This window comes from Niabella sp. ZPM-14, assembly GCF_055693045.2.
Window position 1 is genome coordinate 1,667,248 of record NZ_CM181148.1, and the last position, 57,671, is coordinate 1,724,918.

A 57,671-nucleotide genomic window follows, 5' to 3' on the forward strand; every position below is an offset into this window, starting at 1 on the left:
GGCAGGCACGGTACCTTTCAGCACGCTGAAGTTATTTCCTTTCGATGGATAATACAGGCTGGATTGATCTCCCGACTCCCTGGCTGCCGCTTTGGCCTCTGAAACGATCGTGTAATCATATAGAAAGGGCCTGGTCTTTACAACAGTGACCGGATCGCCTATCCGCGGGCCGGACTTAACGATCAGATCGAACTGATTTTCGCGCCAGTTCAGGCCTTGCGATCCTGCGCCGTAATACTGCCCTAAATCTTCCCAGGTCCAGCGCGCCGGAAGCCCGTCATCCTCGCTCCAGCCCTTCGCGCTGATAATGATCGACTCCAATTCTTTAACGCCTTTAGCCTGGAGCGCCGATTGGATCGCCGCAAGCACCACCTCTTCTTTGGTATCCTCCCAACGCCAGCTGCCTAATGTCGGATCCCCGGAAGCCTGGATATACAGGCTTTTACCGCTCCCTGTGCTAACGATGCCAAACTTCGTCTGATAAGTAAAATCTTTTCCCAACACTTCCATCGCTGTAGCTGCCGTCACGACTTTTTCAGTAGAGGCAGGTGCCAGGCCGGTAAAGCCATTTTCTTCAAAGAGCTGTTCACCGGTTTGTGCATCGGCAACATACAAGCCTGCAGTCGCGAACCGGAGCTGCTCATCTTTATTAAACGATCTCATGGCATCCGCCAATTCCTGATTGACCTGGGCTTTAGAAACCAGCGACACGAAGGAAAACAGAACTGCCAACACTTTAACTTTCACCATCATGGAGCTTCAATATTTTTTGCTGGATAAAAATACAGGTAATACTACCTGAGACTGATTAATTGTTCCGCAATTTAATTGTTCTTACCGCTTATTTGAAATATTTCACTCATGATACTTGATCTATTCAATCCGGTCTTTAAGCCTGAAGCCAGCTTCGCCCTTCATAGGTATATCAGGTCTGCTTCTTTTTGTGTGTGTAGAATTAGCGGTAAAATCACAATCTTTGCTATCGCATGCCAAAGCATGAAGACGACTGATCAAGACCAGATCCATGTCGTATCGGAAACTATAAATCTATACGAATGCAAGCAATAAATGCTTCTATCATTACGATTGGCGATGAATTGCTGATTGGGCAAACCATCGATACCAACAGCGCCTTCATCGGCCAGGAATTGAACAAGGCGGGTATTTGGGTAAAGCGTCGTGTCGCCGTTGGCGATGTGTACGAAGATATACGGAAGGCGTTGGACGAGGAGAGAACTTATTCCCGGTTGATCCTTCTCACCGGCGGCCTGGGACCAACGGCGGATGATATCACCAAACCGCTACTTTGTGATTACTTCAACACGAGGCTGGTAAGAAATGAAGCCGTGCTCGCGCATATACACGATCTTTTCATCAATGTCTATAAAAGAAAGACCGTATTGTCGGAGCAAAACATCCGGCAAGCCGATTTGCCCGAGTCCTGTTCGATCCTGCACAATGCCCACGGATCTGCATCAGGTATGTGGTTTGAAACGGATAACAAGGCCGGCGAAAAAGTAATTGTCATCTCTCTGCCGGGCGTGCCCTACGAAATGAAGAAGATCTTTACTGAAGAAGCGCTTCCAAAGATCATAGCCTATTTCGGGGGCGATGCGGTGATCCATAAAGTATTGTCCACTTTCGGAATGGGCGAATCTACTGTAGCCGAGCACCTTTCTGATATCGAGAGCAGCCTGCCGCCTCATATTAAATTAGCCTACCTGCCGGGCTATGGTATGGTAAAGTTGCGGCTCACCGGAAGAGGCCCGGATCAAACCCTGCTGGAACAGGAATTGCAAAATTTCTATGGACAAATGAAGCAGCGGTTAAAAGCCATCACTATTGCCGAAAATGATGACACGTTGGAAATAATCATCGGCCAATTGTTGCAGCGACAGCAGAAAACGATGGCCACTGCGGAAAGCTGTACAGGCGGCTATATCGCCCACCTGATCACCAGCGTACCTAAATCTTCTTCTCACTTCAACGGGGCCGCTGTCACGTATAACAACAACGTAAAGGAACAGGTCCTGAATGTGCGGCATGAAACCCTGGAAACTGAAGGCGCAGTGAGCGAATCTACGGCCCGGCAAATGGTGGCCGGTGCGCTGCACACCTTTGGCGCTGATTATGCCGTTGCAACCACGGGCATCATGGGTCCGCCATCGGACAATGATGAAAAGCCGGTCGGAACAGTGTGGATCGCCGCAGGCAACACCAGGGAGGTGATCACTAAGTCGCTGCACCTGGGCTTTGACCGTCAACGGAATATCCAGACAACAGCACTGCAAGCGTTAAATTTGCTAAGGCAATTTATTATCGCAAATGACGTTAAATAAATGCTCACAGAGGACAAAGGGTGACGCAAAGGTTAGTTTAGGCGATAATCCGATTCATGAGAAATGCTTTGGTGTTGTTCTCGAAACAACGTTGAGCAGCGGCGGACAAACGTTAACTTCCATTTCCCTACTTTTGTGACGCACCTTGACTGGCCGTCCGCGGTCGGGCCGCTGGGGTGATCATCCAACAAAGATGAAGCGGGCATGCACGCTGAACGTCATCGGAATGTGTCAACCTTGCTCTGTCATTGTTAAAATAATTAAACGAATATCATTATGGCAACTGTTGATCTGGTAATGCCTAAGCTAGGCGAGAGCATCATGGAAGCAACCATCCTGAAATGGTTGAAAGGTGTGGGCGACGCTGTAAAAATGGATGAAACCGTGCTGGAAATTGCTACTGACAAAGTGGACAGCGAAGTGCCCAGCACAGCAGAAGGTACGATTACGGAAATCTTATATAAAGAGAATGACGTCGTGCCTATTGACGCCGTCATTGCCAGGATCCAGACCAGTGGCGACGCGGCAGAAACGGCAAGGCCGGAAGAAAAAGTTGAGACGCCACCTGCACCCCGCACTGAAAAAGAAATCGAAGCGGAAGTTGTGTCTACCACATTGAAGAAGGAACATAAATCCAGGAGCCAGTCGGCAAGATTTTATTCCCCATTGGTGCTGAACATAGCGGCGCGCGAAGGGATCCCGTTGAGTGAATTAGAGCAGTTGGAAGGAACGGGTAACGAAGGCCGTGTCACTAAAAATGACCTGCTTCGCTATATCGCCGAAAGAAAAGGCTCCGCAAATACGGTCGTGTCCAAAGAAGTATCCGCGCCTTCAGCCGTGCCCGCAGCATCACAAGGTACCAGCACCTATACCGGTGGCAATGTGGAAATCATCGAAATGGACCGGATGCGCAAGCTGATTGCAGAACACATGGTACGCAGCGTACATACCAGTCCGCACGTCACCAGCTTTAGTGAGGCCGATGTCACCAACCTGGTTCAGTGGCGCGAATCCGTAAAAAAAGATTTTGAAAAACGTGAAGGCACCAAGATTACTTTTATGCCTTTGTTCATGGAAGCCATTGTAAAATGTATAAAGAGGTTCCCCATGATCAACAGCTCCGTTGACGGAGACAAGATCATCATAAAGAAAGATATCAATATCGGGATGGCCACTGCATTACCCAATGGCAACCTGATTGTACCGGTTATCAAAAATGCCGATCAACTCAACCTGGTGGGCCTGGCCAAGCAGGTAAATCACCTGGCCAATGCTTCGCGTAACGGCAAGCTCAAAGCAGACGACACACAGGGAGGTACTTTCACCCTGACCAATGTGGGCACGTTTGGCAGCCTGATGGGCACGCCGATCATCAATCAGCCCCAGGCAGCGATCATGGCGGTAGGCGCTATCAAAAAGCGCCCGATGGTTATTGAAACGCCGCAGGGCGATTCCATCGCTATCCGTCACATGATGTACATCAGCATGAGCTACGACCACCGGATCATCGACGGCAGCCTGGGAGCTACTTTTGTAACAGCCGTTGCCAAAGAGCTGGAGAACTTCCAGGGAAAGGAATTTTAGCTTTTTATATATTACTTAGCTCGTCTAACCTCTTTAAAGGATAAAGCCGTCCGGCTGATGGTTTCGGGCAGACTCATCTGAGGAGGAATAACAGATGTATTCATCGAAGATGGGAAAGCTATTGCGATACTATTATCAGCTCATAGACGCAACCCTATATGGTCAATAGAAGTCCAAAATTGGCCAGGGCATTGAAATCATATTATCTGATCACGATCTCTTCTACACATACACTTTAATCGCCTTCCTATGATTCCGCTTCAGCACCATCATGTGCAATACCAACGTGGACATGATCACGGCAGTGCCCCAGTAAAAACCCTGGTTAAGTACCTGGTTTTCTTTAAACAGCACAAAGGCCATCAGGATACCATACACTGGCTCTACGCTATAAGACAGGTTCACTGTAAAAGCAGACAATTTTTTAAGGGCGTTCATGGCAAACTGGAAAGCGATCACAGAACACAACCAGGCCAGCATCAATAGCCAAAGAAAATCACTGAGCGAAGGCAATAAGCTTTCCACCGGAAAAGCGCTCAGGTAAAAAGGCATCACCAGCGAAAGCGTCACAAATCCGCCGGTCATCTGCCAGGTCAGTACGGTCTGACTGTTGATCCTGTTGAGCTTCAACTTCAATAATATTGGAAACAAGGCCCCAAAGAAAGCGGCGACCAGCCCCAGCGCAATTCCCAGCTTAAAAGTGGTGTCGAAATGAAAGATCAGCCAGATACCAAACACGTTCAGCAATCCAAATAACAGTTCCAGCCGGTTGATACGGACGCGGTTGATCAGGGGCTCTAAAAAGGAGGAGAAAAAGCTGATCACGGAAAAGCATACCAATGCGATCGAGACATTTCCATACTTGATGGAGGCATAAAAAAACACCCAATGCAGGGCGCTGATAAAGCCCACACCAGTAAGCTGCAGCATGTCCTTCCACCCTATTTTCTGAAGTTGCCGGGTAGACAGAAACAACACCCATAGGGTGACTGCTGTAATCAGCAAGCGATACCACACGATCAGTCCTTCATTCAGGGTGATAAGCCGGCCAAGCACACCGGTGAAGCCGGCAAGCAATACCGCAATATGTAATTGTAAAAACGATTTCCGCATCGGGCTGCAAGCTAAGTAAAATAGTCCATGATCAATGGACCATCGGCGATGGACTATTGCCTGTCTTTGCTTAATTTTGAGCGAGCTCAAAACGGCTCAGCTCCGCACTATTATGCATACAAAAGATATTAATGTAACTTCTGAAATAGGGCCGCTGAAACGACTGCTTGTGCATAGCCCGGACAGCGGCCTCGGAAAAGTCGTTCCTTCCAAAGCGCAGGACTGGCTTTTTGAGGACATCGTGCATCTTGAAACGATTCGCCGGAAAGAATACGATTATTACATCAAGCTGTTGCTTTATTTCCTGGATCCCGAAAAGATCAAAGGCAAACTGGCCCATATCGATGACAAGAAAAATGACTTCGATTTTTTCAAGCCGGCCAGCAAGGATTTTTATAAATCGACCAACGTCATTGAAATCGAATGGTTGCTGGCGGAGATCCTCGAACAAAAAGACATCCGGCTCAAACTGGTGGCTTCCGTTTGCGCCATCGAACACTGTTCTTATGAATTGCAGGACGAGCTGATGCAAACGGATTCGAAAGAATTGGCGCATGTTTTTATTACCGGCACTTACTACAACGAGAGCGATATGCTTTTTCCGCCAGTGCCTAATTTTATTTTCACCAGGGATATCGGCATTGTGATCAATGATCACATCCTGCTCAACAAACCGGCTAAACAGGCGCGCACGCGGGAGGCTTTGCTGATGAAGTATATTTTTTACAATCATCCGCTCTTTGCCGGTTACAGAGATAAGATCATCGAACTGCCCGAAAGCGTTCAGCAGTTCTTACTTCCTGCCGACTCTGAAGAAAAACCGGTAACCCTTGAAGGTGGCGACGTGATGGTAATGAGCTCTGATCATGTGTTGATCGGCGTAAGCGAACGCACATCGCTGGAAGCAGCACATATGGCAGTTAAAACGCTCTTCGAAAAAAATGTGGTGAAAAAAGTGACCGTGGTAAAAATTCCGAAGAAAAGGGACTACATGCATATCGACACTATTTTCACGCAAGTGAAAAGAAATATGTGGGTATTGCTGGGTAAGTTCTCAAAAAAACATGTGAAGAAAGAAGATGCGGATGATATTCAAAAAGCGCTGGATACCCGCAAAAAAGAAGAAGGCATCAGCGCCATTCAATTCAGAAAAAAAGATATCGCCAACCCGGTTCACTTCGACAACCTGGAAGATCTGTTGACGGATATCAGCAAAAACGACCTGGGTAGTACGGATAAGGTGAAGTTCATCTATTCCGGTAACAGCCAGTTTCCTTTCGATGTACGCGAGCAGTGGACAGACAGTTGTAATCTGCTGGCGCTGAAAGAAGGCGTAGTTGTAGGATATGACCGGAACAACAAAACGCTGCAGGCCTTTATCAAGGCAGGTTTTACCGCTGTTCATGTGAAGGATCTGTTGCAGCAGCTGGAAGAGGATCAGATCACGGTTGATGAGATCAAGAACACATTTATCATCATGCCCTCGGCTGAACTGTCGCGCGCGCGGGGTGGCTTTCACTGCATGAGTATGCCACTGCTTCGCAGTGAAATTAATTGACAAGTTGAAAGGTTAACAGGATAATACAGAATACCCTTTTCAATTTTTCTACATTAAACTTTTCAACTTCTCCCATGACCACCTCCACTTTATTAATGATCCGTCCGGCGGCGTTTGCTTTCAACCCGCAAACCGCCGTCAATAATGCCTTCCAGGAGAAATCGGAGGAGTCCGGTGTGCAGCGGAAGGCATTGCAGGAGTTTGATGAATTCGTGGCGTTGTTAAGGCTCAATGGAGTTCATGTTACCGTGATCCAGGATGAACCGGAACCGCACACACCCGATTCAATCTTTCCTAATAATTGGGTCTCTTTTCATGAAGACGGCACCATCGTGCTTTACCCGATGTTCGCTCCCAACCGGCAGCTGGAACGGAGCAAACGGGTGCTGCAAAAAATCGGCGAATCGTTTTTTGTGCGCACCAGCATTGACCTTACCGAATACGAGCAAAGGCATATTTTCCTGGAAGGAACCGGCAGCATGGTGCTCGACAGGGACAATGAACTGGCCTATGCCTGTCTGTCACCCAGAACCTCTCCCTCTGCTCTTTATGACTTTTGTGATGCGATGGGATATCAGCCGGTATTGTTCAATGCGGTGGATGCTAATGGCAATGATATTTATCATACCAACGTGATGATGTCTGTTGCAGACGAGTATGTGGTGATCTGTATGGATGCTGTAAAGGATAGCGTTCAGAAGGAAATGCTGCTTCATAAATTCGCGGAGACAGACAAAGAAGTGATTGATATTAGCCAGGAGCAGATGCACCAGTTTGCAGGAAACATGCTCCAGGTACAAAACATAGCAGGCGCGCCGCTCCTCGTCATGTCAACAGCAGCTTATCAAAGCCTGACCGAAAGCCAGATCACACAACTGGAATCTTTCAATCCTATTATCCATTCGCCGCTGGATACGATTGAAAAAAATGGCGGAGGGAGTGCCCGTTGCATGATGGCCGAGATCTTTCTTCCGATGAAAACAACATAGGTCTGACAAGGCTTTCCGTCGCAGCGCCGTTTGCCCGGAAGGCGCACGTTTTTAATCCAGCGTCTTTTTCAACCCTTCCTTGAAACTCATTGGTTGATATCCCAACTCCCTGTTTGCTTTGGTGATATCCAATCCACCTTTTAACGGACGCAACGCTACTTCCTTAAAGGTTTCGCGGGTGACGGGGGTAAGCTGGTGGTCGGTGACGCCCAGGTAATCCGCTGTTGCAAGCGCCATGTCATAAGGCGTGAGCAAATCGGGACCGGCAAGATTGAAAACACCTGTAGCCCGCCGTTCAATTATGGTAGCAATGCCCTTTGCCAGATCAGAGGCGTGTGTCGGCGTGCGCGATTGATCGCTTACGACCTTGAAAGGTTCATGCTGGCGGATCTTTTGGGCAATCAGGGTGATAAAGCTGTCCCGGCCATAAAATGGTTTGCCATACACAAATACGGTACGAACAATGGCCCACCCATGTTGGTATTCCATCACGGCTTCTTCTGCCTGCAACTTGGTTTTGCCATAATAGCTGATAGGATCCGGGCGATCTTCTTCGGTATGCATGCCCTTCTCTCCGTTAAAAATGAAATCACTGGAAAGATGCACAAAGAAGGATCGATAGGTTTCTGCATTGAGCAGTAACTGCACCGTACCAAATACATTGGCATCAAATGCATCTGCCTGCCTGAGCTCACATTCATCAGGTTTGCTCATGGCGCCGCAATGCACGACTACTTCAGGCTGCACAAACTCGAACGCATCATGTAGTGAAAACGGATCTGAAAAATCCACCTGGATAAACCTGTAATTCTTATGGGTAGTAAAAGAAGAATCGTCACCAGTGCGCGAAGAAGCAAACACCTCATGCCCTTCTTCTAATAGTTGATGTACAACATAACTTCCTACAAAACCGTTGGTGCCGGTGACCAATATTTTCATCCTTATATTTTTTGTTTTTATCCGACATAGCGGACGTTTAATCTCTTCAGATAAGCATCCACCCCGGTACAGATGGCGAGGGCATTCTGCGTGTAAAAGACGGACGTTTCACCTGGTAAATTGTTCGAGCCCAAATTAGTAAATATTAAACAATGTCCGTGCAACGTATTAAAAAAGCTCCCCGTCATTTTCAGCAACCAATTAAAAAAAATTATGAAAAAAACCACACTAACTGTGCTGCTCGCCGGCTTCAGCTTCCTTGCAGCTAACGCACAAATGGACAAAAACACCTGGATCTTCGGAGGCACCGCCTCATTTACCCAAGGCAAAAATGGAGAGAGTGATTTCCGCAATTATGTTGAAAAATCGAAGAACGGAGCATTTGACCTTTCCATTGGTAGAGCCATTAAGCAAAACAATTTCCTGGGAATTGATTTGTCGTACTCTTTTTACACATTAGCACCACAACCATCAGATGCAGGGGCAAGGGCCACCAGCAGAAGTAAAGGCGTCGGCATTTTTTACCGGGGCTATAAGCCGTTAGGTAATCATTTTTATTTCTTAGGCCATGCCAATGCCATGTACATCAATGGAAGATCAAGAAATTCTATGGATCCAACTTATAATCAGCGGCATAATTCAGGCCATCTTTCATTTTCGCCCGGTATTTCCTATCAGGTACTGAAGAATATCCATATGGAATTGGCTATATCCAATATTGCTTCGGTCGGTTACTTTAAAAATACATACGATGACAATACAAGAGGAAGCTCATCTTTTGCTTTTAATACAAGTCTGAGTAACTCTCTGCTCGAAAGCTTCAGTATTGGTTTTAAGATTTTTATTCCTTAAAGGTCACTAATCAAAATGGCCCGCGATGCATATCGCGGGCCATTCTTATTTATAATGAATAAGTGTTATCCCAGGTAAGATTTCAAAGCACTGCTGTATCTGGCTTTTTGCAGGCGCTTGATAGCACGCTCTTTAATCTGGCGGATGCGCTCCTTGGTCAGGTCGTATTTTTGTCCGATCTGTTCAATTGTTACGCCATTTTCGCCATCTAAACCAAAATAAGCATTTACAATCTCTGCTTCACGTGGAGACAAGGATTTCAATACACGGCGGATCTCGTTGCGTAAAGAATCTTTCATCACATCGTCGTCTGTGTCTGAGCCACCTTCCAGCAAATCGCCCATAGCCACGTCTTCCGCTTCGTGTACCGGAGCATCTAATGAGGTATGACGGGTATTGCTTTGGAAAATATTGTTGATCTCGGTTTCGCTCATTTCCAGCAACTCGGAAAGCTCTTCAGTAGACGGTTCTCTTTCGTGCTCTTGCTCAAAAGCCATATAGGCTTTGTTCGCCTTGTTGTAGGTACCGATTTTGTTTTGTGGTAAACGCACCAGACGTCCCTGCTCGGCCAAAGCCTGTAAGATGCTCTGACGGATCCACCATACAGCGTAGGAAATAAATTTAAAACCCTTGGTTTCGTCGAAACGCTGGGCGGCCTTGATCAGACCTAAATTTCCTTCGTTGATCAGATCACTTAAAGAAAGACCCTGGTGTTGGTATTGTTTAGCAACTGACACCACGAAGCGGAGGTTCGCCTGCACGAGCTTATCCAGCGCGCGCTGATCGCCCATCTTGATCTTCTGGGCGAGCGTGGTCTCCTCTTCAGGGGTGATCATTGAAATTTTAGAGATCTCCTGGAGGTATTTCTCGACCGCCTGGGAATCCCTGTTGGTAATTTGAGTAGCAATTTTAAGCTGACGCATATTCTATTGTGTATAAAACCTTTTTGGTGACTGGTTAGGCCTGTGCCTAAATATAAATAATAACTTGCAAAAGTACGCAGAAATCAGAAGAAAATCAATAGTTAACAGACAGATCCGCGAAAAAATCGTCCATATCTGCCCGCGATTTCCGGATACCTATACTTAATAACGTAATTAATGGCTTATTGGTTGCGTTCGTTTATAGTTTGTTTTGGCAAAAATGATCATGGCGACACCCGCGAGGATGATACCAAAGGAGATCAGCTGGGCTTGTGTCATCTCGATGCCCAGGAAATGCATTTTCACATTTACCCTGATCCGCTCGATCATAAAACGCTCCAGACCGTTAAATACCAGGTAAATCCCGAATAACAGTCCGGGCACCTTGATCCGCTTGCGCAGCATCCATAGTATGCCAAACAGGATCAGGCACATGATGATCTCATACAAGGATGTGGGAAACACAGGAATTGGTAAGTGATTGCAATACTGCAAATCGGTACAGTTGGCCAGCTTCACGCCGGTCTCGTTCACGTTGTGCGGAAAGTCATAAGCAAAAAACCAATCAGGCAAAAAACTCAGGAACCCTGGTTCAGGGAAGGAAGCCTGGTACAACTCATGCCTTGAAAAGAAATCGGAATTAGCTGCGACAGCTGCCTGGAAGTCAGCCTGTGTGGCCGGAAATACGCCACCGTTAGGTCCGGTTTTGAAAGCCGAATTGTAAATGCCCCAGTCGCCGTCACCTGACACCTGGCAACCGATCCTTCCCAGCGCGTAGGCCAGCATCATTACCGGCCCCATCACATCCACAAAATGAATAAAAGGAATCTTATTTTTCCTGGTGAACCACCATAGCGCAACGCCCGCGCAAATCAGGCCTCCGTAAAAGGTAAGGCCGGAAGCGGAGAAAATAGAAGACGGATCTCTCAGAAAAGAGTCCCAATTCTCGAAGGTGTCAAAAATCTTGGCGCCTACCAATCCGAATATCAGGGCGATCATTGTGATCTCCCCCACCCGGTCGTGAGGCCACACGCGGATGACCCGGGTTTCCGGTTTGGCTAGTTTCTGTTTGTTCTTTTCTTTCCACTTGAGCGCGGCGAATAACACACCGAGAGCGAGGCCCGCCAGCCAGTTTCCCTGCGCAGAAAAGATATACTCCTGCGGATTAACCGCCAGGGAGTTCTTCATAAACAGGAGTCCTAATATCTTATAACCCAGGATGAAACCCAGGATGAAATTGGTCAGCAGCTCTGCGATGGATGCCGGCTTGCCTACGGTAATCGTTTCCTCGACCGGCTGAAAAACGCCTTCTTTACTTTTTCTTCTAAGTTCCTTTGCCAGAACAACCGAGCAAATAATAAATGCGATGGCAACAAAAAAACCGAACGAATTTACAAAATGTAAGAACTTCCAATCGACCCCAAACCAATCTCTGAAAACATAGTATAAATTAGGATACATGCCGTAAGCGATTTATAATTAACGGCAATATTACGATATAATTAGTTCACATCTTAATATGTTGATATGTTAATACATCTCATTAAAAAAGGCGCGTGGCCGAAACCACGCACCTTTGAAGATCTTTGAAGTGAGAAGCTACTAATTGCAATACTCATCGAAAGCGGCCAGCAGATTCTGCGCGATCATTTGGGCAGAGCGGCCTTCAATCATATGCCTTTCAATGAAATGAACCAGTTTTCCGTCTTTGAACAGCGCGATAGCCGGAGAAGAAGGAGGATAAGGCATCAGGTGCTCCCTTACCTTTTTCACCGCATCGAGGTCAAATCCGGCAAAGCTGGTCGTCAGGTGATCAGGTTTTTTATCGGCGTTGGCAACAGCCATCAGTACGCCGGGTCTTGCCGTACCGGCAGAACAACCACATACTGAATTAATTACAAGAAGGTTTGTACCGCCTTTGCTCAGGCTGGCATCTACTTCTTCAGGAGTTTGCAATTCAACAAACCCGTTATCTGTCAATTCCTCTTTCATAGGAATTACTATTTCTGCAGGATACATACACTATATTTTTTCGTTATTGGAATACTTTACAACACAAAACTAATCAAAAAGTTGGTTGCCCATTACTAATTGTAATGACCACCCCTGCCGCTGCCAGAAAGCCACATTGATCAAGACAATAGCGCCATATTGTCATACAAACCCGCCAGAATATGAAATAATGTCAGGCAATTTACCGATGGACTGTGGTTTGATCAGTAGCTCATGAAATCATTCAAAAAATAAAATTCAATACAATGACAAACGTAAAATTTAACGGTGTTCCTTTTGAGAGAACTTTTACCAGCCTCGTAGATGACTTCTTCACAGAAATTCCTACGCTTCTGAAAACCGAGGTGAACAAGCCTAATATCAAAGGTCATGCACCTGTGAACATTACTGAAAACGAAAACGAGTACCAGATTGAAGTGGTGGCTCCCGGCTACGAAAAGTCGGATTTTAAGATCAACGTAGACGATAAGATCCTGACTATCTCGGCTGAGAAGAAGACCGAAGAACCAACCGAAGCAGGCAAAAGCATACGGAAAGAATTTCACCTGCGTTCTTTCAAAAGAACCTTTACTATTGATAATAAAATAGATAGCGAAAAGATCAGCGCCAAATATGTTAATGGAATCTTAATGGTGACATTACAGCGCAAGGCAGAAACAAAAGCAGCGTCAAAAGATATAGAAGTACAATAACAAGTTTTTCTCATAAGCAGTTAGTTTTGGTTTAAACCTCTCGTTTCCACGAGAGGTTTTTTTATATCCGTTCTGAAGAAGGAGTACGGCTTTGCCGGTTGATCAACTCAAAACGTCGCCTGCCCTTGATTGTAATCATCAAATAATAAAAATTTGCGTTCACCTGCAATAAAAAACCGGTTTTTACGTCTTAGAGAGTACAAACAGAATTTTAATTTTTCTCATAAGCAGTTAGTTTTGGTAAACCCTTCGTTTCTACGAGGGGTTTTTATTTTCCAATCTCCGGCCTCCATTTGCGCCATTTCGCCGTCTTATGCATAAATTTGCTGATACTTGAAAATTCTAAGCTCGAAAATGCGTTATCTACTCCTTCTCCTCTCCCTATCATTTGTTTCCGTTGCCGGCGCGCAGGTGAGGCCAGATAGCCTTGTGTTGCAGCCCATCCCTGAAGTTCGTATAGACGACACGTCCCTGCGGATCATCAACTTCAGCCCTTTCTTTTCGCTGCACGTGGATTCCAGCCTGAACTATCGTTTTATATTAAATAAAGACCCCAAAAAATACTACTGGTACCTGAAAAGCGCTCCTGTGGGTTTCAAAATAGACAAAGACAACGGCACGTTAAGTTTCAGAAGCAATAAGTCCTTGTTCCTGTCGGGTCGGTTGAAATATGACAAAGAGTACCCGGTTACCTTCGGCGTACAAAACCTGTCTGATCCATTTGATAAACTGGACACTACGCTCAATGTTATTTTTTATAGTACAGATGTGGTTTACCCGAGGATCAAACCTTCTGTAGTAAGCCCGGTAACGATCACTGAAGGCGACCGGCTGAGCTTTAACGTACTTTGCGAAAACGGCAATTTCCCGATCGATAAGATATTGATGTCGAGCGACATCTCGATCGGCAACTTTAAACTGCCCAAAAGCTGTGACGATAATTTTGAATGGACACCGGCTTATGACTTCGTTACCGAAAAAGACGCGAAAGGAGAAAGGATTGTAAATCTTGAATTTATAGGTACGACGAATTTCAATTTTGCAGATACCGCCCGCGTGAGGGTAGTAGTGAAGGACGGACTTAATTATGATATTGCCACGCAGGAGTACAATGACGCGTTGACGAATATTAATACCTGGGTCCTTCGATACAAGTACACATTCCTGCAGCTGGATAAAAAAATTAAGAATACCAAAGGATGGCGGTCAGGCTTTGATATCACGACCGCTTCTACTACCCTTACAGGTACGGTGCTGGCCACCACCGCTGGTGATGATAAAGGCAAACAGAATACGGGTAAGATACTTCCGAGTATTGGCGTAGTGGCGATGCCTGTGAAGGAAGCCGCCGCACCGGCGAAGAACGTGGAACAAAACCAGGCTACTTTATTGAGATCTAATATCAAGCGCCTGGAATATGTGGTGTTTGAAAACAAATTGTCCGGCGACCGGGATCCGCTGATCAACGCGAAAACCGAAAACCTGAAAAAGGAGCTGAGACAAAGCCAGACACAACTGTCTGAGGTACCTACGGACATGTCGATGAACATGACGGAGAAGCAGTTGAACGACTACTTTAATAGCCCGCGCGTTCAAAAGAAATATCGGCTGAGATAACCATCCGTTTCGCCGTCTCCGCTTACATTCCTCATTTATCCTGATAAACAAAGGCGTCAGTGTTGTATGCGCTTCGAAACGAGGCATCATTCCCCTGTATCACACTATCCTGTTACTTCGTGTTGAAAGCCAACGCAGCATCCGAAAGTAATACGGCTATAACCGTTGCCGTGCGCTTCCCGTTGCGTGCTTTACGTTTTGAATCTTTGTGTTTGATAAACTGTGGTAGACGCCGGTATGCTGAGCGCAGGCGGGGATCTGCCCGACATTCACGGAAATTGCTCTCGGCCTTCCTCATCGGGTTCATCGGATCCGAGGCCCATAGGATGAGGCCGCTTAAATGATTTGCGGTAAGAAGATATAAAAACAAAAAAGCTGCGGGCCAATGGATCCGCAGCTTTTTATTAATAGCATTGTAAGATTACAGGTCTGTAATCGGGGTATATTTTGGCACCAGGGATTTCATCACGATCCATCCGATCAGATAGGCCAGTGAGCAAACAATAAAGATGATGAAGTATCCTGCGGGTTTGCCTTCGAAACCCAGGAAGGTCATGTTGGTCTCTCCGGAATAGACAAAGAGTTCTCCGGCCGCTTTCTGCAGGATCATAGATCCTACACCGCCCGCCATACCACCAATACCGGTGATCGTGGCAATTGCTTTTTTAGGGAACATGTCGCCAATGGTAGAAAATATATTGGCCGACCAGGACTGGTGCGCTGCACCCCCCAGGCCGATCATGATGACGGGCAGCCAAGGGGAAATGGTTCCCAAAGGCTGCGCCAGCAGTACCAGCAGCGGAACGAACGCAAAGATCAGCATGGCTTTCATACGCGCAGTATAAGGATGCTGGCCGGTCTTCTTTACCATGATAGAAGGAAGCTTTCCTCCATAAATCGATAACATCGTAATCGCATAAAGGGTGAAGATCAATGCTACGCCGAGACCTTCGGACGTTTTAATGCCAAACTGCGTGCTTAAATAAGACGGCGTCCAGAAAAGGAAAAACCACCACACACCATCGGTCATGAATTTTCCAAATGCAAAGGACCAGGTCTGACGGTATTTGAAACATTGTATAAATGAGATCTTATCATCCTTCTCGCCGGTCAGCTCTTCTTTCGATGGTCGGTCTGTGTCCCTGTCTGACAGGATATACGTTAACTCTTCCTGGTTCACCTTGGGATGCTCTTCAGGTTTTTTATACATAAACACCCAGAAGCCCATCCAGAGAAAACCTAACGCACCGATTATAATAAAGGCCATCTCCCATCCCATGGCCTTGGCCAGAATGGGGATAGAAAGCGGAGCCAGCAAAGCACCCACTGAAGCTCCGGCGTTGAAGATACTGGTGGCGTAGGCCCTGTCTTTCTTCGGAAAATACTCGGCCGTCACCTTGATGGCTGCCGGGAAATTTCCTGCCTCACCTACCGCCAATACGATACGTGCGACGATGAAGCAATACATACTGATGGTAGAAATGATCACTGCAGTGTCACCAGTGGCCTGCATCAGTTCGGCAGCACTGTCCATTCCTACATATCGCTCGGTCACTACGCCACAAAGCGCGTGAATACAGGCGCCTACAGACCAAACACCGATGGCCCACAAAAATCCTTTCTTAGTGCCCATCCAGTCTACAAAGCGTCCTGCAAAGAGCATGGAGACCGCGTATACTATAGAGAACAGAGAAGTAATAGTTCCATAATGGTTTTCGTCCCAATGAAATTCTGGCTTGATAAACTCATCCCAGGTCAGCGATAACACCTGCCGGTCGAGGTAATTGATGGTGGTGGCCACAAATAATAAAATAACCATCGTCCACCTGTAATTAGTCATTTTTCCATTTCCATTGGCTTGCTGCATATCGTTTTATTTTTTGATTGATTGAATGGTGGCGGACACCTCGCGGGTGGCGCGCTCTATCGTCGCATAGTCTTTATCTGCCATTAATTGCTTGCTGATGAGTTTGCTGCCCATTCCTACCGCGCAAACACCGGCTTTGAACCAGCCTTCGATATTTTCGGGGGTGGTATCTACGCCGCCGGTGGGCATAAACAGTAATTTTGGAAAGATATCCCTGATAGTGGAAAGATACTTCGGACCCAGCATATCACCTGGGAATAACTTGATAAATTTCACACCAGCGTTTTCCGCAGCGATGATTTCAGTGGGCGTCATACATCCTGGTGCATATAAAATATCGTTCTCCACAGCATGAGCAGCGATTTCAGCAATAAAGCCAGGGCTCACCAGGAAGTCGGCGCCTGCAGCCAGGTACTCTTTTACCTGCGCGAGATTTTTTACCGTACCAATACCCAACAGAAGGCCGGGCATCTCCGCATTGCGCACTTCTACCAGTTTTTTAAAATTGACCAAAGCCGTTTCACCACGGCTGGTGTACTCGATTGCTTTTACGCCGGCGCGGTAAACCGCCCGCAATACTTCAACGCTCACTGTTTCGTCCGCATTGAAATACAACGGTAACATTCCCTGCGCGATGATGGCGTCTATTGACTGTTGTGTTGTAGCCATTTTTATTTCTGATTTGAAATTTTTGATTTATGATTTGCTTTACCTGATCGACGCTATTTACTTACAGGTTTACCATTCGGGCAGGCCCTGTTGATCGTCCGGTCAGACCGGGGGTAAACATTCACCTGCTGCTTCTTATTTTCTGCTTCCGTTACGTCCGGTCAGACCGAGACGGTCAGACCGGGGTTAAATGTCCACTTGCTGCTTCTTACTCTCTGCTTCCGTTATGTCCGGTCAGACCGGGGGTAAACGTTCACTTGCTACTTCCCATTTTTCGCTTTCCTGTTAACTTAGCAACCTGTCAACATCAACCGACCCTTACTTTAATGACCATCTTCTTAATAGCCCCTGAGCCAATCATCGGCGCATGCACATCCTGGGGAAACAGGATCACGAACTGGCCATTAGTCAACGTAAAATAGGTATCCGGCTGATCGCCGAAGAACTGCACATCTTTGGCTCCGTCATAACCGCCTTTATCTGTAACGCAGCGCTGAAGCGGCTTCCAGCCAATCTCTTCTTTAGCATTGATACAAACCTGTATATCGATATTGCTGCGATGACATTCAAATTTTTCGAGCGCCTCTTCGCGGGTTTTTCCTTCTTTGTCGGAGACAATCGCTTTTAATCCGTCTGCTATCTCGTAGGTTCCCGGCGCTATGCCTTCTAAGTCCACACCAGCAATGTATTCGAATGCTTTTGCAAATAACGGATGCACACTATGGTAGGTAGCAGCGTTTTGTAACGTATCGATGATCATAATTATATTTTTGATGAACGGTGTCAGATGTACGAAGAAAAAATTTGCATCGTACATCTAACATCGTACGTAAACTTTATCGTTGCACCCTGCCGCTGGCGTCGCCTTTCATCAGGCCTTTCACGTCGCTCAGCGTAGCATGGTTCAGATCGCCGGGAATTGTATGCTTCAGCGCAGAAGCGGCTACGCCGAACTCCGCTGCATCCGCCATGCTCATGCCGGTTACCAGTCCGTAGATCAGGCCGCTGGCGAAGCTGTCTCCGCTGCCCACACGGTCTACAATGCGAACATTGTATTTTTTGGTGTGGTAAAATTCGTTTCCGTCGCTCACTAATGCACTCCAGCCGTTATCGCTGGCGCTGTAGCTTTCGCGCAGGGAAGAAGCGATGTATTTAAACCCAAACTTTTCTTTCATCTGGCGAATCACATCTTTATAACCATCGAGGTTCAGTTCACCTTTGGTGATATCGCTGTGCGCGGCTTTGAAGCCGAGCGTGGTTTCAGCATCTTCTTCGTTTCCGATACATACATCTACATATTTGCACAGCTCTGTCATAACAGATTGTGCTTTTTCTTTACTCCATAATTTTTTCCGATAGTTCAGATCGATACTGGTAGTAACGCCTTTGGCTTTAGCGGCTTTTAAAGCCGCTTCGGTCAATGCAGCCGCTTTGTCGCTCAGCGCCGGTGTAATGCCCGTGGTATGAAACCAATCGGCACCGTCGAAGATTGCATCCCAGTCAAACTCGCTGGCATCCACTTCTGCAATGGCAGCGCCTGCGCGGTCATAGATCACCTGGGAAGCACGCATGGAAGCTCCTGTTTCCAGGAAATAAATACCCAGCCTGTCGCCGCCCCTGGCTACGAATTGTGTATCTACACCGTAGCGGCGGATATGATTAATAGCGGACTGCCCGATGGCATTGTCGGGAACCTTGGAAACAAAAACACCGTTGAGCCCATAGTTGGATAAGGCAACCGCAACATTGGCCTCGCCGCCGCCATAGGTCACATCTAATGATTCGGCCTGCACAAAACGCTGATAGCCGGGGGTTGACAACCGCAACATGATTTCGCCAAGCGTAACTACTTTTTTTGACATATAATCGATTTGAAAATTTCGGGTTTGAGATTTGAGATCTTTGACTCGCACGACGTAATTCTTACGCCGTACATTTATGATACTATATAGACCGCAGCTGAAGCGCGACGACCGTCCGAACGAATGATTTGTCCGGCCATCAAGATCGATGCTATCTGTTCTTCGGCCTGGTTCATCATTATTTTAACGTGTTAACCGGTGCCGGATCCATATCACTATACACCAGGTTTTCGCCGGCCATTCCCCAGATGAAACCGTAGTTGGCGGTGCCACATCCAAAGTGCGTGCTCCAGGGAGCCGAGATCACCGCTTCGTTGTTGGACATCACGAGGTGACGCGATTCGGCGGGGTTGCCCATAAAGTGAAACAAACGCTGGTCCTGCGGCAGATCAAAATAGAAATAAGCCTCCATGCGACGCGTGTGCGTATGTGGAGGAACGGAATTCCATACGCTGCCTTGCGCTAAAATCGTAAGGCCCATCACGAGCTGGCAGCTTCTGATGCCATCAAGGTGAATGTATTTATACACGGTTCTTTTGTTCGAAGTTTCGGCCGCACCGAGATCGACGGGCGATGCCTGCTCTTTGGTGAAAAGCGTATTGGGATATACCGCGTGCGCCGGAGCGGATAAGATATAGAATATTGCCGGTGCTTTTTTAGACGCCGAGGCGAAGCTTACTTTTTGGGTTCCTTTCCCTAAGTAAAGGCAGGAGAGCTTCTCCAGCTCGAACTTTTTTCCGTCTGCTGTTACTGTACCTTTTCCACCCACGTTGATGATGCCCATCTCTCTTCTTTCGAGGAAGTAATCGGCGCGCAACTCCGGATGGTTGCCCAGGGTAAGCGCCTTGGACGCAGGTACCGCCCCGCCGATGATCACGCGATCATAATGGCTGTATACCAGTTTGAGCTGGTCTGCTACCATCAGGTCTTTTACCAGGAAATTGTCGATCAGCTTCTGCGTGTCCATCAGTTGGGTTTCTTCCGGTCCCACAGCAAAGCGGATCTCCATATCGCCGTCTATAAACGTGTTGGATTTATAATCTTTAAGTGTTGGTGTTGTCGTTGTTTTTTTAGCCATCTGTTTGATTTTTTTGGCATCTCTCTATCCCTTTTGAAAGTGGAGAAAGTTGAGACCCGATTATGCTACATTTAAAATTTTGGTTTCCACATTCATTATTACCTGCCCATCCATCCGCCGTCTACTACTAATATTTCTCCGTTTACATAGTTGGAAGCGTCAGAAGCCAGGAATATCGCGGGGCCCGCGAAATCTTCGGGCGTTCCCCAACGTCCGGCAGGAATTCTACTTAAAATAGAAGCGCTCCTCTCAGCGTCTTCGCGCAGGGCCTGCGTGTTATCTGTTGCGATATAACCCGGTGCGATACCATTTACATTTACGCCTTTGGCAGCCCACTCGTTACTCATCGCTTTTATTACGCTGGCTAAAGCGCCTTTGCTGGCTGCATAGCCAGGAACCGTGATGCCTCCCTGGAAAGTCAGCAAGGAGCAGGTGAAAATGATCTTTCCCTTTCCGTGTTCGAGCATGTGTTTGCCCAACTCGCGCGCTAAAATGAAGGGGGTATCGAGATTGATGGATAATACATTGTCCCACCATTCGTCGGGATGCTCGGCCACGGGCTTGCGCATAATGGTTCCCGCATTGTTCACCAAAATATCGATCCTGGGATTTTCGCTTAATACCTGCTTTACGAAATCATACACACTGTTGCGGTCAGCCGCATCCATCTTATATGATTTGAAATTGCGGCCCAGCCGGGTCACTTCCTGCTCGATCTCAGAACCTGCTTCTACACTGCGCGAAGCGACGATAACATCTGCACCGGCCTGTGCCAGTCCCAGGGCCATACCTGCCCCGATCCCTTTGTTGCCGCCGGTGATCAAAGCTGTTTTGCCTGATAAGTCAAAATAATTTAAACTCATAATTAGCGTGAATTAAAATGGATTGGATGCGGATTGCGAATTGGATCAATCCAAGCAAAGAGTGCGTCACTTCCTTGTCTACTTGTTAACCTTTCAACTCGTTAACCTTCTTTACTTCAATCCAAATCCAAAATATTTATTAGCATTATTGAAACATATGTCTTGCACGATCTGGCCGATCCATTCTATATTGGCAGGCAATTCTCCATTTTCGACATCGCTGCCAAATAGGTTACAAAGTATCCTTCTGAAGTATTCATGCCGGGGAAAGGACAGGAAGCTCCGGGAATCTGTAAGCATGCCCACAAACTTACTTAATAATCCCATGTTGGACAGTGCATTCATTTGTCTGATCATCCCATCTTTCTGATCTAAGAACCACCAGCCTGATCCCCATTGGATCTTTCCGGGTGCAGAACCATCGTTGAAATTGCCGATCATAGTAGCCATGAGCTCATTGTCTGCGGGGTTCAGGTTGTACAAAATGGTCTTGGTTAATTTGTCGCGACCGATCAAACCTCCCAGGAATTTGGATAGCGCGCGCGCCTGCGGAAAATCGCCGATGGAATCCCAGCCGGTATCAGGTCCTAACACACGCATTGCTTTCAAATTATTATTCCTGATCGCACCGAGATGGTATTGCTGTACCCAGCCTTTTTCATGGTCCCATTCGGCGAAATAGACGAGCATGGCAGAGCGGAATTTGTCCTGGTCTTCGGCAGACACATCATGACCACCGTATACTTTATCGAAAATTTCGTGAATCTCGTGCTCTGTATAGTCCGCTGCATAGATCTGTTCCAGCCCGTGATCGGAAACCGTACATCCCATGGAGGCGAAAAAGTCATGGCGCTTTTTAAGTGCGTCAATAAAATCTTTGAAGAACACAATAGTAACGTCGGACGCGGCTTCCAGCTTCCTGACATAGGATACGAAGTTGGCTGCACTGGCAATATTCATTGCGTTGTCGGGCCTCCAGGCCGGAACGATCGGTATCTCAAATCCATCGTTCTTGATCCTTTGATGATGTTCGAGAGAATCTACCGGGTCGTCGGTGGTACAAACCGTTTTGACATTCATCTTCCGCAGCAGGTTCCTTACGCTGTATTCCGGGGTCTGCAGGCGGGCGGTACATTCATCGTATATCTTTTTTGCAGAACCGGCATCGAGAACGTCCTGTATATCGAAGTATCGCTGCAGTTCCATGTGGGTCCAGTGGTAAAGCGGATTGCGCATGGTGTAAGGGACGGTTTCTGCCCATTTCTGAAACTTCTCATAATCGCTTCTGGTGCCGGTGCAATAGCTTTCATCTACTCCGTTGGTCCGCATCGCGCGCCATTTGTAGTGATCGCCGTACAGCCAGATCTGTGTCAGGTTATCAAATCGTTTATCGTCCGCAATCTGATCCGGAGGCAAGTGGCAATGGTAATCGATGATCGGCATTGCCTTGGCATACTCATGGTAGAGCGTTTGCGCCGTACTGCTTTCTAACAAAAAGTTGTCGTCTAAAAATTTTTTAGCCATTTGTGATGATACATTAATCCCTTTGTTATGGAAAGAGAAAAATTTAAAAATTAAGTGATGCGCTTTGGCCTGCGGCAAGAGCAGATGCAAGCAATGCTTCAGGCAATGGGTGAAAAATAGTTAGAAAATCTCATAACCCATTCAAGCAGGACCACTTATCCCTATTCAAACGTTTGAAACGACCTTACACCCGGCCCGTCTCTAAAGAGAGGCGAGTGAATCCATCGTCTCTACGATAGCCTGTTGGGGGACACAGCTTTCCGGCCTGCGAATCTCCCAAAACCGCTCCAAAGAAGCGCCTTTAAGGACTACTACAAACTAACGCCGCGTTTCCATGGGATAAAATCATCCTGATTGAGCAATACTGCTTTTGGAATAACTTCCCCGCTTGCCGCTTTGATACAATATTCCAGAATATCTTCTCCCATTTGTTCGATGGTCTTTTCACCTTCGACTACCGGTCCGCAATTGATATCGATGATATCACTCATGCGTTTGGTCAATATATTATTGGTAGACACTTTAATGGTCGGACAAACAGGATTACCTGTTGGTGTGCCTAATCCGGTGGTGAACAGGATCAATGTTGCACCAGAAGCTGCTTTACCAGTTGTAGCTTCGACATCGTTGCCGGGCGTGCAAACCAGGTTCAGTCCGGGCTTCACAGCCGGTTCCGTATAATCGAGTACATCTACGACAGGCGAAGTACCGCCTTTTTTTGCTGCACCGGTGCTTTTGATGGCATCGGTGATTAGTCCGTCTTTAATATTTCCCGGAGAGGGGTTCATGTAAAAGCCGGATCCTACGGCCTCGGCCTGGCTGTTGTAGGTCGTCATCAGATGAATGAACTTCCTGGCTTTGTCTTCGTCAATCGTGCGATCGATCAGGTTTTGCTCGGCCCCGCACAGTTCCGGAAACTCAGCGAGCAATACTTTACCTCCTAAAGCAGCGAGCAGGTCGCTCGTGTAACCTACTGCAGGATTGGCGCTGATGCCGCTGAAACCATCACTGCCACCACATTTCACGCCCAGCACCAGCTCTGACAACGGAGCAGGCTGACGCTCGATCTTATTGGCTTCTACCAATCCTTCAAAAGTCTTTTTGATCGCATCGCTGATCAACTGCTCTTCGCTCTGCGATTGCTGCTGCTCGAAAACCAGCAAGGGCTTGTCAAAATCCGGGTTGCGCAATTTGATCTCTTCGAGCAATTGGTTTGTCTGCAGATTCTGGCAGCCCAGGCTTAAGATCGTGATACCCGCCACGTTGGGATGGTCTGCATAGGCCGCTAATAATTTACCTAACACACCGGCGTCCTGGCGGGTACCGCCGCAGCCACCCTGGTGGTTCAAAAACTTAATACCGTCAATATTTTTGAACAGCCTGTCGCCGGTTACGCTTTGTGCAGCAGGCGCCAGGTTAATGTTTTCAACGTCCTCGCCTTTTTTATAAGCTTCTACCAGGTGATGTGTATATTTTTTATACTTATCTGTTACCGCATAACCGAGCTCGTTGTGCAAGGCTTCGCGGATCACGTCAAGATTCCTGTTTTCACAGAAGACCGTGGGCATGAACAACCAGTAGTTGGCAGTGCCGACACGCCCGTCTTTGCGGTGATAGCCGTTGAAAGTGCGCCCCTGAAATCTGGACACATCAGGGGGTGTCCACTGGTAGTTGTAGGGACGATATTCAAAAGGATCTGCAGCGTGTTTGGTATTCTCTGTATTCATTACGCCACCCCTGGGAATAAAATGCTGGGCCTTTCCGACCAACACACCGTACATGATGATTTCGTCACCGGCCTGCATGTCGCTGGTGAAAAACTTATGCTTTGCATTTACATCGTCCTGTAATACAAACTCCTCGTCTTTATATTTTATAGTTTGCCCTTTCTTAAGGTCTTTTAATGCGACGATCACGTTGTCGTCGGGATGTACTTTTAATACTAACTCGGCCATTGTTGCAGATTTACGTCGCTTCCTCAAACATTCCGAAGGAAAGAAGGTGGAAGCATGATTTAATTTTTAGCTTTCGTACCCCTTACCACCCACAGTTATAGGAGGAAAGGGGAGTTTTTGAGATTGTTGTTATTTTAAGATTTCAGTGATTGCTTTTTTCATTCCGTTTGCTAATATACTCTTCACCTGCTGTGCCACTGCTTCTGCGAAACCCGGTACGCTGCTCAGCGGCACCGTCCAGATGCTGTCGTTGCTGACAATACCTTTCACCCAACCTTCTATGTCATCCGGGTTGAAGCCCGACCGGATCAATGTCACAAATTCCGGTGTATCATTGGGCGCAAAAGATACTTCAGATTTACCGCTGTACAAAACTAATAACGCGGCGAAAGAGAAAGTGGTCAGTTTGGCCTGCTTACCCAGCCTGTGATAATTGTCTGCCACGGTAGGAAAATCTCTTGTTTCCCATTTTGACAAAGAGTTGAGCGAAATATCCTTTAAATAATGTTTCAGATAGGGGTTATAGAAGCGCTCGAGGATCTTCGCGGCGAAGGCCTTTAATTCTTCCGGATCTTCTCCGATGCCCGGCAGGACTTCTTCAGCCACCATGCGATTGATGAACTGTTCTATTTCCGGTGTATTGAAAGCGTCCATTACTGTTTCGCATCCCATCTGGAGCGCAACAGGAACCATGGCGGTGTGCGCACCATTGAGTATGCGCACTTTCTTTGCACGGAACGGGCGGATATCATCCATAAACAAAACATTGAGGCCGGCTTTGTCCAAAGGAAGTTTTTCCCTGATAATGCTGTCGCCCCCTATCGCCCACACATGGAAGTATTCTCCTTTCACGACCAGATTGTCGTCGAACCCGATTTCTTCCCTGATCTCTCCAATGGTTTCTTTTGGAAATCCAGGTACAATGCGGTCTACCAGGGTGTCGTAGAAGCTGCAGGCAGACTGGATCCAGCTTTCAAAAGCTGCCCCGAGATGATTGGCCGCAGCGTGCTGCAGTACATACTCACGCAGCGTGGAGCCATTGTCTTCGATCAGCTCACAACAAACGATCTGCAAGCCCCTGGAAGGATCTCCATTGAATTTTTGAAAACGTTTGTGCAACAGCGCTGTCATTTTAGCCGGGAAGGATTTCGGTGGTTCCGCGTTCAGATCGTCTCCCTCTTCATAGCGGATGCCGGCTTCGGTCGTGTTGGATATAATAATCTCCAGCTCCTCGCTCAGGAACAGCGCTTCATATTTTTTATATTCTTTGTAAGGATTGATAATGTCGGCGACAGACTTTATGAGCGTCACTTCTTTGACCGGCTTTTTATCGCGGATCCCTTCGAGATATACATGATATAAGCAGTCTTGCTGTTCGAATATTTCTTTGATGCCTTCGCTGCCGCCAATTGGCTGCACCAGTGCGATGCCATGATTTAAAATACCGTCATTATTGGCTTTCTCTATCATCCAATCTACAAAAGCGCGGAGAAAATTGCCCTCTCCGAATTGCATGATCTTTACCGGGTATGCCGGCTTGTCTACTGTCGTCTTATTTAAAGGTTTCATATTGAGGAGAAAAAATTACTTGGTAGGTTGGGCCGTATCGAGCAACCATTTGACCCAATTTGCCGAAGCCTTGTCGTTCTCAAACTGCTCCGGCAGCCTTGCGTGCCCGATATACTCATTGTAAATCCAGGGATCGCCGAGCGCCAACACGGTGCCTTTACCATGCCTGGCGACAGCCATCACATCGAATTCGTCTGTCTTGAGAATGATTTCTGCCGGCGCAGTGGCGCTTACAGAGGTGATTCCCTTTATATAAATGTTTTTTGCCGTCTTGAATATGGGGTTGCCATCATTGATCTTTACTTCGCCCTGCTCGAAATGGGGATCCTGCACTACGAGACGATTGTCCTTATTGAAACGAATACCAAACTTTTCCGCCAGGATATTGAACCGGTCAAGCTCGCAGTTGCTGGAATCGTTGCCAAAGAGCACGAGCACGCCGCCCTTATTTACCCAGTCGGCAATAACGCCCGCATATGCCTCATTCATGAATTGAGGCGCAGCGGTTTCTTTTTCATTGTCCGGATCGGCGATGATATAGATCGCAGCCTTTTCGAGGTTTTCTGCTGTAGGCGCGTCCGTCAGCGTTTCTAACCTGGCTCCGTGGTTGGTGAACAAGGTGCCCAGCTGGGAAAACCCACCCATGCTGCTGTCGCTCCAGAGATAATGCCACTTTACCTGCTGGCCATTTTCCTGTTTTACCTCATTATTAAAAAAGTTGTCGAGCAAGACAGTCTTAGCAGAACTACCGCCTGAAGCAGTCTCTTTAGGGGACATGGAAGCGGTTTGTCCGCAAGAGGTGCCCATACCTATCAAAGCAATCGCAGCAAATGAAATCCACATTTTTTTCATATTAAAACTTTTGTTGCTAAGATAGAAATTTATAGTATCGCCTCTTTTTAAAATGACCAATTTTAATTACTTCACCACCGCATGGCGAAGCAGCCACTGTACCCAATCTGTTGCAGCTGCGAAATTTTCGTATACCGCCGGAAGCTTTCTTCCGTCTACATATTCATTATAGATCCAGGGATCACCCAGCACGAACACCATCCCTTTACCATAGCTGGCAGTAGCCATCACGTTAAAACCTTTTTCCAATACCGTCTTGGCGGGAGCTGACACCTGCAACGAGCTGATCTCCTTGATGTATATTTTTTTAGCTGTTTTGAAAATGGGGTTACCGGCCCCGATCGTTACGGCACCTTGTTCATAGTTACTTCCTTTTACCATTAACTGATCATCTCCGTTGAACCTGATACCAAACTTTTCGGCCAGTAAATTGATGTGCTTTTGTTCTGCATTGACAGAATTATTGCCCAACAATACCAACACGCCACCGGCTTTAACCCAACCAGCAATGTTGCTGGCATATGCGGCAGTCATATAATTTGGATTGGATGTTTCTTTTTCCGTGTCGGCATCTACAATTATATACACCGATGCTTTTGAAAGAGCAGCTTTTGCAGGCGCCGTCTTCAGTGTTTCTAATGTGGCTCCATGGCGCTCGAATATATTTCCTAAAAAATAAAAGCCATTGTTGCCCCGCTCTTCCCAAACATAATGAAAGGGCTGCTGCTGACCACCGGGCCCCTTCTGCCATTCATTATTAAAATAATTATCGAGCATGATGGTTTTGCCTTTTCCCGCCGCAAGTTGCGACATCATTTCCACCTCGTTGGCGGCTAAAATAAAAGCGCCCATGCCTTTAGGATCGTTTTGCTTTACTTTCTCGCTCATGTAATAATCAAAGCTGCCATCGCGATAAGGTTTTCCGCCTAATCCGGAGACCGTTACCGTTCCTTCGAGGTTGGTGAAGCCTTCGCTGTCTTGGGTGATCTGGTATTTTACCAAACCATCAAACGCTTTTTTGGCGCTGGCGGCATAGCTGGCAGCGAGATATCCCTTCCTGGCCCCTTTTGCCAAAGTGTAAGAGAGCATTGCTGTTGCGGATGATTCCAGGTAATTCGGTTTTCTATCCGGCAGATCAACGATATCGTACCACATGCCTGTTTTCCTGTCCTGTACTTTCACTACGGCGGTAGCAAAGCGCTTGAGGATATCGATGATCTGCTGCCGGCCGGGATGATCCTGGGGGAAATAATCCAGCGCATCCACCATGGCTACGCCATACCAACCCAAAGCGCGCGCCCAGAAGTGGGGCGACTTACCAGTCTTCTTATCGGCCCATTGTTGCTCACGCGCCTCGTCATAGCCATGGTATAATAAACCGGTTTTAGGATCCCGGCTGTTTTTTTCCATGAGCACAAATTGCCTGGCGACATCATTGAAGATGGTGTCTTCGCCAAAGACCTGCGCATATTCCGCATAAAAAGGTTGGCCCATGTAGAGCCCGTCGAGCCACATCTGCCAGGGATAGATCTGCTTATGCCAAAATCCGCCTTCCTTTGTTCTTGGATGTGTAAGCAGCTGCTTCCTTAACAGTTGCACGGCTTTTTTATATTTCTGTTTGCCGGTTACGCGGTAGATCGTCAACAGCGCCTTCCCATTGTTCAGATGATCAATGTTATAATGATCCGCATCATAATCCTTGATAGACCCATCTTCCCGCACATAATGGTCCATGCTGTGTTCGATGTATTTAAACCATCTGGCATCACCTGTTGCCTGCCAGATGCCTTCAATTCCTTTCAGGATGACGCCCTGGTCGTAGCTCCAGCGGGCACGGCTTCCAGGTCCGGCGCTGAAAGAGTCGGGCCACATGTGCATGGCTGTCAAAGCCAGTTGTTGGGAATAGGGCAATTGCTGGGCGTTCGCTTTGAGCGACGTGAGGGCGATGATAATGATCAACAGTTGCTTCATGCTAATTATTTTCTTGCAGTGTACAGCGCTTTCTTCGGGGAAGCGGCCTGTTCTTATTTCAATACGATTGTTTTTTCTGATGCACCTAATTCTGCCTGCAGCTTTTTACCGGCCTTGCCATAGTCGGTATCTTTCATAACAATGGCTTTTGTTCTTTCACCGGCAACACGCATCAACACTTCAGTATTGCTGCTGTAATCAAATCTTTTCACGACAATGCTATCGCTATTAATAATATCAATAACCGGTGCGGTATGCTTGCTGAATACTTTGACGTCGGACAACAGGATATTACTGGCTTCCTGAATATCCACGCCGTAATCTGACTGGAATACGGAGTTTTTGATCGCAATGTTTTTGACATGCATTTCAGGCAGACCGCGAATGAAGACCGCTTTTTTGGCGCTATTGCAGTATACATTACTGATATGGATATTTCGGAAAACAGGTGTGGTTTCATCCACCGGCAACACTTCTACTTTAGGTAGTTCGCGCTTTTCACCATGCTGCGGCACAGGATCTTTGCCCATGTAGTACATATCAAACAGGATAGCATCACCGGGGATGTCTTTCATGTAGATATCGCTGATAAAAATATTCTCTACCACCCCCCCGCGGCCGCGCGTAGTTTTGAACCGCAGACCGATGTCGCTTCCAATGAATGTGCAGTTGCTTACATACACATTATTGACACCACCACTCATCTCGCTGCCGACTACAAAACCGCCGTGGGACGCGTAGACGGTGCAGCCGCGGATGATCACATCTTTGGTAGGCATGCCACGTTCGCGGCCATCAGCGTCGCGTCCACTCTTCATACATAGTCCGTCATCGCCTACATCGAATACACTGTTTTCAATCAAAGTATTGCTGCAGCTTTCCAGATCGATCCCGTCTCCGTTTTGTGCATACCAGGGATTTTTTACAAAAATATTTCTGACAGTAATATTGCTGCTCATGAGGGGGTGTAAACACCAGGCCGGTGAATTCTGAAAAGTAACGCCTTCCAGCAAGACCCTGTCGCACCTGGTGAACACGACGAGGTTGGGTCTTAAAAAATCTTTCACTGACCGGAAGTAGGCGGCATCCCTGTCGGGCGATAACCGGCCGGCGTCTTTGATGGATTGCCCTTTGGCAAAACTTTCGGAAGGCATCCAGATATCTTTTTGTTCGTTAAGCACACCGCCGGAGGCCAGGAGCGCTTTCCATTGTCCGTCTGTTAACTTGGACTTTTTGACTGCCCGCCACACATCTCCGTTTCCATCGACAATCCCCTTGCCGGTGATGGCTATGTTGGTTGCTCCCTCGGCTGAAATGGGCGACTGGTTCCGCATTTGTTCAAAACCTTCCCAGTTGGCCTTTACCAACGGATACTGACTTTTATCTTTGGTAAACAGCAAAGTAGCGCCCAAAGCGATGTTGAGGTTGACATTACTTTTCAGCACGATGGGACCGGTAACCCAGAGCCCCGCAGGTACTTTTACGATGCCGCCGCCTTTTGCATGGCATTCATCTATCGCTGATTGAATGGCCTGGGTATTGAGCTGATGCCCGTTTCCAATTGCACCATACCGGGTAATATCAAAGGTTACATTTTTAAATTGGGTTTCAGCGATCTGAGGGAGGCGCTGCTGCTGTTGCCCATAAACGCCCGGTGTGCACAGGGCAAGCAACAGCAACAAACTAACAATTTTATTCATTGGCAATCGATTAGGCATACAAGGTATGCAGAATAGAAATTCAGGAAGGCAATTGCACACCACTTTATTTACGCAAACGTTATCGCTTGACCGCATTTAGTAAGAAAGGACAGGGAGGTTCTAAAATATTCCATCCTTAAAACAAAAAACCCGGCAAAGTCTTGCCGGGCTGCATATAAAAATGTTAGAAGATTACCAGTCTTGCTTAGCAACACCTGCTTTAATCGCAGCTAATGCTTTTTCTTCTCCTAAAAGGGCCGTAAGTTTATTACCCTTTCCATCATGACCTTTTGCGATATAGCCGCCTTTCGCCGTTCTTGATACCACTGCATCCTGAATAGGAACATTCTTTTCTTTTGTTTTTACGTTGTAAGCTGTAAGAGTTGCATCTGCCATAGCTATTATTTTTGGGTTAAGAAAAATTGAAATTAAGGGATTTCAGATAAAAAGCGCCAGATAAATATTTTAAATCCACATTTATAACTAACTTTTTAGTTATATTTATCATCTGTTTAAAACCTGTCAAATTACTACTATGCTTAAAATACTGACTTCCACGGCGCTGCTTCTGCTTATGATAACCGCGTTGGCACAACCCATGTCTATGATCGCACAAAAATAATATCCTATTTCCAGGAAATGGATTTTGAGAATGGCCTGAACTGGTTAAAAAGCCAACCCGTCAATGATTACAATAAAGCCTACCTGATGGATGTGGGCTACTGCTACTACATGATGGAAATGCCCAGAGAAGCCCGCAATGCTTACCGAAAGATCTATGAACGGGAGCCGACGGATTACCATGCTAACTTATTTCTGGCTACCATTTATGATAACCTGTTGTTGAAAACCGAGGATAGTGCTATTATTCATTACCGGCAATTACTGGCGCTTGAACCGGGAAAATATAAGTTGTGGCAACGGTGCGGACTGGCGTGGAACGTTCTGCGGGAATACGATTCGTCGTTCCTGTGTTTCGAAAAAGCATTCAGGCTACAACCAACAGTGGGCCGCAACGCGGTGTTATACGCCACAGCGCTGGAGCGAAATAAACAAGATACCTTAGCAGCAAAGATCATTGATGATTTCCTGGCGGCGGACACTTCGAACCTGGATGTGATCCAGAAGAAGATCGCCATGAGTCATCATAAAAAGGCGTACAAGGACGTGATCATCTGGGGAGAGCGCCTGTTGAGAGATTCCGCGATATCCTTCTATCCTTGCATGTACCTGGCTTATGCCTATCTCAACACCAAGAAGACCGACCAAAGCATCGCCCTTTGTAATTGGATGAATAAAAACAACCTGGCGGCCGAGCACATCACGTATTGCCTGGCTTTATGTTATAGCGAAAAAGGAGATTATGTCCGCAGTAACCAGCTGCTGGATGAATGCATCATGGTGAACCTGCAGGATCAGGCAATCACCTATTTTCGGGCGAAAGCAGATAATTACGCAGCTATGAAGCTTTATTCAAAAGCAGTTCGCGAAATAGATACTTCCTATTATATTTTCCATGACCCGGTGGATCTCTATCTTGCGGGGAAAGTGTATGACGATCAAAAGAATAAACCGAAGGCCTCTGTTTACTACAAAAAATTTCTTGCTGAAAACAAAAATCCAGCTTCACCATTGGAGATGAAGCTGGAGCAATATATCAGGGAATACCTGAAACGGGACTAATGCCGGATCAGATATCCAATTTAGCGTACTTGGCGTTGGTCTCGATAAAGTCGCGTCTGGGCGCCACTTCGTCGCCCATCAGCATGCTGAAGACGCGATCGGCTTCTGCTGCACTTTCGATGGTAACCTGTTTCAATGTGCGGCGATCCGGATCCATGGTCGTTTCCCAAAGCTGCTCGGCGTTCATCTCACCCAGACCTTTGTATCGTTGTATACCTACCGACTCTTCGCGGCCCGCGCCGAGCTTTTCGACCAGTGCCTTGCGTTGCTCTTCGTTATAGGCATAAGCAGATTCCTTACCTTTTTTAACGAGATACAAAGGCGGCTGTGCTATGTATACATAGCCCTGCTCTACCAATTCTTTCATGTAGCGGTACACGAAAGTCAGGATCAGTGTGGCGATGTGGCTTCCGTCCACATCGGCATCCGTCATGATGATCAGTTTATGATAACGGAGTTTCGTAAGATTGAGTGCTTTCGGATCTTCCGGAGTACCGACCGTCACACCCAATGCGGTGTAGATATTGCGTATCTCCTCGTTTTCGTAGATCTTGTGCTCCATGGCTTTCTCTACGTTGAGGATCTTACCTCTTAATGGCAGAATGGCCTGGAAAGAACGATCTCGGCCTTGTTTGGCCGTTCCACCTGCCGAGTCTCCCTCCACCAGGTACAACTCGCAACGCTCGGGATCTCTGTCTGAACAGTCTGCCAGCTTACCGGGTAAGCCGCCGCCGCTCAAAACGGATTTCCGCTGCACCAGGTCTCTCGCTTTACGGGCTGCGGCCCTCGCCTGGGCGGCCAGGATCACTTTGTTGATAATGTTCTTGGCATCTTTAGGGTTTTCTTCGAGGAATACCTCAAGCGCGCGCGCCAGCGTGGTCTGCACCACACCACTCACCTCGCTGTTACCCAGCTTGGTCTTGGTCTGCCCTTCAAACTGAGGTTCGGGCACTTTTACGGATATGATGGCACTAAGTCCTTCCCGGAAGTCATCCCCTTCTATCGAAACCTTTGCTTTTTCGAACAGGCCGTTTTTATCACCGTAGGTTTTGAACACGCGGGTCAGTGCCTGGCGGAAACCAGTTACGTGTGTACCGCCCTCAATGGTGTTGATGTTGTTTACGTAAGAGTAAATATGCTCGCTGTAAGAATCATTGTAGGTAAGTGCTACCTCTACTGCCACATTGGTATTTTCGTCGTGGCCTTCTACGCTCAACACGTTTGGAATCAAAGGCGTGCGACCGGCGCTCTTGTCAAGCATTTCCACGAATTCGGTAATACCTCCTTCGCTGAAAAAGATTTTGGAAAGGATCTCTCCATTCTCGTTTTTCTCACGCAGGTCGGTCAGGGATATACGAATGCCTTTGTTCAGATAAGACAATTCGCGCAAACGGCCTTCCAGTATGTCGAACTTGTATTCTGTTGCAGTGAATATAGAAGTATCCGGCCAGAAATGCTGATGGGTACCCGTTTTGTCGGATATCCCCACTTCCCTTACATCGTATTGCGGAACACCGATCCGGTACTCCTGCTCGAAGACCTTCCCTTCCCTTTGTACGGTTGTGATCATTTTGGTACTGAGCGCGTTTACGCAACTTACCCCTACCCCGTGCAGACCGCCTGACACTTTATAGCTGTCCTTGTCGAACTTACCACCGGCGTGTAACACGGTCATTACGATCTCGAGCGCCGACTTATTCTCTTTTTTGTTGATACCGGTTGGGATACCCCGTCCGTCATCCTGGACTGAAATAGAGTTGTCCTCATGAATGGTTACGTCAATGTTCTTACAGTGTCCGGCGAGGGCCTCATCGATCGAGTTGTCTACCACCTCGTATACCAGGTGGTGCAATCCTTTAACACCGATATCGCCGATGTACATGGCAGGACGTTTGCGCACAGCCTCCAACCCCTCCAACACCTGTATACTGTCTGCGCCATATGCGGGTTTTTCTACCGCTGCTACTTCCTTAATTTCTTCGCTCATAATGTTTAAAAAGTACACGCATGTCCTGGAATCATTTTACTCATTTACAATCAATCGGACATACGGTGTGGCTAAATTCAATAATAAATATTCACACGAAATGATGCCGTTTCGGCAATGGGCAAATTTACGGAAAAATGAGCACAGGTAGGGGTTCTTTAGGCCAAATGTTGATATCTCATCGAGGGTGTTGAAATCCTCGCCCTATGCCCTGAAAGCCGCATCACAACTACCAGGAAACCCGGTCTTTATACACTTCACGAAGGTACCCCGGCGCAAAGTAGGTGCTGTAGTCAGGCAAGGTGGTGTTCCGGTAAGCGTCCCGGTGGACGATTGCCCAATATGCCTCGCCAATAATGGCATCGAGCAGCTCCTTGTTGAGCTGTACCTTGAACAGGTGTTCATCCCATTGACTTTCCACAGCTCCGCGGTCGATCTTTAACGCACTGGCGACAAGATCCACACTTTCCTGCTTGTGTAGCCTCGCGAACAATTCTGCATCAATGTAAGCACGCAGGAGATTGTGTACTGACTCCTCATTTTTCTCAAGAAAAGAGGATCGGCCCACCAGATTGGTGTAGCCGGGGAAAATAGCCGGGTCTTCAAAGGCGACGATCTCGTCTCTCAGGATCGCTTTCATCTTTCGCACATAGGGCTCCCACAAAACGACGGCATCTACTTCTGTTCCATTGATCAATTCTGTTTGCAATTGAAGCAGGGACATGGTTTTGAGCTGGACATCTTTCTTACCCAAACCATATTTGTTTAGAAACTTTTCCATGAAAACCTGCGCGCTGGATCCCGGCACGAGCCCGATGCGCTTGCCTTTCAGATCCTCCGGCGTCAGGATGCCCTGGTCCGTTCTCGCCAGGATCGCCACGTTATAACTTTTCTCTAATGTGCACAGCACCTTGGCAGGAGACCGGCTCAGTCCGAGCAATGCCACATTCGGATCGGTGAGCGTAGCAAAATCGGCTTTACCATCTTTAAGATACTCTACTGCATCGTAGCCAGCGTCTACATAGTCGATCCTCAAATCGATATCATGCTGGCTGAAAAAGCCTTTTTCTGAAGCAACGATCGTCAACATGGAATACGCGCTTTTGGGAACCACCAAGACGAATTTTTCTTTTTTTACGAATTGAAGGTAGCTCTTGATTTCCCAGGCCACCCACAGCGATCCCAATAATACGATCAGGAAAATTAACTTTTTGGTATTCATTAGTCAGTTTTGAAGATATACAGCCCCATTATCAGAAAAGCCGTTCAGCATCTAATTTTTATGCTTGCAGCACCCCGCGGTCCGTTTCGTCCTACCAGCGGAAGCTACTACAAAAATATAAAAAGCAATTGTTTATAGGTGGATAAAAAAAATACTATAACTTTATTTTGAATCTGACAGGCCAAAACTTAGAATATATTGATACATCTGAACGAAACTCGGATCATGCTTCCTTTGAGGACCTTTGTTGTTTATCTCCTGTGCTTCGCTTGTACCGTCAACGCTTTGGCACAAACTCCGGCCTTGCCGAACGCAGTTTATCCGTTTGAGAATAATTACCTGCGAATACTCCTGGAGAAAGACTCAGTACTTCATACCAAGAAGATCATCGAGCAAAGCATTGAAGCGTCACTACAAAGAAAAGACTACGCCGCCGTAGCGATCGGCTGCAACGCGATCGGCTGCCTGTATGAACAACTCGGAAACTACGAGATCAGTAAAGACTATTATAAAAAGTCTCTGTCCTACGTGGGAGACAGCAACGAACTTAAGATCAATCTTTTACAGCACAAGCTATTGCGTGTATACCTGAAAGGGAAAAACTACCGCGCTTTTGACAGCCTGTATTCCGCTGCACAGGCGCTCTCAGCAAAATATAAAACGGAAACGATTTTTAAAAATTACCTGCTTAATGTCCTGAAGTATTTCGAGCTGCAGCGCTTTGACAGTATGTATCTTTTTACCGAAGCAGTTATTCCTTTGGTAAAAAATGTAGATATCGGTTCGCTCACCTATCAAAAAGAAGTTCCGGCTGACGATTTCAGGAAGATGCTGCTGTACCAGCTACGCCTTTACAACGGCTTGTCTAAAATCAAAAATCCTTCAGCAGAGATCAGGGAACAGGGTTATCGGACCTTCCTCGGCATGACGGTGGACTCGCTCAGGAAATCGTATGAAGTGACCGGCGAACCGATCTACAGCCTGCACCGGATCAATTCGTTTTTATTGAACTACCAGGCGAAGTATTATTTCCAGCAGGGCGTGTACGATTCTGCCGCCTTGCTATATGCAAAAGCTGATAATGAAAAATACCTGGCGCTGCGGGAATATGAAAAGCGCCTGGCGGTGGATGGCCACCTGTTGTATCAGGCAGCGAAAGACGAAGACAAGATCGCTTACAAAGCAGAAATGTCTAAGAAAGAAAGAACTTTATTGGGCGCTTACCGGCTGATGGCCGGCGGTACTTTTATCGTCTGTCTCATACTCTCTGCCTTCGTGATCTATTATTCCAAAAGCCAGAAAAGGATCAAATTTATCAACAACGAGCTGGTCAGGAAAAATGAGGAGCTGCTCAATTATGATGAAGAGCGGAGACAATTCTTTGAACTGGTAAGCCACGAGCTGCGCACCCCGGTCTACGGCATCAGCGGCCTGACAAAAATGATCGATGAGGAAACCAACCCTGAGAAGAAGAGGCAGTATTTTGACTCGCTAAGAATAACAGCACAGCACATATCGATGCTGATCGATAACGTGCTGCGGGTAAGCCGGTACAGCATGGACACCAGGAAGCTGAACGCGGTGGCTGTCAATATTGACACGCAAATGGAGCATATCTGCAATTCTGTTGGCGTATTTGCCCGCGAAAAATCGATCCATCTTCATTACGAGGACACGCTGCCACCCGGCGACCAGGTGTTTATGATCGACAAGGTAGTACTCAACCAGATCCTGATCAACCTGATCTATAACGCCATCAAGTTCTCCAATTACGGCTCTACCGTGGCAATAAGCATTACAGAAGTATCCCGGTCGATCAAGGGCTTTTTGTTACAATTCGACATTAAAGATGAAGGATTGGGCCTTAATTATACCGAAGACATTTCACACTTTGCTCCTTACGAAAAGGATAAAAACCTGAAACATCTTCAGTCAGGCAGCGGGTTGGGATTGACCATGGTGCAGCAGTTGCTGGGATATTACGACTCTGAACTTCTTGTGCGATCGCGCCCGGGCGAAGGCACTCATTTCCGTTTCCAACTGAACCTGCTTCCCGGAAGCACAGATCTGAGAAACGAAGAACGCGGCGACAATGTGGTTGGCATTGACACACGCCGGAAAGTGCTTATCGTGGACGACAACGCGCTCAATCTAACGATCACCCGAAAGGTCATTGAAGGCATTTCCCCTCATATAGAGGTGACCACCACCGACAGCGGCCGGAAAGCCATCGCGGCGTTTGAACGACAGGATTTTGACCTGGTCCTTATGGATTTGAACATGCCGGACATGGATGGCTTTGAAACCACCGCGGCGCTGAAGCAACGCAATCAACAAGTCTCAGTGATTGCCCTTACGGCGCTCAGCTACAATAATGTGATTGAGCGTGCCCAAAAAGCAGGCATGGCGGAGGTGATCACCAAGCCTTATATTATTGAAGAGTTTGAAAAGGTGGTGCAGCTTCATCTGATGAGGAAGGACAACCAGGAGCTTACCTCACTTTGAAAAAATCCAGGGGACTGCCATCCGGCAGATAAGGGTGAAACTTATTGATCGACATTTTCTTGTCAGAAATGCTGATCTTGTACGGAAGATCTTGACGGGTAGTGGAGCTGGCCGTCAACTCTGTCAGGATAATAGTATCCTGCGCATTATTGAATCTGAAAGAAAAAGGCACCGTCGCTTTTCCTTTAGACGTCAGGAACAGCATCGGTCCTGCTATGCCACTTGCCTCTCCTTCGGAGACCAGGATCGTATCGTTTTTCAGGCTGCTTTCTACCCATAGGCCGAAAAATTGCGTTCTTGGATTATTACCGGTCTTTTCCTTTTTACAGGCGACAAAAGAGCATAACATCAAAAAAATCAGCAGTTGGGTTTTGTGTTTCATGATCCTATATTTTTAGGTTACAAGCAGATTATTGACGGGGTTCCTGTACGCAGGACGCACTTGCAGGCACCACCCTTCAGGCTGGCATTACCGGTAGTGTTCCAAAGATACCGTCTATAACTGAGAAATTATCGCTTTACGATCTGCGCTACAAGGTCCGCTTCTGTCGCAACTTTATTGCCGACATAAACCGTTCCCCTCATTTCGCAGATACCCCGGCGGATCGGTGCAGCCAGTTCCATTTTCAGGATCATCGTGTCGCCGGGTTTCACCATTTGTTTGAACTTACAGTTATCGATCTTTAAGAAGTAAGTATCATATTGCCCTTCTCCCGCCAGGTTGATCGCTAATATGCCGCCGCATTGAGCAAGCGCTTCGATCTGCAACACGCCCGGCATAACCGGGTTACCGGGAAAATGCCCCTGGAAGAACCACTCATTGAAAGTCACATTTTTGATTCCCAGGATCTTTTCATCCGTAAGTTCGATGATCTTATCGACCAGCAGGAACGGGAAGCGGTGTGGTAAGGTTTTTTCAATATACTGAAGGTCGTAAACAGGCGGAACCGCAGGGTCATAGTTAGGTATGTCTTTGATATGCTTGTTCGCCTTGATGTGTTTCTTTATGATCTTCGCAAAAGCCACGTTGGTACTGTGTCCCGGACGGTTGGCCAGAACGCGGCCTTTTACGGGGTAACCGATCAGAGCCAGATCACCTACCACATCCAGCAGCTTGTGGCGCGCGGGTTCGTTAGGAAATCTCAGTTCCAGGTTATTCAGATAGCCTTCGCTTTTTACTTCGATATCTTCTTTTTTAAAGATCTTTTTCAGGCGGTCGAGCTCCGCTTCTCCCACCGGCTTATCAACTACCACGATCGCATTGTTGACGTCACCGCCCTTGATCAGGTTGTGATCGAGCAGCATTTCTAATTCGTGTAAAAAACAAAACGTGCGACAGGTGGAGATCTTCTCCTTGAAATTCCGCATCGTCTTCAGCTCCGCATGCTGGGTGCCCAGCACCGGCGAATTGAAATCGATCAGCGTCGTGATCTGGTATTCTCTTGCAGGCATGATCACCATTTCCACGCGCTTCTCTTCGTCAGTCAGGTACAGATTCTCGTCGATTGAATACCAAACCTTGGCAGCATCCTGCTCTTCCACGCCTGCTTCTTCAATAATCTCTATGAACGGCATCGAGCTACCATCCATGATGGGGACTTCGGGGCCATTGATCTCTATCAGGCAATTATCCACACCCATGCCTACCAGCGCCGCCAGCAAATGCTCAACGGTGCTCACTTTTGCGCCGTTGGCTTCTAAAGTGGTTCCGCGGCTCGTATCGGTCACTAAATCACAGTCTGCTTTGATCACAGGTCTGTTAGGCAGATCAACCCTTTGAAACTGGTATCCGAAGCCTGCGTTGGCGGGCTTCAGCGTCACATCAGCTAAAATACCGGTGTGAAGACCGGTGCCGCTAATATTGACGGCTCTTTTTAAGGTATGTTGCTTATCAGGGTTGAAGTTATTGCTCATAGTAATTTTTGAATTCGGCAAATATAATTTTTTTAGCCTAGCGAACTAGTAAGAATCCTAAAAATGTAAGGGTGCGGGAGATTCCGTTCAGGATCGGAGGTTTCTTCAGAAAAATGGTGACGGCGATGAACAAGATCATGAATAATGAAATGAACGTTATGCTTATTTACGTAGCCTGTATATGTGTCTTTTAAAAAATAAGTTTAAACCGCTTCAATATCTGCGCCTGAGTTTTGATTAAAATAAATCATTCTACGACATTTGTGTTTCTTATGAATACAATCGATCTGAAAAATATAAAAGCTCCCTTTTTTATCGGTGTTGCCGGGGCGGGCATGAGCGCTATTGCACAATACCTGCAGGGATCAGGCATGAACGTGAGCGGCAGCGATCGCTTCTTCAATGAAGGAAAGGCGGGCGACATTCGTGAAAAGCTGGAAGCAGAAGGCATACAATGTTATGTGCAGGACGGAAGCGGCATTACGCCTGATACCGACCTGGTGGTTGCCTCCACCGCTATCGAAGACACGGTGGTTGAGATCCAAAAAGCGAAAGCGCTGGGCATCCCTGTGATCCGGAGATCGGAGCTGTTGGCGCTGATTGCAGCGAGCAGGAAAACCATCGCTGTAGGCGGCACCAGCGGCAAGAGCACAACCACCGCGATGCTGTTTGACATCCTTAGCTATGCGGGCCTTTCCCCCTCGATCATCAGCGGAGCGGGCCTGGTCAGCCTCATTAAAAAAGGGAAGATCGGGAATGCATTTGTAGGAACCAGCGACTGGCTGGTGATCGAGGCGGATGAAAGCGACGGGTCGATCGTTCAGTATCATCCTGAAATAGGATTGCTGCTGAACATTGAAAAAGATCATAAAGAGCTGGACGAGCTGATGCAGATCTTTGAGACCTTTAAAAATAACAGCAAGATCTTTATCGTTAACCAGTCAAACGAACATTCCAGGAAATTGTCGTCGCGTCTGGTGGATGATTTTGAGATCGAAGGAGAGAACAGGGGCGCCGGATATTTTGCAACCGGATTCCTGCAGAATGGCTTCAGCATTTCCTTTGACCTTGAAAAACAACCCTTTGAGCTTCAGGTGGCTGGTAAGCATAACATGGAAAATGCGGTCGCGGCTGCTACCGTAGCGTCACAGGTAGGTGTTCCGCTGAAAACAGCCAGCGAAGCGCTGAAAACTTATGAGGGAATCTACCGGCGCTGCCAGGTGCTGGGCCAGAAAGAGGGCATCTGGGTGGTGGATGATTTTGCCCATAACCCGGTGAAGTGTGCTGCTGCGATCCGCAGTTGTCAGCCCGTTGCGGAGAAGGTCGTGGCCTGGTTTCAGCCGCATGGCTACACCCCTACCAAATTCCTGAGAGCAGATTTTGTGAAGGAGATTGCTGAGGCTCTTAGACCGGGGGATGAAATATGGATGAGTGAAATATTTTACGCGGGAGGCACTACCACAAAAGATATTTCGGCGAATGACCTGGTGGAAGATATCAGGAAAACCGGCAGGCACGCTTATTTCGTGGCGGATAGAAACGATTTTCCGAAAGCGGTGAAGTCTCACCTGGCATCAGGTGATGTATTGTTACTCATGGGCGCGAGAGACCCCTCTCTGGAGCAATTTTCCAAAACTGTTTTTGCAAATCTTTAAAGCGCGAGGACGGGCTGTTCCATTTTCTGTGGATGGCCCAGTAAATAATAGCAAAGCACCATCAGGAGGCCCTTTTGCGCTTGGGCAGTAGAATCGTCCACATCCAGTCGACATACAGTCAATGGAAGCTCGGCATCTTCTGCAATGATTTCTACTTCTTTTTTGTTGAGGATATTGATGAAATAACGTTTTTCGTCGATCAGGATGTATTCGCGGCCGCCTTCTTTTTTCAGTTTTCCAAGATTCGTCCCGTATTCATTCTCTAATACTACTTTGTTTTTGAGAAGGCCTTTGTTCCGGCATTTGAAGTGGCGTTTTTCACCGTCTTCCGATTCTATATAAACACTGTCTGACTGATTTTTAAAAGCAAGCGTTAATAATTTTCGCCCGTTGCTCCATAAGCTATAAGCGGTATTACCCAGGCTGCTTGTAATTGTCTTCCACTGCATAATTATCGAGTTTTGCTGAAGCAAAGGTGCTACATAATTCAGCAGTTACTGCCAGTTAACATTAAATTAATATTGGAAACGGGCTATTTCAGGCGGGAAGCAGGTTTGTTTTCACCAATTGTGCAGAACTCCCGATATTAATTGGAAACGACGGAATTTTTTCTTATTATTAAGAGTGGAGCTGCCGATGCAGGACAAGATAGATCAGCACTATGAGAATCAATAATATAAGAATGGAAAAATAAAGGGTCCACTGAGGCTTCAGCATTCTGCGTGTCCGGTCCTGTTTTTTCTTAGCGGTTCTCTTCCTGAGATCCCGGTTCAGGTCGTCCACAATCCATTTGATCTTTTCCTGGTTATTCATTTCTTCCAGGCCTTCCAGGGCATCGCTCTCAAAAGGGTCATCGATGGCATGTTGTTCCACCTCGTGCCGCTTGTCTGCCGACACCTCATCCTTCAGGTATTGCATCAACTGTTCCTGACTCAGCGAGTCACCGGCTTTGGATAATATGTCTTTTAAATTACCTGGCATGGCTTGGATCAGTTTCTTTGAGCTTTTTCCGGATGATGATCTTTAAATTTCTTTTTCCGTTCTGTATATGGCTCTTAACCTTTAATAGAGAATACCCCGTGATTTCACTGATCTGTTGGTAGGTATTTTTTTTGAGATAAAACAAAGTTACACATTTGAACTGCTCTTCATTCAACTCGCCAAGGGCCTGGCGCAACACCTCGTCTGTAACACCTTTGGAAGGATCAGACGTAATGTCTTCTTCCTGGGCCAGGTGACTGTTGGTTTCCGTCAGCTCCAGCGGTATCTTGCCTTTCTTATCTCTTAAAATGGTCAAACACTGGTTTTTGGCTACCATATAAAGCCAGCTTTTGAAATAATCGACCTTATATTTCGACAGCTCCTGGATTACTTTCAAAAAGATCTGCTGTACCGCATCCCGCGCGTCGGTCTCATCTTTGAGGTATTTCATGCATACACCGAATAGCAACAACGTGTACCGCTGCAACAAGACGCCCAGCCACTCATTGTCCTGAGTCTGCCAAAAACGCTGCAATAATTCCTTATCGCTGATATCCTGGTGTAGGTCTTTACTCACTCGCTTAAAGATATTACTCCTTAGATGCAAAAAAAGCACCGATTCCATAAAAATATAATCATAGCGGTCGTCTGGCTGCAACCCGCCCGAATCGTTAGCCCGGGCAGACCTGCGGCCTTTAAGTTTAGGAGGACCTATCCCGGCCGGCATATTATGCGTGTTCGTCAGCGCCATAACGAACAACGTATTATATTTACTGCATGAAGCAACCAATCTATGCCCTGATCATCGTACCAGCTGCACCGGTTAGAAAAAAGCCTGACCACCGGCAGGAAATGAGTAACCAGCTATTATTTGGTGAAGCGGTGAAGATCATTAAAGCAAAAGATGGGCTATGGCTCCATGTTGAAAGCCTATACGACGGTTATACCGGCTGGATCACCCGACACCACCTGGCCCCGGTTGACGAGGCCACTGCCCTGCAGGAGTGCACGACGCTGGCACCGGCGCCGCTCACCCTGATCGGATTCAAGGAAACGTCTATGCATATTCCTTTAGGCGCGTCTCTCAGAAACCTGAAGGGCCAACAAGGAACCGTAGCCGGTTTTCCTATTTTGTTTAAAGGGACACCAATCAACACGCACAAGGCCGCTAAAACGCCGGAAATGCTGATCGAACACGCACTCCTGTGGCTCAATGCACCCTACCTGTGGGGAGGAAAGACCCTACTGGGCGTGGATTGCAGTGGGTTTTGTCAAACTTTGTACAAGCTGATCGGTATGCCGATCCTGCGGGACGCATGGCAGCAGGCCACGCAGGGCAGTGCGGTGCGCTCATTAAAACAGGCACGCGCGGGAGATCTGGCATTCTTTGATGAGCAAGGGAAAGTTACCCACGTGGGGCTGTTGATGGGAAATGACACAATCATTCATGCGTCTGGAAAAGTGCGGATTGATACGATCGATCGCAAAGGGATCATACAGCGGGAAACCGGGGACCGAACCCACTCACTGCATTCGATCAGGAGACTGCTTCATTGACCGGCCTTAAACGGTTCAATTTATTTATGGGTAGCGGCCATATCATAAAACTCATCAACGACACGACCGGGATAATGGCCTAACGGATAGGCCCGGTCGTTAATAACGGCAAACCGTGCTGATATACCCACTTCAATTTCATTAGTGGAGGGCAACACCTCCCAGTAGACCCTGGAGGCGCTCTGGTCTTTGTACCCCTTGAACCAGAAAGTGTAGGTATCGTTTATTTCGCGCAGGTATTTGCGCTTGATCGGCTCGGTTTCATAGAAACCGGTCACATACAGCCATCTGAACCGGTTGACCAGCAGCCAGAAATCCTTCTTCAGTTTTCTTCTCGCGTGTGGAGTATCTTCAAAGCGGGCGGTGAGCTTGTACTCGAACATCGGTGTGGGGACACCGAAATAAATGGTCTCCGGCTGGGCCATCAACTCGACGGCTACTTCAGTAGCATTCACTTTATAAGGATTGAAGACTTTGTAAGTGCCGGATACCCGACTGATATGAGACGGTCGATCGAAATAAACTTTCCTGTTGAGCAACTGCTTGTCACTGGAAAGCACCTTGAGAAACGCCGAAAAGTTTCCTTCGAACGGATCGACGCGGTAATAATCTCCGACAAACTTTATAAAATCCTGCTGGGCAAATCCCTGGACGGACAGCAGAAGACCTACCGCTAAAAGCCATTTCTTACTCATATTATGTTACGATTAAAACCGAAATGTTCTGATTTCATTCGCACGATCCTAATAAAGTTCCAGCGGGCTGTCCAGCGCCACCGCGTAATTCCGCTGCTGCCTGAACCTGACGATAATAGTCATTGCCAATTGTGGCGTAGACTTCAGGGTCTGCCAGCTGATGACAGCGGGCTCCAACACAAAATCTGAGTTTTTAAAAGTCATTATTTCCCCGTCTGCAATACCATTGTATCCTTTCAAACTTTTGGTTTCCGTGCGATACAGGTCTTTCTTTAATAACCGCGAAAGTTTCCGGTAGTCCTTCAAAAGAACACGGCGGCTCAGATCGGTGTCCGGGAAATAAGCGGTGATCTGGTAGGTGTAAAAACTAAAAAGCGTTTTTTCCTTATAAACAAACGGACTTTCGTAGAAGATCATGTCCACCCGGTCAGCGTTCATGCCATAAGGATTGAACACTTCATACCGGCCTTTTACATAGTAGCCTGTAGAGTCTGTCTGTTTAAAGATCTGCTTATCGAGTAAGGCGGTGTCGCTGGTAAGCGCGTCTACAAACGCAGAAAAGGTACCCTGGTAAGGATCTACCCGGTAATACTGCTTTACAGTCCGGAGAAAGTCGGACTGCCCGGCCACGGTTAAGCCCAGCAATAAGGGTGAAATGAGTGCAAAAAAATACTTCAAAACGGCAATTTGGTTAGGAACGTTTTTGTAAGGAAGGGCTTATCCTTTAAAAAGTTGCACGCTTTTTAAAAAAGAAATGGTTGGTAACCGTCGGGGCATTCAAAAACAGACTACAAGCGGATCCTGGCCTTACTGCCTGTATTTCTCTTTGTAATATTCAATGGCTTCAGACACAATAGGCAACGCAGTTTCTTTATCCTGGAAAGTATCGATCACCACTTTTTTATCTTCCAGCACCTTGTACTGCTCAAAAAAATTGCGCATTTCTAACAAAAAATGCTGGGGAAGCTCATCAATATTATCATACTGCCTTACAGACGGATCGTTGAGCGCTACCGCGATAAGCTTATCATCCCGCTCGCCGCTGTCGATCATTTGCATATTGCCAATCACCTTGGCCTGCACCAGGCATAAAGAACGAATGGATTGAGAGCATAAAACCAGGATATCCAGCGGGTCATTATCCTGTCCCAGGGTCTGGGGAATGAAGCCATAATTCACCGGGTAGTGGAAGGAGGAGTAGATCACCCGGTCCAACTTCAGCAACCCTGTCTCTTTGTCGATTTCATATTTGGACCTTGATCCCTCGGGGATCTCGATGATCGCGTTCACGTATTCGGGAGCATTCGCACCGTAACTTACACCATGCCAGGGATGTTGGATTGTTGACATAAAGGCTGTATTGGTTTTTTTAGGATATCACTTTTAAGTCTGCAAAACTACGTTTTTAATGGTAGTTCTACTCATGGTCGAAAAGGTATTTAAAATCGACCAGCCATTTCCCCTCTTTCCTGACCACTTTCAGTGTGTCGTGGTTTTCTTTGTGAAAGGAATTGGAGTAAACAATGATACTGGTGGAGTCGTTGATCAGTTTGCGGCTGTGAATATTGATGCTGGCATCCCATAATCCCTGCTTCTCATCGGAAGAAAGTTCCATCCGCGACACAGCATCTAATCTTTCATCATTGAGCGAGTCGTGCAGCATGAAATCAGCGGCTCTGTCGTACTTGCCTTTGAGCGCCGCCTGGACAAATCCCGTAGCCGCTGCCAGATCGTTGTCGGCAGCTTCGGCATCTGCGCCGCTGTTACAGGAGCTCATTATTATTCCCATAGTAATGGCCAAACCTGATAGTATCTTCTTCATGATTGTTCTTTTTGAATGGTATCGAAATTGATCGTCGTTCGCAACACGTTATTTCAGCTGCTCGAGTTTATTCTGTATTTCTTCCAGCATCTTCGGGTCCATATTTTTCAGCATGCTGTCGGCCATCTCTACTCCTTGCTGCATCTCTTCCCTGCTCATTCCCAAAGTATCGCCCTGCTCTTTCATGCTTTTTTCTCCCATACGCATCAGCGTAGACATCGTGAAGTCGACCTTCCAGCCATCACTCTGTTTTAATAATTTAAACTCGGCATCCGGCCGCTTTTTCGTTTTGCTTTTTACAACGATGAAGGCCGAGTCGCCCATAATGCGGGCAGGCTCCATTTCCACATCTTCAAAGTCCTTCATGGGATCGCTTTCGGGAAGGGAATCTTTCATTTTCCCGGCCATGTCTAGCCCCTTCTTCATCATCTCCATCGTGGGCTTACTGTCTTTGGTAACATATTTGGAAGCGCCGTCAATGTCTTTCTGCGCCAGTTGCTCAAAGAATTCCCGGAGCACCACATTGGGATCATTACTGGTCACATTGCTACAGGAGGTGAGAACGGTGGCGATCAACACAGGAAGCACCCATTTGAAGATATATTTCATTTATTAACATTTATCGGGTAGAACGCTTTAGTCGGACATAGATTTATAACGGATCTGTTGTCCTTTTCACGTCAACAAATGTAAGGATGTGTTTTTATAGTAAAGTGTTATAAAATAAAGGGGGCAAAACATTTTTTAAATTCATCATGGATGTAACCGCAGCATACGCGAAGAACATCCAGAGAATACAAAGTGAAAGAAATGTCATGCACCCAATAAAAAAAGCCGGGTAGTTTATATCCCCGGCTTGCAGGCTGATAATAGATCAGGCAGAGTTTCTGCCGGCGTTGATGATACCGAAAGAGCAGCGCATCACGAGCTTGCCGTAGGTATCTTTCAGGTCATCGCTATCTTCGCTCGCTGACTCAATCTCACGGATCTTGCTCAAAGCATATTGCTGAATCGTTAACAGAGGCAGCACGATCCTTTCGCGCATGGAAATGGAGAGTTTATCTACGGGATAACCGCCCATGAGCTCGGTATTGCCCGACAACTTTAATACATATTGGAGCGTGAGCTGAAACTCTTCATAGATCATCTTCCACAGTTCACCGTATGTTTCATCTTCTGCCAGGAACGCCGTCAGCGGGAAGTAAGATTTTGACATCGCCATTTCGCAGTTGTCGATCAATGTTTTGAAGAACAGGGAGTTTTCATATAATTTCTTCACTTCCTCAAAACGACCGATATATTCCATCTTCTTGAGCGCAGCACCCACGCCGAAAAAGCCCGGCACGTTTTGCTTCAACTGGCTCCATGCCCCTGCGAACGGAATGGCACGCAGATCTTTCAGCGAAATATCGCCCTGCGATTTTCCGCGCTTGGCGGGGCGACTGCCGATATTGGTTTCGCTGTAAAACCGCAGCGGACTTACCTCATAAAGATAACTGGCGAGCAAAGGATGCTCTTTCAATTTCTTGTACTCGTCGAACCCGTAGGAAGAAAGTTCCTGCAACAGCTCTTCCTGTTTACCCGTCAGCGGCGCATGCCTGTCGGCATACAGATTGTTGGTGATGCCCGCATTAAGCAATTGTTCGAGGTTGTATTGTGCAGAGTCGATAATACCGAAGTTGGAGCTGATGGTTTGCCCCTGGATCGTCAGCTGGATCTCGCGGTTGGAGATATTGCTGCCCATGGATGCGTAAAATTTATGCGTTTTACCACCGCCGCGCGAGGGAGGTCCGCCCCGGCCATCAAAGAACACCACTTCAAAGCCGTAATACTTGGTAATGCGTGTCAGCTCTTCTTTGGCGCGATAAATACTCCAGTTGGCCATCAGGTAACCGCCATCCTTCGTTCCGTCACTAAAGCCCAGCATAATCGTTTGGGTGTTACCGCGCCTTTTCAGATGTTCTTTATATTGAGGAATGCCGTACAAGCTTTTCATGATGTCTGCTGCGTTGCTCAGATCATCGATGGTCTCGAACAACGGAACGATGTCTACATTGATGGCATCATCTGCAAATCCCTGCATTTTAAACAAGGCAAACACTTCAATAATATTCAGGGTACTTTCGCAATGACTGATCACATAGCGGTTGCAACCGGCTTCCCCGTTGGCACGCTGAATCTCGGCGATAACGGTCGGGATCTGAGCCGTGTCGCGCGCTACTTCATCTTCGAAGATCTCGTTGTTGACCGTTTTGTTGATCCGGAGCAATGCTTTTATTTTTTCGGCCTCGCTCATTTCGTTGTAGTTCGATGGAACGACACCATCCCCATGCGCAGCCACCGTTTCCAGTAATTTCTGGTGAATGCCGCTGTCCTGGCGGATATCGAGCGATGCAAAGTACAGTCCAAACAGGTCGATCTTGTTGATCAGGCTTTGCACCTGGGCTGTAAACAGGGCGTTATGTTTTTCTTCGAGTGTTTTTTTGATACCGACCAGCGTGTCTTTGATTTCCCGGGTGGTAATGTTTATTTCAAATCCCGGAACGAACACATTGTCGTAAAGTTTGGTTTCTAAAGCAGCAATGGGCTCTTCCACACCATGGAACGTTAGCCTGCGTTTTAAACGCCTTACATCAGAGTAATAACATTTCAGGATCGCGCCACGCAAGGCGTCCGCGACTTTCAATGTCGTATCACATTTTACAAAAGGATTACCATCGCGGTCGCCCCCTGGCCAGAAACCCATCTGCAACACGGCATTCTGATCTGAAACCGCTTCGGGAAACTGGTTTTTCAGTTCATTGACGATACGGCCCGCCGCGGTATAAAATACATTCTCGAGAAACCAAACGAGGCTGATGGCTTCGTCATAGGGTGTCGGCTTTTTCTTTTTAAGAAAAGGCGTTTTACCTAATTGCTGCAGGTACGTATTGATCTCAACCGAGTCATTCTTTATTAAAGCGCGACTGAGATCATGTATAATACCCAGCACAGACCCGGGATAGAACTGGGTAGGGTGCGCTGTCAGCACCAATCTTACGCAGAAGGTCTTTAATACTTCGGCCAGCGCGTCAGCATTGTTATTTTGCGCTACGTCGCCCATGATTTGTTTTAAGGTTCCGGCGCCACTCAGGTCATGCGTGCTTTTATAGGCCGCATCTTCCAAAGCGTCAAATAATACGACCTGCCTTTCTACATATTGATTGAATTTGAACAAGAGGTCGAGCCGTTCCTTTTCGCTGCTAAGCGTCGTGTGCTTATTGAAAAACTCGTTGATGATGTCTACCGGACTCTGCGACCGTGCATACCCTTCTTCACAATTGCTCGAAAAAAGCGACAGCAGGATGCCTGTTTTTTCCATTTTGTGAAATGGAAGCGATGTAAAAAGACTATTATAGAGTTGAAATCTCGTGCCGACTTCCGTCCTGAAATGATGTAAACTTTTGCTGACTGCAATATCCATTATTTTGTAAATTATATGTTCTATCTATTGAGTTTATCTGTGATATAAAACAGGCCGTTAAGATAATATTTTTTAAATAGATGAGGGGATTTTTGTACGTTATATAAAGATGAACGCTCGTTTTTGAAAAATTATGAACCGTTTAAACGATTGATGCTGCTCCGTCTTTTCGATTCCTAAATATCTCCTTCATTATTTTTTTTGAACGAAACCGAACGCCTTTCTGGAGATAAACGACCTGATCCTGAACAAAGCCTGTTTATCGATCTCTAAACCTTTTTTCAGGACACATTCTTTCGCCTTCTCAAAAAGATTCCGGAAAATTTCCGCCTGTAGGCCAGATATTTTCTAGTGCGGTTTCGCCTTTGGACGTCATTCAATTCATAAATACAAGACTTTATAAATCAATTAATTATACTTCTTTTTTAAAATTTTAGCTTCCTGAAAACTGCTTCAGAATGGTTTGCAACAGGCTCCGGGGTGTTCTATCTTTGTGTCATAAATACATAATCAATACAAAATACCGGTATGATTAAGTAAGCGCTAAAAACCAACTTTCGCTTGTCTCGTTTTGTTTGCCGCCTGGCGATTAGGTCCATATAGTGACGAGAAATTATTTGAAGAATTTAAAAAAGGAGACAATTATGAAAACAGTTCTTTTACAAGCAAAAAAAGTAGCCTACGAATTAGGGTTATTATTTGCCAACACTTTGACAACCACCGGACCGGTTTCGAAGTAAAATCACAGCCTGGTGAGCAGGCTCATTTTTAAACAAATTTTTTAAAATATAAACTTTATACAATGAAAACATATTTATCTAAAACAAAAACTTTCGCTTTAGCTTTAGTAACTCTTTTTACAACTTCTATCGCAGCTCCTGCATTTGCAGTGAACGATGAAGACAAAAAAGCAGAGATCAGCTACGTGGGTAACGTAAACGACCTGCCTGTGTACAGACTGTCTTTGGACAACAAAGCTAACGAAGTGTTCTTCGTATCCGTTACTGACAATGACGGTAACGTACTGTACAACGAGAAAGTAAGCGGCAAAAAAATCGTTCGCAACTACCAATTCGATAACGACGTGTACAGCGAATATGACCTGACTTTCACTATTTCTAATGTGAAAGGAAAAACCATCAGCGTGTACAACGTAAGCAACAGCAAAAAAATCGTAAACGAAGTAGCTGTAAATCGCGTGAAATAAGTAATACCTTACTTACTATATTGAAAAGCCCCTGCAATGCAGGGGCTTTTCTTTTATGCTTTCATCTTATTTTTCAATTTGGACAGATGCCTGCCCGAATGCACCGGCATTCCTGTGTACAAAAAAAACGGAGCACGCTCCGTTTTTCATCAACCGGTGGCTGATGTTTGTTATTTCTTTTCAGCCATATCAGGGATCGCGTTGGTCTTGTAGGCGCCCGCATCCAGCTTTTCTTTCACAGCGGTAAATGCCTCCAGGGTTAACTGGATATCTTCATCTGTATGGGCCGCAGTGGGGATCAGGCGGTAGATAATGTGCCCGCGCGGAATAACAGGATATACAACGATAGAGCAGAAGATCTTATAATTTTCTCTCAGATCCATTACCATGGCGGTAGCTTCTTCCACACCTCCTTTCATATATATAGGAGTCACTACTGAATCCGTATTACCAATATCGAATCCTCTATCCTTCAGACCCTGCTGCAGTTTCAACGCATTTTCCCAAAGCTTTTCTTTCAGCTCGGGGCGCGTTTTTAACAGCTCCAGCCTTTTCAGGTTACCTACTACCAAAGGCATCGGCAGACTTTTAGCAAAGATCTGGCTGCGGATATTGTAGCGTATATAATCGATGATCTTGCGGTCGCCTGTAACGAAGGCTCCGATAGAGGCCATTGATTTCGCAAAGGTGGAAAAATAAAGATCGATCTGATCCTGAACACCTTGTGCTTCACCAGCGCCGGCACCGGTTGCGCCCAACGTTCCAAAACCATGAGCATCATCTACCAGCAACCGGAAGTTGTATTTATTTTTCAGCTCGGCGATTTCCTTCAATTTACCCTGATCACCCGCCATACCAAATACACCTTCGGTAATCACGAGGATACCTCCCCCTTTATTTTGTTTTTCAATATAAGAAGTAGCGCGCTGCATCTGTTTTTCAAAGTCTTCAATATTGTTGTGCTTAAAAACAAAACGATGTCCCGGATGTAATCTCAGACCATCTATAATGCAGGCGTGGCTTTCCGCGTCGTACACGATCACATCGTGACGGCTGCAAAGCACATCTATGATACTTACCATTCCCTGGTAACCAAAATTCAGTAATACGGCATCTTCCTTTCCCTCAAAAGCGGCCAGCTCGGCTTCCAGTTGCTCGTGCAGGTTACTGTTGCCACTCATCATTCTCGCACCCATCGGCAATGCCAATCCGAATTCCGAAGCCCCGTCAGCATCTGCCTTCCTGATCTCGGGATGATTCGCCAGTCCGAGGTAATTGTTTAAACTCCAAACAATTACGTCGTTGCCTCTAAACTTCATGCGACTGCCGATCTCTCCTTCCAGTTTGGGAAATGCGAAATAACCATGTGCTCTTTCGCGGTGCTGGCCAATGGGTCCGTAATTCTTCAATAACCTTTCAAAAATATCTGCCATATACTACTATGTAATTTATATGAGTAAAAAATTCGTGCAAATATAACACGCAATGACCAAAGAAGGGCGGGGAGCGGCAAACCCGGCGAAATTTATGCGGCGCAAGATGGACGGACCTTCCTTTAAAAGTTCAAAAATTTTGCCTATATTGAATATTTCACATATTTTACCTTCTATCTAAGATGCTTCTCTGCATACAGCTTCGCTAAGTAAAAATGAAGCCTGAAGAAAACCTCAAACAGATATGTAAGACCGATCATTTCATTCCCTCTACGCGAAGAAAAAAGATCTTTCATAGTTGACTTCTTAAAACCACCATCATGACACAATCACCATTTCAAAACCTATGACACTTTTTAAAAATAGCAGGCAGATCCGTAACACAAAATTCTTAATTAACAGTGGGCGAGGTTCTTACCGGAAAGGTGATTAGCATTCGCCAGATATACACTCCCATTGAGCCTTTGAGTATTTATTCTGCTTACCAATGTTCATTTTAAAACCTAAACACCATGACACGCGTTTCCCCTTTACCACATTATTTTATTGCATTATTACTGATAATCTCAAACGGGCTTGCAGCCGCTCCCTACCCCGGCAACCACATCGATGATGACGAGCCGGAGATGGCAACTGCTTTCAGCCAACTTTCGGCGTGGATTGGCTACGACCTGCTTTCTGCTAATCCAACAATATCTGAAACAAACACCCGCTGTTTTCCACCAGGGGCGTTGGTGAGAGCTGAAGTATTTTACCGGATGACAGGCGAAGCATCAACAAACAGTAATGCGGCTGTAAACAGCCAGCAGAATCCGCCTTCCAACAGGCCGGTGTTGATGGGACTTGAAGGACTTGCAGCCGCCTTAGTGTTCTTTGTCCTGGGCGCCATCACCCGGAAGAATAAATGGCTGGCCAGGGCCTTGTTTTTGATCGGGTTTGCAGCAGCGATGTACGGCTGCACCATCAAAGAAAATCAATAGATGGAATCGGGCGAATAACGCCGCCCTGAAGCTGTTTACTGATCAAAGCTTTAGCGGTAGGCTTATCACTTTAAGATAGAAAGAGGGATAAGGCTTATCAGTCTTATCCCTCTTTATGATCAATATTCTAATTATAAACGTCCGGCGACTCGTCTTCGGCGAAACGATTACTCCTCTTTCTTGCCAAATATTTTCCGGAACAGTCCCTTTTTCTTTTTAGGCTCTTCGGGAGTGCCAATAGGTTTTTCTTTCACAGCCTTCTTACGGGTGGTATCTTTTACAGGCTTCTTGGGCTTGTTAGGATCTTCCGGTAATGGTGCCGACTCAGGACCAATATATTCACCGCTGTTTTGCAGGTAGTCCTGCTCCGTACCCACGCCCAAATCTTCTCCGGCCGCGGTTGGCTCTATACTATCGTCAAATATGAGGGAAGAAGGATCTGCGCTTACCGCTTCATTGCTCAAGGTCGGTGGTTCTATAAAGCGATCTTCTTTATTAATACCCAGATCTTTATTGCCATACACTTTTTTGAAGAAGTGCTCCCAGATGGGTCTTGCAGCCGCGCCACCAAAACCGCCGGATCCTTCATTCCTTATAAAGCGGTCATCACTTCCTACCCAAACGCCGGCCATTAATTGAGGGACAAAGCCCATGAACCAGGCATCACTGTTATCGTTGGTAGTACCTGTTTTACCGGCCATCTCGGCAGCGCCTAACCGGGCACGAAGTCCCGCTGCTGTGCCTTTATCAACCGGCCCCTGCATCATTCTGGACATGATATATGCTGTTGCCTCACTGATGGCCTCCCTGCGGTTGGCGCTGTAGTCAAAACGCTTGATCACATTACCATTGCGGTCTTCAATCCTGCTAATGAAATACGGTTTGGTAGAAAATCCGCGGCCACCGAAAATGGAATACGCCCACATCATTTCGAACAAGGACAGCTCACAGGAACCCAAGGCGATCGAAGGATAAGGCTTTACTTTGGTTGGCACACCTATCCTTTGCAGAAAATCAACAAACTTACCGGGACCTACCTGTTTCATGATATAGGCCGTAGCGCAGTTTCGGGACCATGCCAGCGCATTGGCCATCGGCATTGTACGCCCCGTGCAGCTTCCGCCGGTGGCTGGTACCAGCTGGCCCGGGCCAAAGCTTTGCTGAACATCCTGAACCGGTGTCTCCGGTGTGAAGTTCAGCTCTTCTACCGCCTCGCCGTATAACAAAGGTTTGATCGTAGAGCCGACCTGCCTTTTGGTATTTAAATTGACGTGGTCATACTTAAAAGTATTAAAACCGATACCGCCCACCCAGGCTTTCACTTCACCCGTTAAAGGATCCATCGCCATGAAGCCTGCCTGCGTAAACAACCGGTGATACTTGATGGAATCATACGGTGTCATTACAGTGTCTTTCTCGCGCGCAGCATTCCAGGCAAATACTTTCATGGGTGTCTTTTCGAAGAAAGTGGCTTTTATCTCTTTATCGGTCAATCCATCGTCGGCAAGATTGCGCCAGCGCTCACTATTTTTCATAGCAGCTTCCAGCACGTTTTCATGCTTTTTCCAGACGCTTCCATTCCTGACAAAACTCTGCCGGATCACATTTTTATACAGCTGGGGAGCTTGCTTTGCCACCGCCTCCTCAGCATATAACTGCATTACCGGGTTGATGGTCGTATATATTTTTAATCCATCATTATAAATGTTATAGGAGGAGCCGTCCGGTTTGCTTATATCTTTTAAAAGATTTTTTATCTCATCCCTCAGTACCTCTCTGAAATAAGGCGCGTATCCCAGATCCTCACTCGGTTTTTTATAATTGAGCCCGATAGGTTTAGCCTGAAGATTGGCAGCTTCTGCCGCAGAAATATTACCGTTTTCAGCCATCCTGCTCAACACAAGATTTCGCCGGTCCATTGAGGCTTTCGGATTGCGGCGGGGATTAAAGATACCCGGCCCGTTGATACTGCCTACTAATAAAGCAGCTTCATCCACACTCAGTTGCGCCGGCTCTTTTTGAAAAAACCGTTTAGCAGCATTTCTGATACCGTAAACATTATCAGGATAAGCAACGGCATTAAGGTACAGCGCCAGTATTTCCTCTTTAGTAAAATTGCGTTCGAGCTTTACGGCAATGATCCATTCTTTCAGTTTCTGGACAACCCTTTTCACCGGGTTCCTGGCGCGTTCGTTGAAAAGCGCCAGCGCCAGCTGCTGCGTGATGGTACTACCACCCCCTTTCGTTCCACCGGAAGACACCGCCCGCAAAGTGCCGATAATATCGATGCCCGAATGCTCATAAAACCGTTTATCTTCGGTAGCCACGAGCGCATTGATCACGTTAGGCGAAATCTCTTTGTACTTTACAATGCTCCTGTTACCGGAGGGCAGATAGTATTTTCCCATCAGGGTTCCATCGCTGGCATATACTTCGGAGGCTTGCGCTATCGTTGGATTTTCAAGCTCTTCGATCGAAGGCATTTTGCCAAAGACGCCAAAATTCGCCATCAGCAGAATGGCCACAAAGCAGCCCAGTCCTATAAAAAACAATCGCCAAAAAATTCTAACGGATTTCTTCATTCAATATTCTGTTTAAGATTCATCAGCTCTTCATTGCCAATGGAGCAAAATTGCGGTAAATCTACATTTTAATGTAAATATTATTTCTTAAAATTCGAAAACTTGCATTGGCTGACCTACAAGATAATTATTTGTAGTTTTATAATAAAATACACTTGGACTCCAAAAATTATTCATCATGGCTCCGCTACCTGGGGATCGGCGCGCAGCTCATCGCCCTGATTGCCCTGAGTGTGTACGCAGGCATCAAGCTGGATCAGAAATTTGATATAGCACCGTTATTGACAGTAGCCTTACCTTTGCTGGTATTGGCAGCCACATTTTATAAACTAATTAAAGAAACCGGGAAAAAGGACAAGCATCATGGACGCGACTAAAAATGGATTCAATCCTCTGAAACTGATGATATTAGTATTTGTGTTGCTGAGCGCGTTCTTCCTGGTATTTAAAAAAACACTCACGCAGGCCGGCGCTGATACGGGTGTATTGCTGATCGCCAACATCATCTTATTCCTGATCGGCATCTTTACCGTTCGTAACGGTTTAAAAGCCATCCGCAACCCCAACCCGCATGTGTTCGTTCGTGTGTTTTACGCCGGGTTTATCATTCGCCTGTTTGTATGTGCGATCGCTGCTTTTGTTTATATCTACCTGAATGGCGGCAATGTGAACAAGCCGTCTCTTTTCGGCAGTCTGGGTATTTATATGCTGTACACGATCATCGAAGTTTCATCTTTACAAAAAGCTTTAAGGAATAACAAGAATGCCTAAGAAGGAAGTGCCCCTATTAGAACTGGCGCAATACTTACCTGAACATACTTATGAACCTGTGATCGCTTACCTCAACTTTTATAAGGTTCACCTGACCATCGCTAAAAGCAGGAATTCGGTACTGGGCGACTATCGCCACAGTGTCGACACTAAAAACCACCGGATCAGCGTCAACGGCAACCTGAACCGGTATGCTTTCCTCATTACCTTGCTGCACGAGTTGGCCCACCTGATCACTTTTGAAAAATACGGTAACCGGGTGCAGGCGCACGGACGGGAATGGAAAACCGTCTACGGACAGGTATTGGCACAATTCATCGAAAAAAAGATTTTTCCCGGAGATATAGAAGCAGAGCTATTACGGACGCTGCACAATCCCGGCGCCTCAACCTGCTCTGAAGAAAGCCTGCAGCGCGTGCTGTACCGCTACGACCCGCGGAAAGAAGGACACCACCTGGTGGAAGATATCCCCGAAGGCGCATTGTTCCGGCTGAAAGATGGTCGCGTGTTTCAAAAAGGGAAACGCCGCACCAAAAGGTACACCTGCCTGGAGATTGCGACCAATAAAACTTATCTGTTCAGCCCTGTTTATGAAGTGATGCTGGTGCCTGACAAGCCCCGCTAAATACCATCTAAAAAGTGATCGCTGACATACCGGGCCACCTGGGCCAGGTCTTTGGTTTCT

General features: G+C 46.8%; 51 protein-coding genes (2 of these 51 only partly in view). 16 read left to right on the forward strand and 35 right to left on the reverse strand.

Annotation, left to right across the window (positions count from 1 at the left end; genetic code table 11):
* On the reverse strand, positions 1–753 hold the 5' portion of the coding sequence (gene dacB, locus ACU37H_RS07050; RefSeq protein WP_472702238.1) for a D-alanyl-D-alanine carboxypeptidase/D-alanyl-D-alanine endopeptidase. Its footprint begins 636 nt before the window's first position; only the first 753 of its 1,389 coding nucleotides appear in the window; the start codon lies at positions 751–753; the stop codon falls past the left edge of the window.
* A gap of 302 nt (positions 754–1,055) precedes the next feature.
* On the opposite strand from dacB, the gene ACU37H_RS07055 reads away from it, so the two are divergent.
* A complete protein-coding gene (locus tag ACU37H_RS07055; RefSeq protein ID WP_472702237.1) occupies positions 1,056–2,339 on the forward strand; it encodes a CinA family nicotinamide mononucleotide deamidase-related protein in 1,284 nt (427 codons plus the stop codon).
* Between the two features lie 276 nt (positions 2,340–2,615).
* Positions 2,616–3,923: a dihydrolipoamide acetyltransferase family protein gene (locus tag ACU37H_RS07060; protein WP_472702236.1), complete on the forward strand. Its 1,308-nt coding sequence runs from the start codon at positions 2,616–2,618 to the stop codon at positions 3,921–3,923.
* 222 nt (positions 3,924–4,145) lie between these two features.
* Here ACU37H_RS07060 and ACU37H_RS07065 read toward each other — a convergent pair whose 3' ends face one another.
* Complete coding sequence (locus tag ACU37H_RS07065) at positions 4,146–5,036, reverse strand: DMT family transporter (protein WP_472702235.1); 891 nt, start codon at positions 5,034–5,036, stop codon at positions 4,146–4,148.
* 34 nt (positions 5,037–5,070) lie between these two features.
* Between ACU37H_RS07065 and ACU37H_RS07070 the strand changes: the two genes are divergently transcribed.
* Entirely contained in the window at positions 5,071–6,594 is a 1,524-nt protein-coding gene (locus ACU37H_RS07070) for an arginine deiminase family protein (RefSeq protein ID WP_472702234.1), read from the forward strand.
* A gap of 74 nt (positions 6,595–6,668) precedes the next feature.
* Complete coding sequence (ctlX, locus tag ACU37H_RS07075; protein WP_472702233.1) at positions 6,669–7,583, forward strand: citrulline utilization hydrolase CtlX; 915 nt, start codon at positions 6,669–6,671, stop codon at positions 7,581–7,583.
* Between the two features lie 51 nt (positions 7,584–7,634).
* On the opposite strand, the gene ACU37H_RS07080 is transcribed toward ctlX, so the two are convergent.
* Positions 7,635–8,522, reverse strand: a complete 888-nt coding sequence (locus ACU37H_RS07080; protein WP_472702232.1) for an SDR family oxidoreductase — start codon at positions 8,520–8,522, stop codon at positions 7,635–7,637.
* Between the two features lie 213 nt (positions 8,523–8,735).
* On the opposite strand from ACU37H_RS07080, the gene ACU37H_RS07085 reads away from it, so the two are divergent.
* Positions 8,736–9,374 (forward strand): hypothetical protein, encoded by a 639-nt coding sequence (locus ACU37H_RS07085; RefSeq protein WP_472702231.1) that lies wholly within the window; start codon positions 8,736–8,738, stop codon positions 9,372–9,374.
* A 65-nt stretch (positions 9,375–9,439) separates the two neighbouring features.
* Here ACU37H_RS07085 and ACU37H_RS07090 read toward each other — a convergent pair whose 3' ends face one another.
* From ACU37H_RS07090 to ACU37H_RS07100, 3 genes are all read right to left on the reverse strand, one after another.
* Positions 9,440–10,297: a sigma-70 family RNA polymerase sigma factor gene (locus ACU37H_RS07090; RefSeq protein ID WP_008585204.1), complete on the reverse strand. Its 858-nt coding sequence runs from the start codon at positions 10,295–10,297 to the stop codon at positions 9,440–9,442.
* Positions 10,298–10,471: 174 nt separating this feature from the next.
* Entirely contained in the window at positions 10,472–11,758 is a 1,287-nt protein-coding gene (locus tag ACU37H_RS07095) for a prolipoprotein diacylglyceryl transferase (RefSeq protein ID WP_472702230.1), read from the reverse strand.
* Between the two features lie 141 nt (positions 11,759–11,899).
* Positions 11,900–12,316: a BrxA/BrxB family bacilliredoxin gene (locus tag ACU37H_RS07100; RefSeq protein WP_472702229.1), complete on the reverse strand. Its 417-nt coding sequence runs from the start codon at positions 12,314–12,316 to the stop codon at positions 11,900–11,902.
* Between the two features lie 239 nt (positions 12,317–12,555).
* On the opposite strand from ACU37H_RS07100, the gene ACU37H_RS07105 reads away from it, so the two are divergent.
* Positions 12,556–13,002, forward strand: coding sequence for an Hsp20/alpha crystallin family protein (locus ACU37H_RS07105; protein WP_472702228.1), 447 nt, complete (start codon positions 12,556–12,558; stop codon positions 13,000–13,002).
* Between the two features lie 354 nt (positions 13,003–13,356).
* Positions 13,357–14,619: a hypothetical protein gene (locus ACU37H_RS07110; RefSeq protein WP_472702227.1), complete on the forward strand. Its 1,263-nt coding sequence runs from the start codon at positions 13,357–13,359 to the stop codon at positions 14,617–14,619.
* A 421-nt stretch (positions 14,620–15,040) separates the two neighbouring features.
* Here the strand turns inward: ACU37H_RS07110 and ACU37H_RS07115 are convergent, their stop codons facing one another.
* The 13 genes from ACU37H_RS07115 to ACU37H_RS07175 all read right to left on the reverse strand — a co-directional run bounded on the left by ACU37H_RS07115 (position 15,041) and on the right by ACU37H_RS07175 (position 30,925).
* Positions 15,041–16,486, reverse strand: a complete 1,446-nt coding sequence (locus tag ACU37H_RS07115) for an MFS transporter (protein WP_472702226.1) — start codon at positions 16,484–16,486, stop codon at positions 15,041–15,043.
* A 6-nt stretch (positions 16,487–16,492) separates the two neighbouring features.
* The gene (locus tag ACU37H_RS07120; protein ID WP_472702225.1) at positions 16,493–17,155 is read right to left on the reverse strand and encodes a bifunctional 4-hydroxy-2-oxoglutarate aldolase/2-dehydro-3-deoxy-phosphogluconate aldolase; all 663 of its coding nucleotides are present in this window, start codon (positions 17,153–17,155) and stop codon (positions 16,493–16,495) included.
* 307 nt (positions 17,156–17,462) lie between these two features.
* Positions 17,463–17,915, reverse strand: a complete 453-nt coding sequence (locus ACU37H_RS07125) for a NanQ anomerase/TabA/YiaL family protein (protein ID WP_472702224.1) — start codon at positions 17,913–17,915, stop codon at positions 17,463–17,465.
* A 76-nt stretch (positions 17,916–17,991) separates the two neighbouring features.
* The gene (locus tag ACU37H_RS07130; RefSeq protein WP_472702223.1) at positions 17,992–19,017 is read right to left on the reverse strand and encodes a PfkB family carbohydrate kinase; all 1,026 of its coding nucleotides are present in this window, start codon (positions 19,015–19,017) and stop codon (positions 17,992–17,994) included.
* A gap of 178 nt (positions 19,018–19,195) precedes the next feature.
* Positions 19,196–20,095, reverse strand: coding sequence for a 5-dehydro-4-deoxy-D-glucuronate isomerase (gene kduI / locus ACU37H_RS07135; protein WP_472702222.1), 900 nt, complete (start codon positions 20,093–20,095; stop codon positions 19,196–19,198).
* Between the two features lie 98 nt (positions 20,096–20,193).
* The gene (locus ACU37H_RS07140; protein WP_472702221.1) at positions 20,194–20,958 is read right to left on the reverse strand and encodes an SDR family oxidoreductase; all 765 of its coding nucleotides are present in this window, start codon (positions 20,956–20,958) and stop codon (positions 20,194–20,196) included.
* Between the two features lie 111 nt (positions 20,959–21,069).
* Positions 21,070–22,482: a glucuronate isomerase gene (uxaC, locus tag ACU37H_RS07145; protein WP_472702220.1), complete on the reverse strand. Its 1,413-nt coding sequence runs from the start codon at positions 22,480–22,482 to the stop codon at positions 21,070–21,072.
* 311 nt (positions 22,483–22,793) lie between these two features.
* The gene (locus ACU37H_RS07150) at positions 22,794–24,437 is read right to left on the reverse strand and encodes a UxaA family hydrolase (protein WP_472702219.1); all 1,644 of its coding nucleotides are present in this window, start codon (positions 24,435–24,437) and stop codon (positions 22,794–22,796) included.
* A 129-nt stretch (positions 24,438–24,566) separates the two neighbouring features.
* Positions 24,567–26,006 (reverse strand): tagaturonate reductase, encoded by a 1,440-nt coding sequence (locus ACU37H_RS07155; RefSeq protein WP_472702218.1) that lies wholly within the window; start codon positions 26,004–26,006, stop codon positions 24,567–24,569.
* 15 nt (positions 26,007–26,021) lie between these two features.
* Positions 26,022–26,858 (reverse strand): DUF4350 domain-containing protein, encoded by an 837-nt coding sequence (locus ACU37H_RS07160; protein WP_472702217.1) that lies wholly within the window; start codon positions 26,856–26,858, stop codon positions 26,022–26,024.
* Positions 26,859–26,924: 66 nt separating this feature from the next.
* Positions 26,925–28,829, reverse strand: a complete 1,905-nt coding sequence (locus ACU37H_RS07165; RefSeq protein ID WP_472702216.1) for a glycoside hydrolase family 88 protein — start codon at positions 28,827–28,829, stop codon at positions 26,925–26,927.
* Positions 28,830–28,882: 53 nt separating this feature from the next.
* A complete protein-coding gene (locus tag ACU37H_RS07170; RefSeq protein ID WP_472702215.1) occupies positions 28,883–30,529 on the reverse strand; it encodes a glycoside hydrolase family 28 protein in 1,647 nt (548 codons plus the stop codon).
* Between the two features lie 192 nt (positions 30,530–30,721).
* Positions 30,722–30,925 (reverse strand): hypothetical protein, encoded by a 204-nt coding sequence (locus ACU37H_RS07175; RefSeq protein ID WP_472702214.1) that lies wholly within the window; start codon positions 30,923–30,925, stop codon positions 30,722–30,724.
* A gap of 243 nt (positions 30,926–31,168) precedes the next feature.
* Here ACU37H_RS07175 and ACU37H_RS07180 point away from each other — a divergent pair, with 243 nt between their 5' ends.
* Positions 31,169–32,212, forward strand: a complete 1,044-nt coding sequence (locus ACU37H_RS07180) for a tetratricopeptide repeat protein (RefSeq protein ID WP_472702213.1) — start codon at positions 31,169–31,171, stop codon at positions 32,210–32,212.
* 7 nt (positions 32,213–32,219) lie between these two features.
* On the opposite strand, the gene gyrB is transcribed toward ACU37H_RS07180, so the two are convergent.
* Both gyrB and ACU37H_RS07190 read right to left on the reverse strand, forming a co-directional pair.
* Positions 32,220–34,199 (reverse strand): DNA topoisomerase (ATP-hydrolyzing) subunit B, encoded by a 1,980-nt coding sequence (gene gyrB, locus ACU37H_RS07185; protein ID WP_472702212.1) that lies wholly within the window; start codon positions 34,197–34,199, stop codon positions 32,220–32,222.
* Positions 34,200–34,428: 229 nt separating this feature from the next.
* Positions 34,429–35,421 carry an ABC transporter substrate-binding protein gene (locus tag ACU37H_RS07190; RefSeq protein ID WP_472702211.1) on the reverse strand — a complete coding sequence of 331 codons (993 nt, stop codon included), beginning with the start codon at positions 35,419–35,421 and terminating at the stop codon, positions 34,429–34,431.
* A 225-nt stretch (positions 35,422–35,646) separates the two neighbouring features.
* On the opposite strand from ACU37H_RS07190, the gene ACU37H_RS07195 reads away from it, so the two are divergent.
* A complete protein-coding gene (locus ACU37H_RS07195; RefSeq protein ID WP_472702209.1) occupies positions 35,647–37,926 on the forward strand; it encodes a hybrid sensor histidine kinase/response regulator in 2,280 nt (759 codons plus the stop codon).
* Here the strand turns inward: ACU37H_RS07195 and ACU37H_RS07200 are convergent.
* A complete protein-coding gene (locus tag ACU37H_RS07200) occupies positions 37,913–38,308 on the reverse strand; it encodes a hypothetical protein (RefSeq protein WP_472702208.1) in 396 nt (131 codons plus the stop codon). The genes ACU37H_RS07195 and ACU37H_RS07200 overlap by 14 nt on opposite strands.
* Positions 38,309–38,436: 128 nt before the next feature.
* Positions 38,437–39,861, reverse strand: coding sequence for a bifunctional UDP-3-O-[3-hydroxymyristoyl] N-acetylglucosamine deacetylase/3-hydroxyacyl-ACP dehydratase (locus tag ACU37H_RS07205; protein WP_472702207.1), 1,425 nt, complete (start codon positions 39,859–39,861; stop codon positions 38,437–38,439).
* Between the two features lie 251 nt (positions 39,862–40,112).
* Here ACU37H_RS07205 and ACU37H_RS07210 point away from each other — a divergent pair, with 251 nt between their 5' ends.
* Complete coding sequence (locus ACU37H_RS07210; protein ID WP_472702206.1) at positions 40,113–41,495, forward strand: UDP-N-acetylmuramate--L-alanine ligase; 1,383 nt, start codon at positions 40,113–40,115, stop codon at positions 41,493–41,495.
* On the opposite strand, the gene ACU37H_RS07215 is transcribed toward ACU37H_RS07210, so the two are convergent.
* The 3 genes from ACU37H_RS07215 to ACU37H_RS07225 all read right to left on the reverse strand — a co-directional run bounded on the left by ACU37H_RS07215 (position 41,492) and on the right by ACU37H_RS07225 (position 43,053).
* Positions 41,492–41,944: a hypothetical protein gene (locus tag ACU37H_RS07215; RefSeq protein ID WP_472702205.1), complete on the reverse strand. Its 453-nt coding sequence runs from the start codon at positions 41,942–41,944 to the stop codon at positions 41,492–41,494. The two genes, ACU37H_RS07210 and ACU37H_RS07215, sit on opposite strands and share 4 nt — an antisense overlap.
* Positions 41,945–42,113: 169 nt before the next feature.
* A complete protein-coding gene (locus ACU37H_RS07220; protein WP_472702204.1) occupies positions 42,114–42,476 on the reverse strand; it encodes a hypothetical protein in 363 nt (120 codons plus the stop codon).
* The gene (locus ACU37H_RS07225; RefSeq protein ID WP_472702203.1) at positions 42,466–43,053 is read right to left on the reverse strand and encodes an RNA polymerase sigma factor; all 588 of its coding nucleotides are present in this window, start codon (positions 43,051–43,053) and stop codon (positions 42,466–42,468) included. The genes ACU37H_RS07220 and ACU37H_RS07225 overlap by 11 nt, the downstream gene beginning before the upstream one ends.
* A gap of 200 nt (positions 43,054–43,253) precedes the next feature.
* Here ACU37H_RS07225 and ACU37H_RS07230 point away from each other — a divergent pair, with 200 nt between their 5' ends.
* A complete protein-coding gene (locus ACU37H_RS07230; RefSeq protein ID WP_472702202.1) occupies positions 43,254–44,033 on the forward strand; it encodes a C40 family peptidase in 780 nt (259 codons plus the stop codon).
* 20 nt (positions 44,034–44,053) lie between these two features.
* On the opposite strand, the gene ACU37H_RS07235 is transcribed toward ACU37H_RS07230, so the two are convergent.
* From ACU37H_RS07235 to ACU37H_RS07260, 6 genes are all read right to left on the reverse strand, one after another.
* Entirely contained in the window at positions 44,054–44,728 is a 675-nt protein-coding gene (locus ACU37H_RS07235) for a hypothetical protein (RefSeq protein ID WP_472702201.1), read from the reverse strand.
* 48 nt (positions 44,729–44,776) lie between these two features.
* Positions 44,777–45,406 (reverse strand): hypothetical protein, encoded by a 630-nt coding sequence (locus ACU37H_RS07240; RefSeq protein ID WP_472702200.1) that lies wholly within the window; start codon positions 45,404–45,406, stop codon positions 44,777–44,779.
* Between the two features lie 129 nt (positions 45,407–45,535).
* On the reverse strand, positions 45,536–46,078 hold the full coding sequence (locus ACU37H_RS07245) for an inorganic diphosphatase (protein ID WP_472702199.1): 543 nt from the start codon (positions 46,076–46,078) through the stop codon (positions 45,536–45,538).
* Between the two features lie 67 nt (positions 46,079–46,145).
* Positions 46,146–46,550, reverse strand: a complete 405-nt coding sequence (locus tag ACU37H_RS07250) for a hypothetical protein (protein ID WP_472702198.1) — start codon at positions 46,548–46,550, stop codon at positions 46,146–46,148.
* Positions 46,551–46,598: 48 nt separating this feature from the next.
* Positions 46,599–47,159 (reverse strand): DUF4878 domain-containing protein, encoded by a 561-nt coding sequence (locus ACU37H_RS07255; RefSeq protein WP_472702197.1) that lies wholly within the window; start codon positions 47,157–47,159, stop codon positions 46,599–46,601.
* Positions 47,160–47,424: 265 nt separating this feature from the next.
* Positions 47,425–50,013, reverse strand: coding sequence for a phosphoenolpyruvate carboxylase (locus ACU37H_RS07260; RefSeq protein WP_472702196.1), 2,589 nt, complete (start codon positions 50,011–50,013; stop codon positions 47,425–47,427).
* A gap of 802 nt (positions 50,014–50,815) precedes the next feature.
* Here ACU37H_RS07260 and ACU37H_RS07265 point away from each other — a divergent pair.
* Positions 50,816–51,220, forward strand: coding sequence for a hypothetical protein (locus ACU37H_RS07265; RefSeq protein WP_472702195.1), 405 nt, complete (start codon positions 50,816–50,818; stop codon positions 51,218–51,220).
* Positions 51,221–51,390: 170 nt separating this feature from the next.
* Here the strand turns inward: ACU37H_RS07265 and ACU37H_RS07270 are convergent, their stop codons facing one another.
* Positions 51,391–52,653: an aminotransferase class I/II-fold pyridoxal phosphate-dependent enzyme gene (locus ACU37H_RS07270; protein WP_472702194.1), complete on the reverse strand. Its 1,263-nt coding sequence runs from the start codon at positions 52,651–52,653 to the stop codon at positions 51,391–51,393.
* 512 nt (positions 52,654–53,165) lie between these two features.
* Here ACU37H_RS07270 and ACU37H_RS07275 point away from each other — a divergent pair.
* The gene (locus ACU37H_RS07275) at positions 53,166–53,633 is read left to right on the forward strand and encodes a hypothetical protein (RefSeq protein WP_472702193.1); all 468 of its coding nucleotides are present in this window, start codon (positions 53,166–53,168) and stop codon (positions 53,631–53,633) included.
* 167 nt (positions 53,634–53,800) lie between these two features.
* On the opposite strand, the gene ACU37H_RS07280 is transcribed toward ACU37H_RS07275, so the two are convergent.
* Positions 53,801–56,215: a transglycosylase domain-containing protein gene (locus ACU37H_RS07280; protein WP_472702192.1), complete on the reverse strand. Its 2,415-nt coding sequence runs from the start codon at positions 56,213–56,215 to the stop codon at positions 53,801–53,803.
* Positions 56,216–56,370: 155 nt separating this feature from the next.
* Here ACU37H_RS07280 and ACU37H_RS07285 point away from each other — a divergent pair, with 155 nt between their 5' ends.
* The 3 genes from ACU37H_RS07285 to ACU37H_RS07295 are packed head-to-tail and all read left to right on the forward strand — an operon-like array spanning position 56,371 to position 57,611.
* Positions 56,371–56,592: an AtpZ/AtpI family protein gene (locus ACU37H_RS07285; RefSeq protein WP_472702191.1), complete on the forward strand. Its 222-nt coding sequence runs from the start codon at positions 56,371–56,373 to the stop codon at positions 56,590–56,592.
* On the forward strand, positions 56,579–56,986 hold the full coding sequence (locus ACU37H_RS07290) for a hypothetical protein (RefSeq protein ID WP_472702190.1): 408 nt from the start codon (positions 56,579–56,581) through the stop codon (positions 56,984–56,986). The genes ACU37H_RS07285 and ACU37H_RS07290 overlap by 14 nt, the downstream gene beginning before the upstream one ends.
* The gene (locus tag ACU37H_RS07295; RefSeq protein WP_472702189.1) at positions 56,979–57,611 is read left to right on the forward strand and encodes a SprT-like domain-containing protein; all 633 of its coding nucleotides are present in this window, start codon (positions 56,979–56,981) and stop codon (positions 57,609–57,611) included. Before ACU37H_RS07290 ends, ACU37H_RS07295 begins: the two co-directional genes overlap by 8 nt.
* Here the strand turns inward: ACU37H_RS07295 and ACU37H_RS07300 are convergent.
* Positions 57,608–57,671, reverse strand: partial view of a carboxylate-amine ligase gene (locus ACU37H_RS07300; RefSeq protein WP_472702188.1) — the 3' end only. The gene runs 1,046 nt beyond the window's last position; only the last 64 of its 1,110 coding nucleotides appear in the window; the start codon falls outside the window, past its right edge — the gene reads right to left on this strand; its stop codon occupies positions 57,608–57,610. The two genes, ACU37H_RS07295 and ACU37H_RS07300, sit on opposite strands and share 4 nt — an antisense overlap.

What these genes read in the sequence shown, in the direction of transcription:
- ACU37H_RS07055 (WP_472702237.1), top strand. Translation starts at nt 1,056, where the DNA reads ATGCAAGCAATAAATGCTTCTATCATTACGATTGGCGATGAATTGCTG.
- ACU37H_RS07060 (WP_472702236.1), top strand. Translation starts at nt 2,616, where the DNA reads ATGGCAACTGTTGATCTGGTAATGCCTAAGCTAGGCGAGAGCATCATG.
- ACU37H_RS07065 (WP_472702235.1), bottom strand. Translation starts at nt 5,036, where the DNA reads ATGCGGAAATCGTTTTTACAATTACATATTGCGGTATTGCTTGCCGGC.
- ACU37H_RS07070 (WP_472702234.1), top strand. Translation starts at nt 5,071, where the DNA reads ATGGACCATCGGCGATGGACTATTGCCTGTCTTTGCTTAATTTTGAGC.
- ctlX (WP_472702233.1), top strand. Translation starts at nt 6,669, where the DNA reads ATGACCACCTCCACTTTATTAATGATCCGTCCGGCGGCGTTTGCTTTC.
- ACU37H_RS07080 (WP_472702232.1), bottom strand. Translation starts at nt 8,522, where the DNA reads ATGAAAATATTGGTCACCGGCACCAACGGTTTTGTAGGAAGTTATGTT.
- ACU37H_RS07085 (WP_472702231.1), top strand. Translation starts at nt 8,736, where the DNA reads ATGAAAAAAACCACACTAACTGTGCTGCTCGCCGGCTTCAGCTTCCTT.
- ACU37H_RS07090 (WP_008585204.1), bottom strand. Translation starts at nt 10,297, where the DNA reads ATGCGTCAGCTTAAAATTGCTACTCAAATTACCAACAGGGATTCCCAG.
- ACU37H_RS07095 (WP_472702230.1), bottom strand. Translation starts at nt 11,758, where the DNA reads ATGTATCCTAATTTATACTATGTTTTCAGAGATTGGTTTGGGGTCGAT.
- ACU37H_RS07100 (WP_472702229.1), bottom strand. Translation starts at nt 12,316, where the DNA reads ATGTATCCTGCAGAAATAGTAATTCCTATGAAAGAGGAATTGACAGAT.
- ACU37H_RS07105 (WP_472702228.1), top strand. Translation starts at nt 12,556, where the DNA reads ATGACAAACGTAAAATTTAACGGTGTTCCTTTTGAGAGAACTTTTACC.
- ACU37H_RS07110 (WP_472702227.1), top strand. Translation starts at nt 13,357, where the DNA reads ATGCGTTATCTACTCCTTCTCCTCTCCCTATCATTTGTTTCCGTTGCC.
- ACU37H_RS07115 (WP_472702226.1), bottom strand. Translation starts at nt 16,486, where the DNA reads ATGCAGCAAGCCAATGGAAATGGAAAAATGACTAATTACAGGTGGACG.
- ACU37H_RS07120 (WP_472702225.1), bottom strand. Translation starts at nt 17,155, where the DNA reads ATGGCTACAACACAACAGTCAATAGACGCCATCATCGCGCAGGGAATG.
- ACU37H_RS07125 (WP_472702224.1), bottom strand. Translation starts at nt 17,915, where the DNA reads ATGATCATCGATACGTTACAAAACGCTGCTACCTACCATAGTGTGCAT.
- ACU37H_RS07130 (WP_472702223.1), bottom strand. Translation starts at nt 19,017, where the DNA reads ATGTCAAAAAAAGTAGTTACGCTTGGCGAAATCATGTTGCGGTTGTCA.
- kduI (WP_472702222.1), bottom strand. Translation starts at nt 20,095, where the DNA reads ATGGCTAAAAAAACAACGACAACACCAACACTTAAAGATTATAAATCC.
- ACU37H_RS07140 (WP_472702221.1), bottom strand. Translation starts at nt 20,958, where the DNA reads ATGAGTTTAAATTATTTTGACTTATCAGGCAAAACAGCTTTGATCACC.
- uxaC (WP_472702220.1), bottom strand. Translation starts at nt 22,482, where the DNA reads ATGGCTAAAAAATTTTTAGACGACAACTTTTTGTTAGAAAGCAGTACG.
- ACU37H_RS07150 (WP_472702219.1), bottom strand. Translation starts at nt 24,437, where the DNA reads ATGGCCGAGTTAGTATTAAAAGTACATCCCGACGACAACGTGATCGTC.
- ACU37H_RS07155 (WP_472702218.1), bottom strand. Translation starts at nt 26,006, where the DNA reads ATGAAACCTTTAAATAAGACGACAGTAGACAAGCCGGCATACCCGGTA.
- ACU37H_RS07160 (WP_472702217.1), bottom strand. Translation starts at nt 26,858, where the DNA reads ATGAAAAAAATGTGGATTTCATTTGCTGCGATTGCTTTGATAGGTATG.
- ACU37H_RS07165 (WP_472702216.1), bottom strand. Translation starts at nt 28,829, where the DNA reads ATGAAGCAACTGTTGATCATTATCATCGCCCTCACGTCGCTCAAAGCG.
- ACU37H_RS07170 (WP_472702215.1), bottom strand. Translation starts at nt 30,529, where the DNA reads ATGAATAAAATTGTTAGTTTGTTGCTGTTGCTTGCCCTGTGCACACCG.
- ACU37H_RS07175 (WP_472702214.1), bottom strand. Translation starts at nt 30,925, where the DNA reads ATGGCAGATGCAACTCTTACAGCTTACAACGTAAAAACAAAAGAAAAG.
- ACU37H_RS07180 (WP_472702213.1), top strand. Translation starts at nt 31,169, where the DNA reads ATGGATTTTGAGAATGGCCTGAACTGGTTAAAAAGCCAACCCGTCAAT.
- gyrB (WP_472702212.1), bottom strand. Translation starts at nt 34,199, where the DNA reads ATGAGCGAAGAAATTAAGGAAGTAGCAGCGGTAGAAAAACCCGCATAT.
- ACU37H_RS07190 (WP_472702211.1), bottom strand. Translation starts at nt 35,421, where the DNA reads ATGAATACCAAAAAGTTAATTTTCCTGATCGTATTATTGGGATCGCTG.
- ACU37H_RS07195 (WP_472702209.1), top strand. Translation starts at nt 35,647, where the DNA reads ATGCTTCCTTTGAGGACCTTTGTTGTTTATCTCCTGTGCTTCGCTTGT.
- ACU37H_RS07200 (WP_472702208.1), bottom strand. Translation starts at nt 38,308, where the DNA reads ATGAAACACAAAACCCAACTGCTGATTTTTTTGATGTTATGCTCTTTT.
- ACU37H_RS07210 (WP_472702206.1), top strand. Translation starts at nt 40,113, where the DNA reads ATGAATACAATCGATCTGAAAAATATAAAAGCTCCCTTTTTTATCGGT.
- ACU37H_RS07215 (WP_472702205.1), bottom strand. Translation starts at nt 41,944, where the DNA reads ATGCAGTGGAAGACAATTACAAGCAGCCTGGGTAATACCGCTTATAGC.
- ACU37H_RS07220 (WP_472702204.1), bottom strand. Translation starts at nt 42,476, where the DNA reads ATGCCAGGTAATTTAAAAGACATATTATCCAAAGCCGGTGACTCGCTG.
- ACU37H_RS07230 (WP_472702202.1), top strand. Translation starts at nt 43,254, where the DNA reads ATGAAGCAACCAATCTATGCCCTGATCATCGTACCAGCTGCACCGGTT.
- ACU37H_RS07235 (WP_472702201.1), bottom strand. Translation starts at nt 44,728, where the DNA reads ATGAGTAAGAAATGGCTTTTAGCGGTAGGTCTTCTGCTGTCCGTCCAG.
- ACU37H_RS07245 (WP_472702199.1), bottom strand. Translation starts at nt 46,078, where the DNA reads ATGTCAACAATCCAACATCCCTGGCATGGTGTAAGTTACGGTGCGAAT.
- ACU37H_RS07250 (WP_472702198.1), bottom strand. Translation starts at nt 46,550, where the DNA reads ATGAAGAAGATACTATCAGGTTTGGCCATTACTATGGGAATAATAATG.
- ACU37H_RS07255 (WP_472702197.1), bottom strand. Translation starts at nt 47,159, where the DNA reads ATGAAATATATCTTCAAATGGGTGCTTCCTGTGTTGATCGCCACCGTT.
- ACU37H_RS07260 (WP_472702196.1), bottom strand. Translation starts at nt 50,013, where the DNA reads ATGGATATTGCAGTCAGCAAAAGTTTACATCATTTCAGGACGGAAGTC.
- ACU37H_RS07265 (WP_472702195.1), top strand. Translation starts at nt 50,816, where the DNA reads ATGAAAACATATTTATCTAAAACAAAAACTTTCGCTTTAGCTTTAGTA.
- ACU37H_RS07270 (WP_472702194.1), bottom strand. Translation starts at nt 52,653, where the DNA reads ATGGCAGATATTTTTGAAAGGTTATTGAAGAATTACGGACCCATTGGC.
- ACU37H_RS07275 (WP_472702193.1), top strand. Translation starts at nt 53,166, where the DNA reads ATGACACGCGTTTCCCCTTTACCACATTATTTTATTGCATTATTACTG.
- ACU37H_RS07280 (WP_472702192.1), bottom strand. Translation starts at nt 56,215, where the DNA reads ATGAAGAAATCCGTTAGAATTTTTTGGCGATTGTTTTTTATAGGACTG.
- ACU37H_RS07290 (WP_472702190.1), top strand. Translation starts at nt 56,579, where the DNA reads ATGGACGCGACTAAAAATGGATTCAATCCTCTGAAACTGATGATATTA.
- ACU37H_RS07295 (WP_472702189.1), top strand. Translation starts at nt 56,979, where the DNA reads ATGCCTAAGAAGGAAGTGCCCCTATTAGAACTGGCGCAATACTTACCT.